Origin of the sequence: Sivoneniella epilithica UHCC 1019 (genome assembly GCF_040830845.1) — a bacterium.
Taxonomy (GTDB): Bacteria; Cyanobacteriota; Cyanobacteriia; order Leptolyngbyales; family Leptolyngbyaceae; genus ULC077BIN1.
Window position 1 is genome coordinate 1 of record NZ_JBFPDP010000046.1, and the last position, 43,343, is coordinate 43,343.

38 protein-coding genes and 1 pseudogene are annotated in these 43,343 nt (G+C 49.3%); 17 read left to right on the forward strand and 22 right to left on the reverse strand.

Going from position 1 to position 43,343, the window contains the following annotated elements:
- Positions 1–182 precede the first annotated feature (182 nt).
- Positions 183–2,261, reverse strand: a complete 2,079-nt coding sequence (locus tag AB3R30_RS21360) for a 5'-nucleotidase C-terminal domain-containing protein (protein WP_458651230.1) — start codon at positions 2,259–2,261, stop codon at positions 183–185.
- A gap of 280 nt (positions 2,262–2,541) precedes the next feature.
- Between AB3R30_RS21360 and leuD the strand changes: the two genes are divergently transcribed.
- The 3 genes from leuD (at position 2,542) to AB3R30_RS21375 (ending at position 3,648) form a co-directional block, all read left to right on the forward strand.
- Positions 2,542–3,138 (forward strand): 3-isopropylmalate dehydratase small subunit, encoded by a 597-nt coding sequence (leuD, locus tag AB3R30_RS21365; protein ID WP_458651231.1) that lies wholly within the window; start codon positions 2,542–2,544, stop codon positions 3,136–3,138.
- Between the two features lie 91 nt (positions 3,139–3,229).
- A complete protein-coding gene (locus AB3R30_RS21370) occupies positions 3,230–3,430 on the forward strand; it encodes a type II toxin-antitoxin system HicA family toxin (RefSeq protein ID WP_458651232.1) in 201 nt (66 codons plus the stop codon).
- Entirely contained in the window at positions 3,427–3,648 is a 222-nt protein-coding gene (locus tag AB3R30_RS21375) for a type II toxin-antitoxin system HicB family antitoxin (RefSeq protein ID WP_458651233.1), read from the forward strand. The genes AB3R30_RS21370 and AB3R30_RS21375 overlap by 4 nt, the downstream gene beginning before the upstream one ends.
- A gap of 133 nt (positions 3,649–3,781) precedes the next feature.
- Here the strand turns inward: AB3R30_RS21375 and AB3R30_RS21380 are convergent, their stop codons facing one another.
- The 4 genes from AB3R30_RS21380 to AB3R30_RS21395 form a co-directional block, all read right to left on the reverse strand.
- A complete protein-coding gene (locus tag AB3R30_RS21380) occupies positions 3,782–4,459 on the reverse strand; it encodes an SAM-dependent methyltransferase (protein WP_458651234.1) in 678 nt (225 codons plus the stop codon).
- A 281-nt stretch (positions 4,460–4,740) separates the two neighbouring features.
- Positions 4,741–6,168 (reverse strand): class II fumarate hydratase, encoded by a 1,428-nt coding sequence (gene fumC, locus AB3R30_RS21385; RefSeq protein ID WP_458651235.1) that lies wholly within the window; start codon positions 6,166–6,168, stop codon positions 4,741–4,743.
- Positions 6,165–6,692 carry a DUF456 domain-containing protein gene (locus AB3R30_RS21390; RefSeq protein ID WP_458651236.1) on the reverse strand — a complete coding sequence of 176 codons (528 nt, stop codon included), beginning with the start codon at positions 6,690–6,692 and terminating at the stop codon, positions 6,165–6,167. The genes fumC and AB3R30_RS21390 overlap by 4 nt, the downstream gene beginning before the upstream one ends.
- 131 nt (positions 6,693–6,823) lie before the next feature.
- Positions 6,824–7,477, reverse strand: a complete 654-nt coding sequence (locus AB3R30_RS21395; protein WP_458651237.1) for a cofactor assembly of complex C subunit B — start codon at positions 7,475–7,477, stop codon at positions 6,824–6,826.
- A 248-nt stretch (positions 7,478–7,725) separates the two neighbouring features.
- On the opposite strand from AB3R30_RS21395, the gene AB3R30_RS21400 reads away from it, so the two are divergent.
- Positions 7,726–9,033: a D-alanyl-D-alanine carboxypeptidase gene (locus tag AB3R30_RS21400; RefSeq protein WP_458651238.1), complete on the forward strand. Its 1,308-nt coding sequence runs from the start codon at positions 7,726–7,728 to the stop codon at positions 9,031–9,033.
- A 27-nt stretch (positions 9,034–9,060) separates the two neighbouring features.
- Here the strand turns inward: AB3R30_RS21400 and AB3R30_RS21405 are convergent, their stop codons facing one another.
- From AB3R30_RS21405 to AB3R30_RS21420, 4 genes are all read right to left on the reverse strand, one after another.
- Entirely contained in the window at positions 9,061–9,822 is a 762-nt protein-coding gene (locus tag AB3R30_RS21405) for a Uma2 family endonuclease (protein ID WP_458651239.1), read from the reverse strand.
- Positions 9,823–9,945: 123 nt separating this feature from the next.
- The gene (locus AB3R30_RS21410) at positions 9,946–12,828 is read right to left on the reverse strand and encodes a CHAT domain-containing protein (protein WP_458651240.1); all 2,883 of its coding nucleotides are present in this window, start codon (positions 12,826–12,828) and stop codon (positions 9,946–9,948) included.
- Between the two features lie 101 nt (positions 12,829–12,929).
- Positions 12,930–14,663 carry a ShlB/FhaC/HecB family hemolysin secretion/activation protein gene (locus tag AB3R30_RS21415; protein ID WP_458651241.1) on the reverse strand — a complete coding sequence of 578 codons (1,734 nt, stop codon included), beginning with the start codon at positions 14,661–14,663 and terminating at the stop codon, positions 12,930–12,932.
- Positions 14,664–14,691: 28 nt separating this feature from the next.
- Positions 14,692–17,376 (reverse strand): two-partner secretion domain-containing protein, encoded by a 2,685-nt coding sequence (locus AB3R30_RS21420; RefSeq protein WP_458651242.1) that lies wholly within the window; start codon positions 17,374–17,376, stop codon positions 14,692–14,694.
- Between the two features lie 285 nt (positions 17,377–17,661).
- On the opposite strand from AB3R30_RS21420, the gene AB3R30_RS21425 reads away from it, so the two are divergent.
- Genes AB3R30_RS21425 through AB3R30_RS21435 form a run of 3 tightly spaced genes read left to right on the forward strand, consistent with a single transcriptional unit; the run spans position 17,662 to position 20,288 of the window.
- A complete protein-coding gene (locus AB3R30_RS21425; protein ID WP_458651243.1) occupies positions 17,662–18,648 on the forward strand; it encodes a metal ABC transporter substrate-binding protein in 987 nt (328 codons plus the stop codon).
- A 9-nt stretch (positions 18,649–18,657) separates the two neighbouring features.
- Positions 18,658–19,443 (forward strand): metal ABC transporter ATP-binding protein, encoded by a 786-nt coding sequence (locus tag AB3R30_RS21430; RefSeq protein WP_458651244.1) that lies wholly within the window; start codon positions 18,658–18,660, stop codon positions 19,441–19,443.
- Positions 19,434–20,288 carry a metal ABC transporter permease gene (locus AB3R30_RS21435; protein ID WP_458651245.1) on the forward strand — a complete coding sequence of 285 codons (855 nt, stop codon included), beginning with the start codon at positions 19,434–19,436 and terminating at the stop codon, positions 20,286–20,288. The genes AB3R30_RS21430 and AB3R30_RS21435 overlap by 10 nt, the downstream gene beginning before the upstream one ends.
- A 98-nt stretch (positions 20,289–20,386) precedes the next feature.
- On the opposite strand, the gene AB3R30_RS21440 is transcribed toward AB3R30_RS21435, so the two are convergent.
- The 5 genes from AB3R30_RS21440 to AB3R30_RS21460 all read right to left on the reverse strand — a co-directional run bounded on the left by AB3R30_RS21440 (position 20,387) and on the right by AB3R30_RS21460 (position 25,015).
- Positions 20,387–21,643, reverse strand: a complete 1,257-nt coding sequence (locus AB3R30_RS21440) for a GNAT family N-acetyltransferase (protein ID WP_458651246.1) — start codon at positions 21,641–21,643, stop codon at positions 20,387–20,389.
- Positions 21,644–21,786: 143 nt separating this feature from the next.
- A complete protein-coding gene (locus AB3R30_RS21445; protein ID WP_458651247.1) occupies positions 21,787–22,530 on the reverse strand; it encodes a RibD family protein in 744 nt (247 codons plus the stop codon).
- Positions 22,496–23,218, reverse strand: coding sequence for a ribonuclease III (gene rnc, locus AB3R30_RS21450; RefSeq protein WP_458651248.1), 723 nt, complete (start codon positions 23,216–23,218; stop codon positions 22,496–22,498). The genes AB3R30_RS21445 and rnc overlap by 35 nt, the downstream gene beginning before the upstream one ends.
- Before the next feature lie 20 nt (positions 23,219–23,238).
- A complete protein-coding gene (locus tag AB3R30_RS21455; RefSeq protein ID WP_458651249.1) occupies positions 23,239–23,862 on the reverse strand; it encodes a hypothetical protein in 624 nt (207 codons plus the stop codon).
- 346 nt (positions 23,863–24,208) lie between these two features.
- On the reverse strand, positions 24,209–25,015 hold the full coding sequence (locus AB3R30_RS21460) for a DUF3747 domain-containing protein (protein WP_458651250.1): 807 nt from the start codon (positions 25,013–25,015) through the stop codon (positions 24,209–24,211).
- Between the two features lie 188 nt (positions 25,016–25,203).
- Between AB3R30_RS21460 and AB3R30_RS21465 the strand changes: the two genes are divergently transcribed.
- Together AB3R30_RS21465 and pth are read left to right on the forward strand one after the other, a co-directional pair.
- The gene (locus tag AB3R30_RS21465; protein WP_458651251.1) at positions 25,204–25,578 is read left to right on the forward strand and encodes a TatA/E family twin arginine-targeting protein translocase; all 375 of its coding nucleotides are present in this window, start codon (positions 25,204–25,206) and stop codon (positions 25,576–25,578) included.
- 6 nt (positions 25,579–25,584) lie between these two features.
- Positions 25,585–26,208 carry an aminoacyl-tRNA hydrolase gene (pth, locus tag AB3R30_RS21470; RefSeq protein WP_458651252.1) on the forward strand — a complete coding sequence of 208 codons (624 nt, stop codon included), beginning with the start codon at positions 25,585–25,587 and terminating at the stop codon, positions 26,206–26,208.
- A 532-nt stretch (positions 26,209–26,740) separates the two neighbouring features.
- On the opposite strand, the gene AB3R30_RS21475 is transcribed toward pth, so the two are convergent.
- The 4 genes from AB3R30_RS21475 to AB3R30_RS21490 all read right to left on the reverse strand — a co-directional run bounded on the left by AB3R30_RS21475 (position 26,741) and on the right by AB3R30_RS21490 (position 33,630).
- On the reverse strand, positions 26,741–32,575 hold the full coding sequence (locus AB3R30_RS21475; RefSeq protein WP_458651253.1) for an alpha-2-macroglobulin family protein: 5,835 nt from the start codon (positions 32,573–32,575) through the stop codon (positions 26,741–26,743).
- Positions 32,496–32,780 carry a hypothetical protein gene (locus AB3R30_RS21480; RefSeq protein WP_458651254.1) on the reverse strand — a complete coding sequence of 95 codons (285 nt, stop codon included), beginning with the start codon at positions 32,778–32,780 and terminating at the stop codon, positions 32,496–32,498. The genes AB3R30_RS21475 and AB3R30_RS21480 overlap by 80 nt, the downstream gene beginning before the upstream one ends.
- Before the next feature lie 26 nt (positions 32,781–32,806).
- Positions 32,807–32,923 carry a photosystem II protein Y gene (locus AB3R30_RS21485; RefSeq protein ID WP_458651255.1) on the reverse strand — a complete coding sequence of 39 codons (117 nt, stop codon included), beginning with the start codon at positions 32,921–32,923 and terminating at the stop codon, positions 32,807–32,809.
- 158 nt (positions 32,924–33,081) lie between these two features.
- Positions 33,082–33,630, reverse strand: coding sequence for a gamma carbonic anhydrase family protein (locus AB3R30_RS21490; protein WP_458651256.1), 549 nt, complete (start codon positions 33,628–33,630; stop codon positions 33,082–33,084).
- Between the two features lie 117 nt (positions 33,631–33,747).
- Here AB3R30_RS21490 and AB3R30_RS21495 point away from each other — a divergent pair, with 117 nt between their 5' ends.
- A complete protein-coding gene (locus tag AB3R30_RS21495) occupies positions 33,748–34,257 on the forward strand; it encodes a TIGR02652 family protein (protein WP_458651257.1) in 510 nt (169 codons plus the stop codon).
- Between the two features lie 41 nt (positions 34,258–34,298).
- Here the strand turns inward: AB3R30_RS21495 and AB3R30_RS21500 are convergent, their stop codons facing one another.
- The 4 genes from AB3R30_RS21500 to ilvC form a co-directional block, all read right to left on the reverse strand.
- A complete protein-coding gene (locus AB3R30_RS21500) occupies positions 34,299–35,471 on the reverse strand; it encodes a cysteine desulfurase family protein (RefSeq protein ID WP_458651258.1) in 1,173 nt (390 codons plus the stop codon).
- Between the two features lie 6 nt (positions 35,472–35,477).
- Entirely contained in the window at positions 35,478–35,906 is a 429-nt protein-coding gene (locus AB3R30_RS21505; protein WP_458651259.1) for a hypothetical protein, read from the reverse strand.
- Between the two features lie 88 nt (positions 35,907–35,994).
- Positions 35,995–36,696, reverse strand: coding sequence for a hypothetical protein (locus tag AB3R30_RS21510; protein ID WP_458651260.1), 702 nt, complete (start codon positions 36,694–36,696; stop codon positions 35,995–35,997).
- Positions 36,697–36,863: 167 nt separating this feature from the next.
- The gene (gene ilvC, locus AB3R30_RS21515; protein ID WP_458651261.1) at positions 36,864–37,859 is read right to left on the reverse strand and encodes a ketol-acid reductoisomerase; all 996 of its coding nucleotides are present in this window, start codon (positions 37,857–37,859) and stop codon (positions 36,864–36,866) included.
- Positions 37,860–38,123: 264 nt separating this feature from the next.
- Here ilvC and AB3R30_RS21520 point away from each other — a divergent pair, with 264 nt between their 5' ends.
- The 7 genes and pseudogenes from AB3R30_RS21520 to AB3R30_RS21550 all read left to right on the forward strand — a co-directional run.
- Positions 38,124–38,651, forward strand: coding sequence for a tetratricopeptide repeat protein (locus tag AB3R30_RS21520; protein WP_458651262.1), 528 nt, complete (start codon positions 38,124–38,126; stop codon positions 38,649–38,651).
- Between the two features lie 184 nt (positions 38,652–38,835).
- Positions 38,836–39,450 (forward strand): gamma-glutamylcyclotransferase family protein, encoded by a 615-nt coding sequence (locus AB3R30_RS21525; protein ID WP_458651263.1) that lies wholly within the window; start codon positions 38,836–38,838, stop codon positions 39,448–39,450.
- A gap of 12 nt (positions 39,451–39,462) precedes the next feature.
- Positions 39,463–39,786 carry a YnfA family protein gene (locus AB3R30_RS21530; protein ID WP_458651264.1) on the forward strand — a complete coding sequence of 108 codons (324 nt, stop codon included), beginning with the start codon at positions 39,463–39,465 and terminating at the stop codon, positions 39,784–39,786.
- Between the two features lie 90 nt (positions 39,787–39,876).
- Positions 39,877–41,553 carry a B12-binding domain-containing radical SAM protein gene (locus tag AB3R30_RS21535; RefSeq protein ID WP_458651265.1) on the forward strand — a complete coding sequence of 559 codons (1,677 nt, stop codon included), beginning with the start codon at positions 39,877–39,879 and terminating at the stop codon, positions 41,551–41,553.
- Between the two features lie 145 nt (positions 41,554–41,698).
- Entirely contained in the window at positions 41,699–41,941 is a 243-nt protein-coding gene (locus AB3R30_RS21540) for a hypothetical protein (RefSeq protein ID WP_458651266.1), read from the forward strand.
- A 263-nt stretch (positions 41,942–42,204) separates the two neighbouring features.
- Positions 42,205–43,053 (forward strand): Tab2 family RNA-binding protein, encoded by an 849-nt coding sequence (locus AB3R30_RS21545; protein WP_458651267.1) that lies wholly within the window; start codon positions 42,205–42,207, stop codon positions 43,051–43,053.
- Between the two features lie 126 nt (positions 43,054–43,179).
- Positions 43,180–43,343 (forward strand): annotated as a pseudogene (locus AB3R30_RS21550) (IS701-like element ISPlag1 family transposase); the annotation flags it as partial.

Here is a 43,343-nt window from a genome sequence, read left to right on the forward strand (position 1 = left end):
GGGTTGCGCTTCAACCTGATTGCAGCGATCATCAACTTTGAGCTTGCGCTCTCTGCTTGATTCATGCAAGAACTCTAATCTGTAGGGGTGGGTCTTGTGCCTACCCTGACGGAGATGGAGGGCAACCACAAGGGATTGCCCCTACAAATTCTCATTCCCAGATTCAGGAATGCCCAGATTGATTACTTCTGCTTGTTCTTAGCCTGACGACGTTTGAGGTAGCCCATCCCTAAACTTGCGCCTAGCATTCCTAGCATGGTGGTCGGTTCTGGCACAGCGGCACTGTCACCGCCCACAATCATCTCTCCACCCGTGGCATCAGAGATTAGAGCCGAAATATCGCGCACCCGGATATCTGCACCGCTAGCAATATCAGTTGCATCAACCGTGCCCTTCAGGTCTTCGCGAATGTACTGTTCCAAAGCAGATTGGTAGGTCACACCGCCGAGAGTAAACTTCCGGCTATCAGAGATGCCTGCTAGGGTTGCAAAGTTGTCACCGCCATTGGCTGTGAAGTTAATGGTTGCCAAATCAAATAATGCTTGATTTGGATCAACTAAGAAACCGCCTTGCGCGACATCGTACAAGAATTGCCCGGTGCGATCGTTATTTGGGTCTAGCAAGATACTGATGATTCGAGCGCCATCTTGAGTGATTGCACCTGCGGCAGTGACGACTTGAGCAGCTTTGGTTACGTCATACACCACCTCCAAGCCCGATAGCTGGAGAAACTGACCGCCACCACCCACACCAGGAGCCGTTTGGCTAGAAACTGCCCGTTCTAGAATAGGCAACAGTTCGCCGCCCGTGAGGTCTTTGACGACGGAAACAAAATTGGAGAACGGCAGCACATCAAAGGTGTCAAATTCAGAGATGGTGTCGCCTGGAGCAAATCGGCGATCGTTGCGAATTCCCCCACCATTTTGAATCCCTACCAAAATCTTGGCAGGATCAAGCCCGATCGCCGGTGCGCCATCTTGAGCCGCATCTCGAATCGCATCGGCAATCAAACTGCCAAATAGGGTACTTTTAGCGCGGACTTCCGTTCGCACACTATTCAATGGAACATTGGTCACCCCAACAGGCGTTTGTCTCAGGTCACCCACAAAAGTATTCACCGGATTTTGTACCTGGTTGACCAAATCGGGACGACCCGTTAACCCATCCAAAGTGGCATTACGTTTAGGACCACTGCCCGGTTCTAGAATGCTGGAAATCTTGCCATTGGCAAAATCCAACTGCAAATTTCCCAGGTACTTATATTCTCCATCTGTGGAAACGATGACTAATGGCGCAACTCCCGCTGGCAAAGCCGCCAAACTGCTAACTTGTTGACCCGTTTCAGCGTTATAGATTAACGGATAGGAAGGCACGGCTGTTTCACCTGCTAAAGGCAAAAGGGGATCGTCAGGATTGGCTAACCGAGTGTCGCTACCCGCTGCCACAATCACATCCACATCTTTCAGTTTGCCAGCCAAGCTTTTTTCTTCGTTGATGTCTTGCAGGTGGGAAACCAGCACTACTTTGTCAATGCCTTGAGCCGTCAGCTTATCAACTTCTGCCTGAACGGTGCTGACCAAGACACTGAAGCCCGGTGTTGTGGATAGATCACCGAGCGTACCAATGTTGCCAGGACTAGAAATGGAGCGCAGTAGAGGAGTTGTCACCCCCACAACCCCAATTTTCTCTTCTACACCATTCACTACTTTGGTAACGATGGTGCTGGGCTGGATCAGTCCTTTCAAGGGGCTGCTATCGGGAATCAGCAGGTTGGATGAAACGAAGGGACGGAAGCCGGTGCCATCGCCGTCTGGGTCAATGAAGCGGGCTAATACATCGGGTCCAAAGTCGAATTCGTGGTTGCCAATGCCGCCTACATCAATGTTGAATAATTCCAACGCTTTTGCATCATAGAACTGCTGTCCCGCAGGCAGACGCAAACTCGCTTCAAATTGAGGTCCTGCCAAAAAGTTATCTCCAGCCGTGACCAATAGGTCAAAGTCAGTAGTGCTAGCGTTCCGTTGGCGATCGATCAGATTGGCAAACAGACTGACACCGCTGTAATCAAAGCTTGGGGTTGTTGCAGTGCCGGGAGCAGTACGGTTTAGCAGCGAAGATTCGCCATCGCTAAAATGCAGCAAATTGAGCGTAAACGCCTGAGCCACATTGGGAACAAGTGCGCCTGTGAACGTTAAGGTAGCAGCCAGTAAGCAGTGATGCAAACGAGACAGGTGTTTGGTTTCGGAGAGTTTTTGAAACATGATCAATAGCATTGGGAGAAGGAGGACTGAAAACAGCAGAGGCACAATCGTAAAAGGACTGGTTCGCCTGCTGGTCTGTAAATCTACGGATACACCTACTGAATTTAGCGATCGCAGGTTAAGGCAACGCAAACAACAGGTAAGCAATTCCAAATTCATCTAGAACTTCACGTAATCTTTATAAATAGGATTGATACACTCGCCGCCCAACGCTCTCCTTTTTGGGGGACTTTAACCCGGTTCAATGAGAGAATGGAACAAGGTTAAGGACAGAGCTAGTATGGTCAGTCAAGTGAAGGCAGTTTCAGGACGGGCAATTCCTTTAACAGGGAATGATATTGACACCGATCGCATTATTCCGGCGCGGTTTTTGCGCTGTGTCACCTTTGATGGATTGGGGCAGAATGTTTTTGCCGACGATCGCACTCAGCGAACCGGACAGCATCCGTTTGATTTGCCGCAGTATCAGGAAGCCAAGATATTAGTCGTCAACGGTAACTTTGGCTGTGGCTCCTCGCGGGAACATGCGCCCCAAGCGATCGCCAAGTGGGGCATCAAGGCGATCGTGGGTGAAAGCTTTGCTGAGATATTTTTTGGAAACTGCTTAGCGATGGGGATTCCCTGCGTTACAGCAACAGTAGAGGTAGTGAAAAAACTACAGGATGCGATCGCCACCGATCCCCAAGGCACTATCACTTTAGATTTAGAAACCAATCAGGTAGCTTGGGGTGATTTCTCGGCACCCATCACGATGAATGAAGGCGCTCGTTCCATGCTGGTGTCGGGTACTTGGGATGCCTGTGGACAGTTAGTGGCGCAAGCGGATCAAATTCGGGCGATCGCTGTCCAATTGCCCTATATCCAGTGGAGTCGCTAGATAAAGGAGTGGTCGGGTGTAGAGGATAACTAAGAAGCAAAAATTACTTGAGAAGATTTTAGCCGGATCAAAAAATGTCCAGTTCGGTGAAATGGTAGTTTTAGTGGAAGCGTTTGGATTCCGGTTATCCAGAGTTAATGGCAGTCATTATATTTTTGACCATCCGGAGATTCCTAACCTAGTGAACCTTCAGAACAAGAAAGGACAGGCAAACCCCTATCAAGTTCGTCAATTTTTGGCTTTGGTTGAGCAATATAATCTCAAATTCAAGGAAATTGGAGACGAACCATGAAGGGGTATCACATCAATGTGTTTTATAGCGAAGAGGATGAAGGCTACATTGCAGATATTCCCGATCTGAAGTTTTGCTCTGCCTTTGGCGAAACTCCAGAAGATGCGGTGCGTGAGCTTGGACTAGCGAAAGCCGCATGGATTGAAGCAGCCACAGCAGCAGGCAAGCCTATTCCTGAACCCAGGTATCGCCCGTTGATTTACCAGCTTTCACTGTAAGCAAATAACGCGGGAGATTGAGACGAATCCTAAACAAAATTGTCTGCGATCGCTGCGTAAACATCAGGCTGACATTTAACGGTGGTCTGACTTGCAATCAAAAGGAATGACAAAAGGTGAGGGAAAATTTCTTTTAAAGCTTTGACTGGATTTGCAGAAGCTGATTGCCGTTTTTCTGAAATTCGTAAAGCACGGTCTGAACGATCGCGGCATAGCCCTGTTGAGTCAGTTCGTTTTGCAAAATGGGCAGATAGGGAGACGGTTCACCAGAAACTTTGAGTAAGGGAAAAATGCGGACTTCCTGAGCAACGCGGCACATTTCGGCGATCGCGGCTCGGTGAAACTCCAACGATAACTGATCAGAATAGGTGAATAGCAGATGGGAGCAGAGGGCTAAATCAAAAGTTTTATCTGGAAAGGGCAGCGTTGGCAATGCCGCAAAGCAATACCGTCCGGCAGTGAACCCAGTTGGAAAGTCGGCTAGAAATTGCTGCATTGCTGCCATCCGCACATTACCGAGTTGAGTAGGATCGGCAATGTTTTGCCATCGATAGCTCTCTAGATTGGCGGCAACTCCGCTCATGATCACGGGATAAGTTTCGTCAATGCGTTGAGCAATTTCGGCAGCGGAGAACTGATAAATCGGATCGCAGGAAATCACAGAATCCCCTTGCTTGGTCATCTCAGCGTTAAAACTGGCAGGACCACCCCCGCAATCAATCATGTGGCGCTGCAAATCTGCTGACGTGAGCGCAAACATCTCTTGATATTCAGCGAGCGATCGCCCCCAGGGAACGACCTGTTCAAGCATGAGTCCCATCTTGTTTTGCGGTTGTATTTGTGGCGTTGCTGATTGCAGCTATGATTTCCCTCATCCCCAACCCTTCTCCCCAAGGAGAAGGGAGCTAGAAATCTTATTCCCTCGCCCGTTGGGAGAGGGCTAGGGTGAGGGCAAATTTAGGCGTTCATAGATCAATTCAGCAACGCCGTATTTGTTTACCAATGCTGCATTTTTGCAGCGATGAAGTGATGGATCAACGCCTTATCACCGTTTTGCGATTGGCGGCTGAATAACACTATAGTTATCCAGGATCACCCCGGACAAGTCATTTTCGCTGGTTTCACCCATTGATCAAACTCATCACCTGTGACAAATCCCAGTTGGAGCGCAGCTTCTCGGAGGCTGATGTTTTCCCGATAGGCAAGCAGCGAGATTTTGGCGGCTTTTTCGTAGCCGATGTGGGGATTGAGCGCGGTTACCAGCATGAGGGAATTGTCGAGATGATCTTGAATGCGCGGCTGGTTGGGTTCTATGCCTACAGCGCAATGGTCATTAAACGAGCGACAGCCATCTGCTAAAAGCTGAATTGATTCCAGCACATTGTGCAGCATCACTGGTTTATAGACATTTAGCTGAAAATTGCCCTGAGAACCTGCAAACGCGACGGCGTGATCATTGCCAAACACCTGTACCGCCACCATGGTCAGCGCCTCGCACTGAGTCGGGTTAATTTTCCCCGGCATAATCGAGGAACCCGGCTCATTTTCAGGAATATTGATTTCGCCGATGCCTGCCCGTGGTCCAGAGGCATACCAGCGGACATCGTTGGCGATTTTCATTACCGCTCCTGCTAAGGTTCGCAGAGCCGCGCTGACGTTGACCATGGCATCGTGGGCAGAGAGTGCGGCAAATTTGTTAGGAGCAGAGACAAACGGTTTGCCTGTTTCGATCGCGATTTTTTGAGCAGCCAGATCGCCAAATTGAGGATGGGCGTTAATGCCCGTGCCTACCGCAGTACCACCGATCGCCAGTTCGTAAATTCCAGGAATTGCCCGTTGAATTGTGGCGATCGCCTCATCCAGTTGCGCCACCCAGCTTGAGATTGCCTGCCCCAGGGTAATCGGCGTGGCATCTTGCAAATGAGTTCGCCCCACCATCACAATAGCTTGGTAAGCTTCCGCCTTTGCCGCCAGCGTGTCTCGTAAAATCGTGACAGCAGGGATTAATACCGCTTCTAGTTGTTCTACCGTAGCAATATGCATCGCCGTCGGAAACGTATCATTGGATGACTGGCAGCGGTTGACATGATCATTGGGATGGACGGGGTGTTTAGAGCCAATTACGCCGCCCACAAGCTGAATTGCCCGATTCGCGATCACCTCGTTGGCATTCATGTTGGACTGGGTGCCCGATCCCGTTTGAAATACGACCAAAGGAAATTCCTGATCCCACTGTCCCGCAATCACTTCATCCGCTGCACGAACAATCAACTCCACCGTTTCAGCAGGCAATAAGCCCAGTTCACCATTGGCGATCGCCGCTGCCTTTTTCAAAATCCCCAATGCCCGAATCACCGATCGCCCCCACTGAAACCGCCCCACCCCAATTGGAAAATGATGCCGCGATCGCTCTGTTTGGGCACCCCACAGCCGCTCAGTCGGAACCTGCACCACTCCCAAACTATCGCTCTCCTGCCTTGTCGGGATCTGCGGGATCTGATTCACGTCACTCAAATTCACCCAACTCCTCCTTTATCAGCCCATGTCGTGATCAAAAATACTGCCACCGTTGCGATCGCCAAGACTTCCTGAAGCAAATTGCCTACCAACGACCCGACCATCAATCCAAGCGCCGCTTTGAAGGAAGCAAGTAAATTCTTGGTGTACAAATACTCTCCCACGACTGCGCCAATCGCGGAGCCAAAAATGATACCGATAAACGGGCCCAAAGGACCGCCGATGGGTAAGGTCGGCAAAAAACCAAACAGCCCTAACACTAGCCCGACTATTGCCCCAATTTGCCCCCATTTACTCGCGCCTGCCTGCTTTGCGCCGATGTAGCCAGCCAAAAAATCAATGCCAATGCCCAAAATTAACACCACGACTGCCACAATCAGGGCAGTTACGCCACTGGTAAAGTTTGTGGCAAACGCCCAAATAAATGCCGCGATCGCAATCAAACTAATGCCAGGAATCGCTGGAACAATGGCACCAATAATGCCAATAAACATGACGAAAACGAGAGTCCAATAGAGATAAAGCATGGGAACAGGGGGTAAGGGGGCAGGAAAGGGCGAATGTCGAAGGAAAGTTTTGAGTTTTGAGTTTTGAGTTTTGAGTTTTATTTACATAGCGTTGATCTAGGAGATGTATTAAATTCGCCATTCGCCGTTCGTCATTCGGAACTCGTCGTTTGACTTAGGGTGTAGGCTAGCTTATCGGCGATCGCGCTGATCCACTGTTCGTCTTGACGGGTGTAGCTGCGGGGCGCGTTGGCACCCAAAATCAGTGCGCCTTTTTCGCCCATCGGCTGACAGATTACGCCTTGAGTATTTTCTGGCAGGTAATCAAACTCAATTTTGCCAGGATAAACTGCTAATGCGACTAAATAAATGGGTTTCTGTTTATCTAAAACGCGCTGGAGGATGACTCCCGGTTTGATCACGGCTTGTTCTGGCAAAATGCCTCGTCGCAATAATGTTTTGCCGTCGTGCCAGACGATCAGCGATCGCGTCACGGTATTGGTGAGCAGCAGATGGGATGCCCAGGCAAGTTCGGTTTGCAGCGTTTCTGGTAAGGTGCGATCGAGGTCAAATACTTCAGTGCCCACTAATTGCACACTATCGGGCGATCGCGGTTGCACTCGTTGCCAAATCAGTCCAGTCAAAATCAGCACGGCGCAGACTATAATCCCTACGACATCCGATCGCGCTTGAGTCGGAGTCAAACTCTCAGTCAGCAAACGGTTGACTAACAACAGAGTTCCCGCTAAGCCGCCTACGGCAAATGGAATTAACCTTACTATCGAATTTGGATCAGATTTTGCCATTTCACCCTTTAAAAGGCGCTATATTCAGAAGCTTTAATATACTTAACCTGATGTGCAACTAAAGTCAGCCCTCATCCCCCAGCCCCTTCTCCCAAGGCAGGAGAAGGGGAGCAAGAACGGTTCAAAGTCCCTCTCCCGCTCTGGGAGAGGGATTTAGGGTGAGGGGGGTTGGGATAGTCGCACATCGCGTTACTTATTCTGCAATCTACTCTAGCAAGTTCAGTCGCGCCCGTTGAGGGAAGATAACCGTGTTTGATACGTTTAGTTCGGCTTTAATTTCGGTGTGGCTGTCTATGTCAGGAATGCCGCAGTCGCTTAGTTCTGCGGTGGATGTGCTGCAAACTACTCCCTGGTTGGTTAATGCCGTTAGTGCGGATAATACGACCAATGCTCTGTTACAGCAATATTTGAGAGAATTAGCAGTCGCAGGCTTGCCGATCGCGGCTCAGGGCGTATGGTTGCAATCTGGACCCATCGTGCTATCTAGCAATCAAGGAGCAACACCCCTGCCAGCCGCCTCGCTAACAAAAGTTGCTACAACTCTCGTGGCTTTGGAAACCTGGGGAGCCGAGCATCGCTTTGAAACGGTGATTGGCACGACGGGAGCGGTGCAGCAGGGTGTGGTGAATGGAGACTTAGTGATTCAGGGTAGCGGCGATCCGCTGTTTGTCTGGGAGCAGGCGTTTGCGGTGGGCAATGCGTTAAACAAACTGGGGATTACTAAAGTCACAGGTAATCTGGTGATTGCGGGCAACTTTCAAATGAATTTTGAGGTAATGCCAGACAAGGCGGGAGAATTGTTAAAACAAGGGTTGAATGCTAGCGATTGGTCGGAAGACGCGATCGCCCAATATCAAAGCCTCCCCCCCGGTACACCCCGTCCCCAACTTGAAATTGCCGGGGCGGTGCGCGTTATCCCAGCCAGTTCGTTGCCGCAAACTCAAGAAGTGCTGCGTCATCAGTCTTTACCCTTGGCGCAAATTTTGAAGCTGATGAATGTGTATAGCAACAATGTGATTTCGCAAACCTTGGCAGATTTGGCAGGGGGCGCGGCGGTGGTTGCCCAAAAAGCGGCGGCACTGTCGGGCGCTCCGGCTCAAGAAGTTTTGCTAGTCAATGGGTCTGGGTTGGGCGTTGAAAACCGGATTTCTCCACGGGCTGTATATGCGATGCTGTCGGCGGTGCAGCGCTATGCACTCGCCCACAATTTGACGATCGCCGATTTGTTTCCGATCGCTGGCAAGGATCAGGGCACCATTCAAGATCGCTCGATTCCGGGGGGATCGGTGGTCAAAACTGGGACTTTGAATGATGTCAGCAGTTTGGCGGGAGTGTTGCCCACCCGCGATCGCGGCTTGATTTGGTTTGTGATCATGAATCGAGGCAGCGATGTAGAAGGCTTGCGCGTTCAGCAAGATCAATTTTTGCAAAGCTTAACTCAACAATGGGGAGCGGTGACGACAGTGCCAATCGCGATCGCCCCCCGTCGCCCGATTGATCCAGCTAGTGCGTTGTCAAATCTGAGCGATCGTAACGAAGTCTTACTAGCGCCATAAGATAAAAGCAAGCAGGCAAAGGACAATTCACAAATTATCTGGATCAATTCCTCGCTGCTGCATCCGAGTTCGCAAGTTTTGCAGAGCTTGGTTAGCCTGTTGCACCTCTTGTTCTGCCTGAATTGCCCGTTGCTCAACTTGTTCAACTTGTTGTTCTGCTTGGGATACCTGTTCATCGGGGCTGGGATAGCGATCGCCCGTCTGATCAAACCAAAACAACCAATCTCGCTCCCAGCCTTTATAAACCCCTGTGGCGACCCCAATGCCCAGTTGCAGTTCTGGTATCCAAAATTGCTCCTGCGATCGCAACACAAACTCATCCTCCACCCGTTGATAGACTTCAAAGGGAGCATGGTTGTCTCGCTTGGCGTGGTCTGGGTTGTAAATGACGGTGTAGAGCGCGCCTAGGTCGAGGTATTTCTCCATTTTGCTGTCATATTCGCCGCCATAGGTTTGGGAAACCACCTCCACGACCACTATCGGAGCAGTCCAGTGTTCTTCCCACATGACGTAGCTTCGCCGTCCACTGGGGCGAGAACGACGCTCCACGCCAAGGCTCAAAAAGCCATCTGGCACAATCGCTTTACGCGGAAAAGTCGGCAGATAATAAATTCCCATATCTACGCCAAAGAACCAGTCTTGGCGATCGCGCCAAATGACAGCCAAAATCGCCAAAAGCAAATTGGGCACTAGATTCTGGAGTTCATTATCCACAGGCGTATCGTTAGAGTCGGGAAGTTCTGCCGCAGTGGGCAGCGGCGGTAGGGGAATAGAAAGTTCTACGAGCATGGGTTCCTCGCAACAGATGGACTCATTCTATCAAAGGGCACTCTATTTGAAATTTCTGGTGTATACCCTAATTAGGGCTGGCGATCTCGCACCAAATCGTGGCGGGACAAGGCGGCACATCCCTTATAACCAGTTGCCGATCAGGATATAAGGTGCCCAAAGTTTCGGGGCATGTAAATCATAGTCGGTCGGGTTTTGGAGTAGGGCAACCTGGGCGCGTCGCAGTGCTTCTGCTTTGGTAATCGACTCCTTGGGATTACTCAACTGCTGATAAAACTCTGCCATCAATAATGATGTAGATTCATCATTTACATTGGTCAAGGATGCCAAGGTGCTTCTGGCTCCAGAACGAACCGCAAATCCGGCTAATCCTAAGGTGGCACGATTATCATTTTTGGCAGTTTGGCAGGCGCTAAAGACCAGCAGTTCGATCGCTTCGGGACGGGTAGCATCGCGGCTCCGCAATAAAGTATCAAACTGAGAAACGTTGATCGGTCCATCGGCTGCCACAATGAACGTGTCTTTGGCATTAGAGCTAAATTGACCATGGGTTGCCAAATGCACCACATTAAACGGGGCGGCATTAATGTTGCCTTCTAGAGTAGTACGAGTGAAGTTCTGCTCTAGAAGGGGCGTAGTCAAGAAGCCGAGTTTGGTGATAGAGGCGATTTCATTCTCTACATACGGTAATTTGATGAATCCAAGCGATTTGGGAGGGTTGCTCAACCCGGCAGCAAGCACTCTCAGGGGTTCTCGCTTGATGGGTTGGGGGTCGAGTAGCTGCAAACCGGGACTAATAGCAATGCCGTAGCGCTCGACAAGATATTGCTGTCCATCCCATAACGCCGCCATGGGTACTTGACGCAGGCGATCGTCCAACACAAAAACCAAAGTTTCCACTTTTGCGGCACTGTTGGCGGTATCAGGGGTCGCTTTCGTTTTGGTAGATTCTGCTAGGGCGATCGCGGATTGGATATCTTGCTCCATTGGCTTGATCAGCCAGTCATAGACTTTGCGGGTTGCAGCTTGAAAGGGTTGCAGTTGAGTGAGTCCGTCATCTAAAGTGCTGATAATCTGGTCAATTGTGACATCGAAGTCTTTTGCGTCAACTAAGGGATAGAGTTTGAGGGGCTGATTTGGAATTTTAGCAATGACTTGGATTTTTACCGTTGATGTCAACGGATCTTTCAGCACGATTGGATAAATAATCGTCGTTGTGGGGTTCTGTTTATCCACGATGTCATCTAGCACAACCCGTTGACCTTCTAGGCAGGCTTCGCGAAAGAAATTATCCAGTTCTGCAAGCTGAAGTGATTCAATTCGCTGACGGGCTTTTTCCAAATAATCGGCGTTGGTTTTTTTTTCAGCTTCGGTGGTGGGTTCCGTTTTAGCCTCAGACAGCAGCAGTTCTACAGATTGGCGATAGATTGGCTCCACGCTGTCTCGAAAGTTAAATTGCACATCGGGATTGACCGAGACAAGATCGCCTCGCAGCGATCGCAAATTAACGATTGCCGCATCATAAGCCGCGATCGCGTCTTTCACATTGCCCGTTTGTTTGAGCAACCGCCCCAGTTGCCACTGCCAGCGATAGGCAATATCCCAGGTATTGGTTGCCTGTGCTAGAACTAGTGCTTTTTGAGTCACGTCCCTGGCATACTCCAACTGCTGCGTTTGGGCGCTTACGTTGGTGGGTGCGAGTTGAGCCGCTGCTTTTTCATAGGCAGTGCCCAAAGTGCCTAAGCTATAGGATTCTGCCCGTTTATCGCCGAGGCTGCGAGATTGCGCGATCGCTTGTTGGAGAGTCGTTTTTAGCAGGGGAGATAGCGCTAAAGTCGATGCAGTGCGGCTAGGCACAGGGGGAAAAGGCTGATTTTCGGCGAGAGACTGTTGGTTCGCAAAGTTGAGCAGGGTTTGGGCGAAGTTGATGCGGGCATAAATGGCGGCACGGCTAGCTGGCAGTTGCTCCAATTGGGCGGGCAGTTGCGTCAGGAGTCGCTGGATGCGATCGCCCGATTGACTAGCAGCTAGTGTGGCAGATTGCTGGCTAATCAGTAAGCTCAGTTGATTGAGTTGGGCTTGAATTCGCAAGAGTGGCACGGTTGCAAGGCTGGCGGCGCGTTCATAGTAGGCGATCGCATCCGCTGGATAGGATTTAGCATCTTTTTGGGCACGGGCGGAATTGCCTAAACTCAGCAGAGCAGCAGCAATTTGATTGGGCGCATTCACTGCTTCGGCAACCTCTAAGCTTTGCTCTAGCACAGTGTGCGACTGCTCCAAACTGCCACCCACTTGCAGCGCATCCCCCAAATTTCTTAAGGCGATCGCTTTTTGACGAGAGTTGGGCTGGGCTTGCAGGGTCGCATTCAGGGTGTTCAATCGATCTAGGCTGCGGCGATAAAACCCCAGCGATCGCAATGCCTGAGCTTGATTCATCTGGGATTGAATCGCTCCTTCGGTATCCTTTGCTTTCCGAAACAGCGATTCTGCTTTTTGCCAGGTCGCTAGGGCTGGCTCCATTTCACCCCTGTTGAGTTGCAGTTTTCCCTGGACTTCTAAGGCTTGGGCAAGCACGGGGATTGCTGGAGACGCATTGGTCAATGGTTGGAGCAGGCTGAGGCTGGCAGCGATCGCGGCGGTGGCAGAATCCCATGCGCCAAGCTGTTGATGAACTAGGGAAAGATTGGCTAGAGCGGCGGCTTGTTGCAATGGGTTACCCTGCGCTTGGTAACGTTTCACTGCTTGCTCTAGTTCATCTGCGGCTTGTTGATATTGCCCCGCTTCAAATAGGGTTTTACCGTGCTGCTCGGGTTCAGTTTGGGCGATTGGATTTGAAGCGGTATGAGTTGCCGGAATTTTTGCCATCACAGGCGCTAATCCGGGGGAAAGGGCAGCAGATAAAAGAGCGATCGCGGTTGCCAATCCAATCAACATTATTGCTTTAATGCTGGACTTGAGCCATTTTTTTAGCCGACGATCGCGACTTGATTTTTTCCAAGGTTTCATAGCTTTCCCATCCCTTAATTTTTCCAACTCTCTCGCCTCTCGCCCCTTGCCCCATCTCCTACGGAGACGCTACGCGAACGCCTCTCGCCTTCCCTTTTTCCTTAAAACAACGTATAAACCACCGAAAAGTAAATGCCTTTTTCTTGTAAGGTTTCTTTTTGAGAATTCACTTTGATTAATGGAAATCCAAATTCCATGCGGGCGGTTAAGTTATTGCTGACTTGCAGCCGCAGCCCAAATCCCGCAGAAACTAAGGCGCTGGGATCGGGATTGGGAGAGTCGCCGTTGTTCCATCCTTGCCCATAGTCGATGAAGGGCGTGAACTGTAATAGGGCTTGCTGTTTGGGCAGGCGCAGAATCGGAATTCGCACTTCGGCAGATCCGAAAGCTCCGTTATCGGTCAACAGTAAATCTTGGCGATAGCCCCGGACGCTGAGTTGACCGCCTACGCCAAATTGTTCAATGGGTAGGAGGGGGCGATCGCCGAACTGTAAATCACCGCGCACAATCAGCAGCGTGTCAGGAGCGAGCAATCGCACCCATTGAGCCTGCCCTCTCCAGGTAAAAAACCGGGTATCGGGTGGCTCAACATTGACCGTGGAACCCAATGCACTCACCCCCACGTTAAACTGCGATCGCAGCGCAAACACCGATTGGCTGCTGCGCTTGGTATATTCCTGAAAAAAGCGCACCACCGATTCTGTAGTCCGTCCTTCGGGATCGGCACCCGGACTCGGAAAGGGAATATCGCCCAACAGTTGAGTGCGAGTGCTGCGGCGACCCAGTGTTAACCCAAGCGCCAGTTCTTGAGTCGGCGTTTCAATCAAGGGATGCCGACCCGTTAATTCAAAATAGTTTGAAGCAGATTTGATTTCTAAAACATCAAAGGGCGCTTCGATTACTTCGCTATTGGAAAATCCGGCACTGAAGCTTAGGGTTGTGTTGCGTGGGCTAACAGGTATGGTATAGCTAGAGTCTACGGCGGTGCTGCCACTGGTTTTAGTAAACGATACACTGAGCGCATCTCCAAAACCCAGTAGATTTCGTTCTAAACCTGCGGCTTGTCCCCGAACACTCCCCACGCTGGGCACCCGCGCATTATCCACGGTGAAAGTTGCCGAGGCGGATTTTGCTTCCGTCACTTTCACTTCCAGTAAGCTGGTGCCGGGACGAGATCCCGCTGATAGTTCTGCTGAGAGATTGCCGATCAGCGGATTGAGTTGCAGCAGTTGCAGCGCTTCTAACAAGCGATCGCGGTTTAAGGGTGTTTGGGTCGCAAGCCCAATCCGGCTGGAAACATATCCCGGATTTAACTGTTTCGTGCCCGTCACCCGAATCTCTTCTAAGCTGCCTTCCACAACCCGAATTTCGATCGCGCCGCTTTGCATCTTTTGCGGTGGAATATAGGCTCCAGAAGTTAAATAGCCGCGATCAGTATAGAGCTTGGTCACTGCCGATCGCGCTTGAAAGATTTCTGTTAAGGAAAGGGTGCGTCCTGTGGGTGGGATAGCTCCAATCTCTTTGGCGATCGCTTCCGTCAACTCTCTATCAGAGAAAACCGTACTGCCAATCACCATAAACTTCGTCACCTGAATCGTTTCGGGCGCATCCACCGGCAATTGCTCCGGTGAGGAAGGCGTAGTTAAGGAAGGGGGCAAAAGCTGATCGGGGGATGGAATTGGCTCAATTCTAGGGATGGGCAGCGGATCTAAGGAGGGCGGCTGATTTCCCCGTGGATCGGGGGCAGGCAATTGAGCGATCGCGGTGGAACAAAACGACATCAACACGAGCAAACCGAACAAACCAAGGGGGGCATTCAATAACTTGGTATTCACAGTTTCCGATCATCTCCTCACAAAGGGGCTAAAGGGTAGGGCAAGTTCCCGGCAACAGCCAAGGAATGTGCAGTTCAGGGGTAGAGGCTTGAGCAACGAGAACTACGTTACCATCGGAATCCACTGTCCACCCCTGTGCCTCAACAATTTCAAACGAAGGGTGACGATTTTTGGGGGCAGACGGAACCGGTTTAGCAGGGGTGAAGGTTGACTGCAACGGCTGGGGGCTGTCTTCGCTGAAAGGGGGCAGATCTTCGGTTGGGCTGGCTGCATTCAGATCGGGTGATGCGGCGTAACTCGTCGTTTCGGTTGAGTTTTGCTGTAAGGCTGTGGTTGAGCGATCGCCAGTCTGGTTCTTTTCCGGCTCGTTCTTTTCCGGCTCGTTCTTTTCTGGCACGACCACCCAGTTCGCTACCACAGATTCATCCGCCAAGGTTTCCACGGGGCTACTCGGCAAACCGCCCCGCCCCGTGCTGACCAATCGACCTAAAGACAACTTCCCTCTAGAATCGCAGCCTTCAGCAATCAGGTTGGTGACATCCGTTAGGCGACCCGCCAAGGCGACAGTGCCTCGTTCTGGGTCAATATCTAAAACACTCAGTTCCACGGTGCCGTTTAACCCAAATCGAGAACTCGCATCAATGTCGTTGGTGGCAGATACATCGGCTCGGCGGGCAATATCAGTCAGTTTGTACGCCAGGATGGAAATGCTGCCACCATCGCCTGTAAAGGCATTCGCCCGAATGTTGCTGTTGCCAATCGGTTTGCCGGAGACGATAAAAGCGCGATCGAGTCCAAAGCGAAACGTGCTGCCTGTGATCAACACATTGCCGCCATTGCCTCCTGCTTGATCCGTGCCTGCCTCCGTGGAAATGTTGCTGGTGTTATTCAAGATTAAAACGCCCACCTGAAGCTGAATGTTGCCTCCTTGTCCTGATTTTGTAATGGCTGAAATTCGAGCGCCTCGATTCAGGTAGACTCCCAAACCCGTAATAAAAATATCCCCAGCCGTTCCGCTACCCGCATTGTCTACGCTAATTCTGGCTCCGTTTTGCAGTTCGAGGACTTTTGCCCCAATCACAATGCCCCCGGCTGCTTGATCAATTCCGGGTGCAACTGCGCTAAAAATGCCGCTGCGGTTGCCGTCAATTGTGATGCGATCGCTAGCAATTGCCAAAATTAATCCCGCATCGCCATTGCCAAACGTTGAAGTCGTCAAGCTGGACGATGCATCAATCAAAATGGAACTCGCACCCAAAATCACGCCGCCTGCGCTGCCGTTTGCCGTGGGAAGAACAATACTGCCGATCGCGCTGCCATTGGTAATCGTAATGCTGTCTTGAGCCACTGCCAGCACTGCTCCCGCGTTGCCACTTCCCGCAGTACTGGCATTGAGTACCGAGCCATTGGATAGCAGAATCGACCCCGCAGCAATAAACACCGATCCCACAATGGGCTTGCCTGCTCGTCCTAGCACCGCATCAAACACGTTCCCAGCAAAACCATTCGCGCCAAACTTGCCGCTGCCGCCTTCATCAATTACGCTAAAAAGCCCCGACCCATTCAGGATAGACACGGTGCCCGGTGCCCTTAAAAAGACTACGCCCCCATCGCCCACTCCCCCCGATCGCACAATGCTTTGCAACGTCGATTGGTTGCTGACCTCAATCGAGTCTGAGGCAAATAAATAAATATCCCCTGCATTTCCGGCTCCAGCGGTTTCAGCAAACAGGCGGCTGCTATTCGTGACGGTAATCGTTTTTGCTTGAATGGAAATGTCGCCACTTTCGGTATCTCTGGCACTGGTACTGATAATGCCGCTATTAATCAAAACATCTGCCCGCTGCATACTTCTGGGGATAGCAAAGCCAAATTCAGCAGGGTTCTCTAAATTTAAGCCCACTGTTCCAGAACCCGCGATCGCGGCAATTTCAACCTGTCCTCCTTGGGCAGACAATCTTCCATTCGTCTGGGTGAAATCACCGCCCAAAAATAGCAGTCGCTGATTGGGAAATACATTAAGCTGGCTGCCATTCACCGCGATCGCGCCGGGTCGGGTTTGCCCCACCAAAAAACCGCTCGGATCGCCGACCAGGGTCAGTAAGCTGTCGGCTCCACCGGGAGTGCGAGCATTAAACTGGCGAGTGGGATCATTGCCCCAAACTAACGAATCTGTAGTGGTGGCAACAAAGCTGCCTCGTCCCCCAGTGCCGCCAATATCCAGCTTGGCATTGGAGCCAAAGATAATTCCTTGGGGATTAATTAGAAATAAATTAACGTTTGTGCTTTGGGTCTGAATTAAACCATCAATGAGGGAAGCGTTGCCCCCAGTCACTCGCGATAAAATATTGCGAATAGTGCCCCCGCTCTGAAAGACTGCCGACTCGCCGTTGCTCAGGTTAAAGCGATTAAAGCTATGAAATAGATTGTTGCCGACCGTTTGCCCCAGCGCTTCCTGGATAATGTAGGCATTGGGATAGAGCGCCGGTAAGTTTGGCTGAGCAGGATTATTAAGTGTGCCATTTGGCGTAATCGGAATGGCTACCGCAGGGGTGCCTAGGGTGCCGTCGGTGACGATATTTTGGGCAGCGGCAGGAGAGATTCCCCCCAAAAAAGCGCTGGTTTGACTGAGTAGAAAACTTCCCGCGATCGCGACTCCTGTTGTAAAGGGCGATCGCAGCAATGCCCGTATCTCGCTGTAGAGTGCAACCATTGCTTTTGATAATTAATTATTATTTTTAAGCTAATCAAAAAATCTCATGCTTCAACGATTTAAGCAAGATGTTTCTTTTTTGTTAACGGAATTTGCGTCTTAGCGAATTTGGGGTTAGGCAAGATTGTCGTCAGTCTGGCGAAAAGGCAGTTGGCAAGTCGAGAGTGGCTGGTTTGAGAGCGATCGCCCTAAGTGAGCGTTTTATGCCTATTTATATTTCATAATCTTTTCATTATCCTAGAGGTATGGTACTTTTTTAAAGTGAAAGGATTATGAAACAAGGATATGAAGCGCAAGTTTAGCTGTGTTTGGCAATCTGTCGTTATCCAAAGTTCTTTCACTGTGGCGTTAGGGCTGCTCGGTTTCTGGCTGGGCGGATGTTCTCCTCAAACTGCGCCATCCCAACAGAATACAGCCGCTAACTCCCAGCTAACTCCCAGTCCACAGGATCAAAAAAAGGTGGTTTTGACAACCTTCACCGTATTAGCGGATATGGCAAAAAACGTGGCGGGAGACAAGGCGATCGTCGAATCCATTACCAAACCGGGTGCAGAAATTCATGGCTATGAAATCACGCCAAGGGACTTGGAACGGGGACAACAGGCTGATCTGATTCTGGAAAATGGCTTAAATCTTGAACGTTGGGCAACCCGGTTTTATAACAGTTTGCCTAAAGTTCCCCATACGACTCTCAGTGAAGGATTCCAGCCTGTCAATATTGCTGAGGATGCCTATCAAGGCAAGCCTAATCCTCATGCTTGGATGTCTCCCAAAAATGCTTTAGTCTACGTCGAAAATATTCGTAAAGCTTTAGGCACTCTCGATCCGGTAAATGCTGCGACCTATGATGCGAATGCCAAAGCGTATAGTCAAAAAATTCGGGCGATCGATGAAAAACTAAAGCAAGCTATTTCAGCTATTCCTGCTGATAAACGCTACATCGTTAGTTGTGAAGGTGCATTCTCCTATCTTGCGCGTGATTATGGTTTGAAAGAAGTTTATATTTGGGCAGTCAATGCCGAACAGCAAGCGACTCCTAAACAAGTGGAGCGGGTGATTAATACGGTCAAAGCGAACCAGATCCCCGCAGTATTTTGTGAAAGTACCGTTAGCAATGAGGCACAGCTTCAAGTAGCAAAGGAAACTGGCGCGAAATTTGCCGGTATATTTTATGTCGATTCTTTGTCTCCTCCTAATGGCGCAGCACCGACCTATCTCAAGTTGCTGGAATACAACATCAATACTTTGATAAAAGGATTACAAGATAATTAGAGAAGCCCTATGAATGAGATCAGCATTGACATTGAGAATGTGACGGTTGCTTATCATGGCAAAGTGGCGTTGCATAGCGCCTCACTGCAACTCAAAGCGGGAACCATTTGTGGGTTAGTGGGAATGAATGGGGCAGGAAAATCGACTTTGTTCAAAGCCATTATGGGATTTGTCAAACCTGCTAGCGGAAAAATTTCAATTAATGGATTGTCGATCCGCCAAGTACAAAAAAACAATCTAGTCGCCTATGTGCCTCAGTCGGAGGAAGTAGACTGGAACTTTCCGGTGAGCGTTCACGATGTCGTGATGATGGGGCGCTATGGCTACATGAATTTGCTACGAATTCCCCGATCGCCCGATAAACAAGCAGTGAAAGAGGCATTAGAGCGGGTGGAAATGTGGCAAATGTGCGATCGCCAAATTGGGGAACTTTCCGGCGGACAAAAGAAACGCACCTTTTTTGCCCGAACCTTGGCGCAACAGGGAACTGTTTTGCTGTTAGATGAGCCATTTGCTGGAGTCGATATCAAAACCGAAAAAATGATGATCGACTTATTGATCGACCTTCGGCAAGCCGGACATACAATTTTGATCTCAACTCACGACCTAGCCTCTATCACGACCTTTTGTGATCAGGTGGTGCTGATCAATCGCAGCATCCTTGCCTATGGCGATACCTCTGAGGTGTTCACTGAAGAAAATCTTTCTCGTGCCTTTGGCGGCTCAGTTGGCGATTTTTCTTCTGCCAAAAGTCGAGCGACTCAACGTCATCAAGAGGAGCAGTCATGGACTTAATTCAATGGTTCGCGGCTCCATTACAACACGAATTTATGGTCAAGGCGATTTTAGTGAGTGCTTTGGTGGGGCTAGTGTGTTCTGCCCTATCTTGCTATATGACATTGAAGGGATGGGCATTGATGGGCGATGCGGTTTCCCATGCGGTGCTGCCGGGAGTGGTGATTGCCTATATTCTGAATATTCCTTTTGCGATCGGTGCATTTGTGTTTGGTGTAGGGTCTGTGATTGCGATCGGCTTTATCAAATCCAAAACTCGCGTTAAAGAAGACACGGTAATTGGCTTAGTATTCACTGGTTTTTTTGCGTTTGGGATTGTGCTAATTTCTAAGACTACAAGCACTGTTGATTTAACTCACATTTTGTTTGGCAATGTTTTAGGGATTTCGGATTCCGACATTATTCAAACCATCATCATTAGTGTGATTACTCTAGTGACGTTGGCAGTTTTACGAAAAGATTTAATCTTGTTTTGTTTTGATTCTACTCATGCGCGATCCATTGGCATAAACATTGGCTTTCTCTACTATGTTCTATTGTCGTTGCTATCGCTAACTGCGGTTGCTGGACTTCAAACTGTCGGTATTATTTTAGTCGTCGCCATGTTGGTGACTCCAGGGGCAACGGCATATTTGTTAAGCGATCGCTTTGATCACATGGTGCTAATCGCCATGGCTTCAGGTGTATTTTCTAGCGTCATGGGAACTTATATCAGCTATCACATTGATGGCTCAACAGGCGGCTGCATTGTGGTACTACAAACACTGCTATTTGTAATCGCCATGATTTTTGCACCAAAACATGGATTGCTCATCCGCTCCAAGAATCAGTTAACTGAATCCTGATCAGCATTTTAGAAAATTTCAATCCTCGATAATCTGAAACCAATTAGATGTGATACTGAGCAATTTTTTATCTGTTTCTTACTTCTCTACAGTGAATTTTAGAACTTCTCCTTTTCCAGTTCGAGTAATCTTTGGGATGCAAATTCATCGGCTGAGCTTTCTAGCTTAAAAGGTAAATCTTGATTGATTGCTTCCATTTCTTGCTGTTCCATTTCATTCACTTCGCCAATGTAAGTTCTAAAGATTTGGGCAAGGCGGGGATGATAGAAGCGATGCAGGCTGTAGTTGGGCGTTGCGGGAAAACCTCGCCGTTTTTTGTGTCGTCCACCTGCCCCAGGATCAAACGTTTGAATGCCATGATGAATTGCCCATTCAATTGGCGTGTAGTAGCACGCATCAAAATGGAGACAGTCAATATCATCGGATGAACCCCAATAGCGCCCATAGAGTTGGGTGCCTTTGGTTAAGCAAAAAGACATGCCTACCGGATTGTGGGGATCATATTCGGGATAAGCAGCGACAAAAACAACGCGATGGGCATAGTTAGGATAAAGCTGTTCAAAAAACTTTTTTGTCAGATATTTGCTGCCCCACCAGCCAAACTTGTCACAGGTATCGCCATAGTAGGCATACATGAGAGAAAACAAGGATTCTGGAATCTCGTCTCCGTTCCAAGTTTTTAGCACCAGTCCTGCTTTTTCAACGGCTTTGCGTTCTCGTTTGATGTTCCGCCGCTGGTTGGCATTAAACCCGGTTAAGTAGTCTTCAAAGGTTTGATAGCCTTGATTTTGCCAAATAAAACTGTGGTGTAGCCAGGTGTTGAATCCGTGACGCTCCATTAACCGTTTCCACTCAGGATCGGCATATAGGAAGTGGCAACCAGAGATGTTATTGCGATCGCAAAAGTGATCGATCGCGTTAATCATCAGCGCGGTTAACTCGTCTTCGTTTTCTCCAGGTGCAATCAAAAACCGATAGCCTTCGGCTGGCGTAAATGGCGACATCCCCAGCAACTTGGGATAGTATTCAATGCCTAAACGCCCCGCCAACTCTGCCCATTGCTGATCAAACACAAACTCACCGTAGCTATGCCCTTTCACGTAGAGAGGCGCGATCGCAACGAGGCTGCGTTGGGGCAAATTATCGGTCGAATGCTCACGCCAGATCGTTAAGTGATTCGGTAACCAGCCAGTGCGGGCAGTGGTGCTACCAGAGGTTTCCATATTGTTCAGCCATTCCCATTCAAAGAATGGAGTTTTGAGAGGCATTGCTAGGGCATCCCAATCAGCTTGTGGAATGTCTGCAATACGATTAACCCAAGTCACGGAGTAGTGGGGCTTTAGCGATTCGAGCATTGCTCACATGGTTAAACTTCATACAGCGTAATACATCTGGCTCAATGTGGGGAAAGATGAGTGGCGAGTTTTGAGTTTTGAGTTTTGAGTTTTGAGTTTTGAGTTGTTTGCTTCCCTCTTCTTCTATGCCCTCTTCCTATTGCCTATTGCCCGTTGCCTCTTTTGATTCGGTAATGTAGGAAGACTTCTTGATCGATGGTTTGCGCGGTGATTAGCTCTAGGCGAGGGGCGATCGCTTCTAGAAAGCCTTTCCCTTCAACTAAGGTTGGGGCAGTTCGTCCGCCTAAAATGAGTGGGCAAACGGTGATTCTCAACTCATCAACACATTCTGCGGTGAGTAGTCCAGCAATCAGTTCACCGCCACCCAATGCTGCAATGCGATCGCAGCCTAGAGTTGCCAAAGTTTGAAAGGCGGCGACCCAATCTATTGCACTAGATTCTGTTGCATCTGATTCTGTGACGATAATGCGTTCAAAGCTCTCGTGATCAGTCCATGGTTGGGCACCGATCTCGGTTGTCAGAAGCCAGCGTGGAATCGGTTGCCGAAAAAATGCAAGTTGAGGATCAAGGGTTCCAGAAGCAGAACAAACAATATGAATCGGCTGAGGAGATTTATTTTGGGCTTGGCGCTGCTGAAGTAAGTCAGGATGAGAAATGCGGAGCGTTGTGCCATAGGCTCGTAAAGTGCCAGCACCAAAAAGAACGGCATCCACTTGAGCAATTTGGGTTTCCAGGTGCTGTTTATCGGCAGGAGAGCCAAACCGAGCCGGAGAATGGTGGCGATCGGCAATTTTGCCATCTAAGCTAATCGCCAAAACTACAGTAATAAAAGGACGTGGATGAACCATGAGGCTAGCTGCGATCGTGTTGAGGCGTGCAAACGGCAAAAAAAGCAACTTGGGCAGCAGCTTGTTCGGCAGCTTTAATCGATCGTCCGCTTCCTTCCCCAAGACACTGATCTTGCAGCCAAACTTCTGTCGTAAAGCAGTGAGGTAAGGTTGATATATCGGACTCAGTTAGCCGATAGGTGGGTAGCAATTTGTAGTGGGCTTGAGTCCACTCCTGCAAAGCCGCTTTATAGTTTTGCAAGGCAGGATCGGTGCGAATTTCATCGATTAATGGAACTAACTGAACATCAAGCCAGGGACGGATCAGCGAGAAATTGTGTGTGCTGAGATACAAAGCACCCAAAATAGCTTCAAACGATTCTGCTAACCGCGATTCTTCCCCTAATTTATCGTGATAAGCACTGTTGCTCACTAAAAGATAGCGAGATAGCCCATAGCCAGCCGCCAGTCGAGCTAAAATGCGATCGCTCACCAAAATAGACCGAACTGCTGCAAACTCACCCACGGGCAGAGTGGAATAACTTTCGAGCAAAAACTCAGCCACTGCTAAGCGAATCACCGCATCTCCAACAAACTCTAGCTGCTCGTAGTTGGCGGTTGCCGAGATTGTGGGATGGGTTAAGGCTAAATCCAGCAAATACCAATTGATGGGTGCCGTGTTGGATAATCCTAGTTTTTTTGCTAGGTTTTCTAAATCTTTTTGGCGAGGGGGATACTGAATGACCATCCTATTAGCCTAGCAGTTCTCTAGGCACTCTGAGGCAACTTGTTGAACTCTGTTAAAGTGCCTGAACGGGTTGACCGCTCCGCTTGAGTAGGAGGATAGACTTTAATTGGCTGTAGCGTTTGTCCATCTAAAATGACGATCGACGATGCTGCCTTGCTTGGATTTTCAGAATTAAAGCGATCGCTCAACCCCAAATAGCGATTTTGCGATCGCACGGCTGCGATGGTTTGTGGCAACACCCCCGCGAGTAATCCCATAATTTCATCAGGAATTTGAGACACCACTTCACCCGTAAAAAATTCTTCAAATCCCAAAAATAGCTTCTCTGCTCGTTGAACTGGATCGGGATGAAACACAATTTTTTGAAGCCAGCGAACCCACTGGATTCTGCGACTGTAAGCCCGTTGGCGATCGCTGGGATTGGTGACTTCAACCAGTTCTGGAGCGCCGATCGCAATAATGAATGAATAGTCAGGCGCCGTGAGGCAGGCGATCGCGGCACCCGGTCCCGCAAACTCAGCATAATGAGGTTTGCAGAGAATTAGCCCACCCCGTTTTTTTTCTCCAACAGCAAGTAGGCGACGAAATGGAAGTACGACCTCCAAGGCGTTGGAATTGATACGCTGAGAAATACTACTATCCACGGAGTTATGCTGCAATGTTGCAGAGCGCAAGAACCGAATAGAATCGCACTCCTATTCCTTGCCCTCATCCTAAACATGCCCGTAAAGCCAAACTCACTTCCTTGGATAACTTTGTAGAATCTATACATTCAAACAAGTTTTCTAAAAAGTTGAGCAAGTTTTATAGCAACAGATGAATAGATTAGGACATAAAGATCCTTAAGAAATAAAGAATAACGGACGGTGGTTGTTTTGACCTTTTCTCGTACTGCAATACCCAAAAGCGGTAGAAGGTAAAGAAGTTCAGCCGCATTTAATCTCACATTTCCACTCCTCTACCCCTCCACTCCTCCACCTCCAAATTAATCTACCGTCCAAATAGCTGCTGAAACCAGCTAGAACGGCGCTTTTGCACTTTCTTAGGTTGGGGTTGTGCTACCGGGCGAGGCGCTTGCACCGATGGGATAGAGATGGGGGTCGTAGCGATAGGCGCGATCACAACAGGATTGGAACCGGGATTGGTGGCAACTGGACGGCTGGGATAGCTGGGGGGCGTAGGATTCGTGACAACGGGGCGATTAAACACGGGACGAGCCGCGATCGCCGTTGCATTCAAGCTGGCGATCGATTGATTATTCGTCAAATAGACATGTCCAATCGATGAACCTTGATACGATCGCTCAGTGACTCGCCAGCCCGGTTCAAAGTAAAGTTTGGCAAAACCAGGGGTATAGCCGCGTGTTCTAGCAATCAGCAGTTCTGGCGCGGTGCGATCGGTATTGGGTGCCGCAATCAGGTGTAAATCGCCCTCTCGCTTGACGACCCGAAAGCTATAGCGCCAGTTTTGATCTTCGCCACCCACCCGCATCGAGTAGCCATTGCTGTCAGTGCTGCGCCCACAAATATCAGTAAAATCAAATTCTACTAGCAGCGGATTGATCACCGTTGGGCTAGTGCCGCTTTCACTCCAACACGAGCGAACATTGCTAAGCTGTTTTATGATCAGAAGTTGATGGGCATTTCCACCATAGGGAGAGGCAACCGCAACAAAGCGGCTTGAGTCAATTTCTTGTTGACCAAACATAGACTGGGCGATCGCAGGAGTCGCCTGACCCAAACTAGCGATCGCAAGCGTCGCCAACGTCGCTAAACGGAGGTTCAATGAAGTATGCATAATATTCAAGTCAGAGTTAAAGAGTGGTTGATTGGTTCGACATATCCAAACTATTGCCCAACGCGCAACCCCAGATCCGGATAACATTTCCTTTCTGAGATATTCTTTTGTTTGGTGTCTGTTGACCTTTTTGACGCAGTGACCCTGTAAATGTTTCCCGATCGCACCGCCCTGTAGGAGTCAGCACTATGAATGTTTTTGGAATTGGTTTGCCCGAAATGGCACTAATTTTCACCTTAGCGCTGCTTGTTTTTGGACCCAAGAAGCTACCCGAAATTGGTCGCAGTATGGGTAAAGCCATTCGCGGCTTTCAAGATGCCTCAAAAGAGTTTGAAAGCGAGTTCAAGCGTGAAGCTGAGCAAATTGAGCGAATTGTTAAAGAACCCATGCAGGCAACCTTAGAAGAACCTGCCCCGCCTGCCCTTTCTGCGGCGATCGAACCCACTGAACCAGAAGTGTCCATGGTGCCCACCGTAAAAGCTGAGCCTGTAGACTCTCCACTTATGGAATCTGAGCCTATCGCGGCTAGCCCAGAATCTCAACCCGAAGAATCTTTGGGCTAACCAGCAATGACTGACCTACCTCTATCGCCTCTAATGATTCCCCAAGTGATTGTGGGATTGGGCAATCCTGGTGCTAAGTACGATCGCACTCGCCATAACATCGGGTTTGAAGTAGTGGATTTGTTGGCGAAGGGGTGGCAAATCAGCCTATCCGAGCAAAAGAAATATCAAGGCTTCTTTGGAGAAGGGCTGGGGGCAAACAATGCCAAAGTGCGCCTGCTCAAGCCGCAAACCTACATGAATAACTCTGGGCAATCCATTCGCGCGGTTCTCGATTGGTATAAATTGCCACCCGAATCCGTGCTGATTATCTACGATGATATGGATCTGCCTGTAGGGAAACTGCGGATGCGCCTGTCTGGGTCGGCGGGTGGGCATAATGGCATGAAATCCGCGATCGCCCACTTAGGCACTCAAGCTTTTCCCCGATTACGCCTTGGCATCGGCAGCGCCAAAAATGCCGACATCGACAAAGACACTATTTCTCATGTGTTGGGTAAATTTGCTCCGAGTGAGTCCGAGATCGTTGCAGAGGTGATTAAACTCTCTGTCGAAATGGTGGAATATAGCCTCAAGCAAGGCGTGGAAAAGGCGATGAGTCTCTACAACAATCGGACGGTGGGAGAATAGGAGAGGGCGGCAATGCCCAAACCATTAGGTGAAAGATAGGAGTCGATTACTGGCTTAGTTCTCGCATTTCCTGCCGAAATGCTTTTAGGGTCTGGCTGCGTCCTTCTGCTTGGGCAACATCAACGAACTCATACCAATTTACAGCTATTTGCGCTTGCATAAGCTACACAAACACCCATCTACTCGTCCACACATCTTATCTATTTTGATTTCAAGCAGGCTGAGGATCTAAAACTGATTCGCTTGCTCTGCCAAAAAGAGCGCTACCATCTGATGCTGTTTGACCGGGAAGATCCCCATTGGTGTTCGTTCAGCAGTTCCTATTAAAATCAAGTCTGAACGAAGATTTGGAGCTACAGCAGTGGGTTCCTCTCAAGCCAGTCAAAAATTGCTTGATGCGGAATTCCAACGCTTAAAGCCGATGTTTGAACAGCAACTTAGAGACAGAAAGCCTTAAGCTGATACATTCAAAAATTCTCTGGACAAGGGCTTAAACTTTTATCTGCTGACCCTCCTATAAGCTTTTACAGAATTACTTATCCTCCACAACCAGAGTTGTAGAAGCCGATCGCCCGAATTCCTCTGGCGCATATTGCAAGTGAGCTTCGGCACCGGGATAGATGAAGGTGCCAGGAGTGACCGATCTTACAAGATAGTGCAGTGTATAAACCCCCGGATTGAGGCGATCGCCAAAGGCAACAACTCGGTCTTTGTAAATGGTTTGATAATTGACCTGCCAACTGTCTCCTTTGGCTTTGAAGTAAGGCGTGGAGGTTTGGAAACTATTATCGACGGCTTCAAATCCGGCAGGCAGCGGATCAGTGATGACAACCTGATCCACCGGATGATCGGTGATGATTTCCAATCCCACATCATACACTTGACCCACGGGCACTTTCAGGGAATCCGTAGCATAGAGTCCAGTAGTATATAGCGCCTGTTCTTGATTGGCAGGACGCAGGCTGCGGGTAATTCGCAGCCCATTCAAACGACCGGGTTGGTTGCCTTGCAGTCGATAGCGATAGGCAACCAGATAGTGCAGGATACCATTACCGGTTTTTCTCAGGGTTACGTCATTTTTGCCACGGGGCAGATCGGCAAGGGCGACTGTGACGTTTTTACTGGCTTTTTGGTAACCCTGAAACTGAGCGTTTACCAGAGTTTTTCCGGCGAGTTGTGCCGTTGCGGAAAAGTTGGGCGGTGTGGGCTGGAGTTTGCTGGTTGCTACTAGGGCAGTCAACGCTTGGGCATTGTCGTAGGTGCTTTGCCAGGTGCCGTTGCGCCGTTGGTCGAGCAGTCCTTGGGTCAGTTTGGCGATCGCGTCAGGTTTGGCTTTTTGGGCGATCGCTAGCTTTAATGCCTCTGCCTGGGTTGCAGTGGGCGAACTTAACCAGCGCCAACCTTGGGGCAAATTCACTCGCACCGATCGCCCGGTTTCGGTGGTGATTTCTCGCAGATCACCCGCCATGCTATTGGCTTCCTGCTGCCAGTCGGGGAACTGGGATAGGTAGCGCGCCAGTCTGATTTGATCAAATGGATCAAGCTGATTGCGCTGGGCATAAATATCTGCGACAAATTCAGTGCGCTTGTCGCCCAAATCTGCCAAGGCGATCAGGGTTTGCAGTCGCAGTTGATTTTTGCACAAAGTCTGTTTACAGAAATCGTATTGTCCTGGATCGGCGAGGGTTTTGGTTAAATAGGTTTTGAGTTTTGAGTTATCAGTTTTGAGTTCTGAGCCAAAGGCGGGTTCTGCTTGAGCGATCGCTTGGGCGGCATAGGCAGTTGCAAAGGGATCGGATTTCTCTGCACCAGGGTAAGCGGAAAATCCACCATCGGTTTTTTGCAAGGCTCTTAGCTGATCAATGGCGCGGGTTGCTTGCTTGCTGGGGTTAAAGTCGCTGAAGGTTTGCCCGTAGGTTTGAGCAAGGGTTTGTAGGCTAGCGGCGATCGCGAGTCGGCTAGCGGCAGGTTCGGCAAAGGGCAACGAATCGTCTAATCCCTGTTGAGCAGGAGCAGCCAGTTGGGGAATTAGAGAACTTGCTAGGGAAATGTCTAAACCTCCAGCATCAGTGGCGACGTTGCTATCGACATTGAGGGGAATGGTTGCTTGATTCTCCGTCGTGCCTGTCTCCACCACTTGTTCGATCACATTCAGCGGTTTAACTTCCAGCGGCACTTCAAAAGCATCTGCTTTACCGTTAAGCTGAGTCGTGAATTTTACCTGGGCTGTACCGGGTTGACCAACGACGACGGGAAAACGGGTGGCGCTGGTTCCGGTGCTTGCCTGGGTTTGCTGGGAGCCATTCGAGTTATCCAATTTGAGTGGCTCGGTGACGGTTCCATTCACCGCCATCGTTCCGGCTTGTCCCGTGTTATTAGTGACTGAGACTCCCGCTTGGAAGCGATCGCCCGGTCGGGCAAACTGCGGCAGGATGGGATTGCTGACTATCGGCTGGCTGGTGATAAACGTGGTGTCGCCATTGCCAAAGTTGAGATTGCCATCGGTTGCCACCGCCATCACCCGCCAAGTGGTCAGGTCATCGGGCAACGTGAATTTCACTTGGGCTTTGCCGTTGGCATCCGTCACCACTGCGCCGTTGTAATATGCCAATGCTTTGAAGTCGGTGCGAGTGCGAGTGCTCGCGGCTCCAGCAGATAAGCCACCGCCATAGCCCCAGCCCTTTTGCAGCGGTGAAGTCATTGGACTTAGCACCACATCAAGACGATTATCGGCAAGACGGGTGGAAATGGGCTGTTCGGCAAAAACGGTTTTGACCAAATCAGGAGGACGGTAGCCGCTGAGTTGCAACACCGCTTCATTTACGACCATAACGGTAAATTGTCCTTTAGCCGGTTTGCCTATGGCATCTTTCAGCAACAGGTTCAGGGTTTGCTCGGTGCCGGGTTGAGCAGGTGACGAAGCATCAGAGCCGACCGTAGGCTGGATCTCAACGTTGAGATAGCGATCGCCTAGTTCCGTATTAAACGGCGCAAACCCGATTTTGACCAAGCCATTCAAGCTACCCGGTTCCGTTTGCTCCAATGGTTTACCTTGACGGACTAAAACCGCTTCCACTGCTGCGTTAGGCACCATGTCGGGCAACACCGTAAATTGAATTTGAGGGGCACTGCCTTTCACCTTAGTCACGGTTTGATAGAGCGTGTTGTGTCGGACGACGGCGAAATATAGCTCCGCGTCGGGATAGGGCGACTGAATGATCGCCGTTGCCACTTCGCCCGGACGATAGCTTTTTTTGTCTAGCTTGACTTCTAAGCGATCGTTGGTATAGCGATCGCCCCAAAAAGTCGGCTCATTGCCCGTTGCCCACAGTTGCACCTCGGTTGCAGCGGCTTCGTTGTTGTTGTTTGCCAACGTTGCCCGAATCCGATAGGAACCAGACTTGGGCGCGGTCAGTTGTGCTTTTTCAGACTCCTTGGCATCCTGTCCAGACTGCACATCAGTTGTGGCAACGGTTTTGTATTCCACCTGGTTTTGAGCAGTGCGGCTGCCTTCCACCACACGGGTAATGTTGCTGTAATTCATCGATTGCAGTTCCAGCCGCACCTTTTCTTGGATGGGTTTGCCTGCTGGATCGGTAACAATTACCTGAACCGGAAACTCTTTGCCTGCCTCAGCCACAAAGTCAGTTTTTAAGCCAATCAGGCGATCGCTGGGCAATGCCACAAAGGTTTGAGAATCTGCCACCGATAGATTCGACACATCCGAGACTTGAGCATCCACCCGATAAGCCATGGGATAGGGTAAATCTTTCGCCACAGTGACGCTTTGGCTGGTCTGACCCTCTTTGCTCAAAGTTTGGGTCGTTTGCAACACATCGCTGGGCACTTCCGGTGCTTCTTCGGGCCACAGCCAGCGTCGCCCAAAGGAGTAGCTTTCCCAGCCTTGGGGTGCAAACTCGGTTTGTTGGCGGGTGATAAAATACTTTGCCTCGCCACCTTCTACGGGTGCGCCAAACAGGTAGTTGCTTTGCACGTTCGCGTCGATTTTTTGATCCGGCAACGCGATCGCCACGGGAACCGAGGGCGCATCGGGTTCCGGCAGCAACTCTCGATTGGTACTGGTGCCTTTACCATCACTCACACCGCTCAGCGATAGCTCCACCTTAAAGTTGGGCGGCTTAAATTCGGCAACCCGAAAATCTCCAGTAATTTCAGCGCCGCTGTCCCCTTTCGCCCGAATGGTATAAGTCCCTAAAGGCTGCGTTTTTTCGATCGGCACCTCCAACGAAAACGTACCAAAGGTGTTGGTACTCTGGCTATTCAGATTCTTCTTTTGCCCATCGGGACTTTCTAAGGTGAGGGCATAGCGAATGTTTTTATCCTGTTTCAGCACCCCCGCTTGGAGATAGTAGGCGGCTCCCGTAAAATGAGCCGTTTCGCCCGGTTGATAAAGCTGGCGATCGCTAAAAATCGTTCCCCGCGACACCGGCTTGCCCGTCTCCCAGCCCCCGTCTACGCCATAGCCATACGCGCCGCTATATTCATTCGTGCGAGTGAATGCCCAGTCTTTACCAACTTGGGCGATCGCCAATAAAGGAGGTGCCGCCTCCGATCCGGAAGTTCGGCATCCCTGAAACTGGGTACCACTTAAAGTCAGCATCCCCGCCGCATCGGTTTTGCCCGTGGCGCAGGGAGTCGGTGCGGGGCGATCCTTTGCCTCCAGTTGAGATTTATAAATTTGCACGGTCGCATTGGCGATCGGAACTCCATCGGACAGACGATGCACCCGCACCAATCCAGAATCAGGGAACCACTGAGCAAACACGCCCAAATTAGTCACCTGCACCATGCCGTAAAAATTCGGCTCGCGCCACTTTTGCTTGCCTTCTTCCTGATACTGCCCCGTTCGCGCCTGCACTCCATACGCCAGCATCCCCGTAGGTGCTTTCAACAGCGTTTGCAGCGGCACTGTAGATTCCACTGCCTGATTCTTTTTGCTCTGGACTTTGGTTGTTTTCCAGGTAGAAGCGTTTGGCAGCAGGTCTGTGCCGTTGTTTTGGGGATAGGCAGAATTGACGTAGACCAAATCGGTGGGCTGGACGATCTCAAATGCCGAGCGATAGTCTGACAAATTCACCGTCGAAATATTCAGTTGCAGCGGCGAATCATTTTTAGTTTGGGCAGTGGGAAAAATATGGAGTTCGGTGGGTGCCCAAATGTCTGGCGCAGTGTCGCCCGTCTGGTAGTTAACCGTCATTGGTTTACCCAGGGTTTGCCCAAAGCTATCTTTCAGGTCAGCCCCAACGGTAATGGTGTAATTAGTCGCGGGTTCCAATGCCCAAGGGTTTAAGCTCACCAAGCGATCGCCCTCGTAAGCCCTGACCAGCGGCACATCCTTATTTTTCGGCTCTGGCGAAATGGAGATATTGGTAAGGGCGGATTCGGCGGCGATCGGATTGTTGAATTCTAGCTGCGCGATCCCATTCATAAAGCGCCCGTTGGCACCGCCAGCATCAGGTTTGCCAACCGCAGTTTGCTTTTGAAACGCCAGCGGCGCGTAGGTTTCCACTCGGCTAGTAAACGACTCTTCACTAGGCAAATTTCCCTTCAGCGGACGCAGTCCGGGCGTAACTTCCAGCGTATATTGGGTCGCTTTTTTCAAGGCTGCTTCCGGCTCCAGCGTATAGACCCAGCTTTGGAGTGAGGGATCAAATTCGGCTTCTGGATTAGGCGTATCGCTAACTTCCGGTTGCTTCTCTAATGCCACTTTCAGCCCTACGCCATCGGTTTGTCCGGCTGCTTTCAGCTTGGCGCGTTCCTTCAGCGAAGCTTGATCCAATTCCACGTTAGAAAAAACTTTCAGTACAGGTTTGGTGTCCACGGGGTCAGTTGCCACTTTTGGACTCTCGGCACTATAGGACGTGGGTAAGTTCGTCAGCTTCAGGCGATCGCTTTGAAATGTCCAGGCAAAATCTTGATCTAGCTTGTGATTTTTTAAATCTGCCAATCCTGCCTTCAGCGTCACCCGCACCCGTGTTGCTTGGGGAATGGCTTCATCGGCTTGAAAACCTACCATACGCGGCGTGAGAAAGCGAAACTGTCCTTTCAACGCTGGCACTACTTCAAACTTCTGCAAAAGCTGCTGCTGATCTTTGCTTTCTAGGCTTTCTACTGGAATCAGCGCATCTTTAAACCGAACCCGAATCTGAGCCTGAGATTTGGCGTTTCCAGTGGGGCTAATCTCCTCAATCCAGTCTGGCAGAGTGGGCTTCTCCAAGGCTGCCACCTCCGTTAGCATCTCTGGGGGTTTCGTTAGGGTGGTCGTGCTACAGCCCGAAAAGCTGACAGCGATTACGATTCCACACAAAAACAGAATCGGCAGCAAGAAGCGTTTGTCCAATCTCATACTCTCTCCCCACAGTAAACAGGCGATCGCGATAGCCCCCGCAACTATCCCCCATTCCTACTCTGTTCCAAGGGTTAATTCCTGCTAACTTCAATAATTCTTTACTTGATTCGTGTTTGATAAGTGGGCGATCGCCCTTGAGAGTAAGCGCAACTGCTAAATTCTTGCCTACAAAAATGCCTCCATTGAGGAGGCAGGTTGTCATGATTGAAGTGATAAATAAGCTCCAAATTATTCTTTGGAGATAAAGTCTTGTCCTTGTTTAATTGCTTGTTGACCGATATTTCGGAAAACCCAACCTAATGCTAGTGCTAGGGGAAGAACAACAATGAGTAAACGCCAGTCCATAAAATACCTCTCAGCCCATTGATAAAGTTTTTTGAATGATTCTCATACTTCTGTTTTATCGTATGTGAGTTCGTTTTACTAGCCTTTTTATAAAAAGACTGATTGGTCAAAAGTGCTGAATGACTGATCAGTCGTGTCGTTGTTCTGCTCATTGAGCCTCAATTAGGCAGTAAACCCTCAATCTCTTCTTTGCCAGCATGAACCAGAGCAAGTTTCTCATAGTCTTGAGCGTGTTTGATTAAATCAGCCGCTTCCGTTTCGGATAGTTCACGAATAACTTTGCCGGGAATGCCCATAACCAGCGATCGCGGTGGAACATTTTTGGTAACGACGGCTCCTGCACCGACAATACTGCCAGCCCCAACTTTGACTCCATTTAGCACGATCGCGCCAATTCCAATCAGGCAACCTCGCTCCACCTGAGCGCCATGAATCACAGCCCGATGCCCCACTGTGACATACTCCTCTAACCGCGTGGGTTCTCCTGGATCGCCATGTAAAACGGCTCCATCTTGAATATTGCTGCTTGCCCCAATCCGGATTTCCTCAACATCGGCACGAATGATTGCGCCATACCAAATGCTGGCTCCTTGCCCAACGGTCACCCGACCCAAAACGGTCGCATTATGGGCAACAAAGGCGGCTGCCGAAAGATCGGGAGAGTGCCCCAAGGCAGAAAGTAAGCCGCGATCGCTAAAATCATCCACGCCAGTTTCCAATATCAAGTAAAAGTGTTGTTAGATTGCCTAAGAAAGCTGCAACCCTTCCTGAGTAATATAATAGAGCCACTGGCACTGATGCATAAACAGGCAAACTCGCCATCAATGATAAACCTTGCATTGCAATATCCAATTTTTGGTCCTGAAATTCAGTGCCCCCACTGCCGCCAAACGATTCAGGCGCTAACGCTGACAGATACCTATCTCTGCCAACGTCACGGGGCATTTGAAGCAGATTCTCAAACCAATGAACTTGTTCATCTACAGTCTGGACGACACTGGAAACAGTGGGATAACGAATGGTATCGTCAACATACTCATCCTGATGGAATTCGGTTTGAAATTCATGAAGCTTTGGATCGACTTTATACCCAAGGCTATCGAGCCACCCGCGTAATTATTGCTAGCCGCTATAAAGAATTAATTAATACTTATTTGGAGCGGAGTGCGCCTTGGCGGGGACAAAATGAACCGACGAAACCTCGCCTTTATGGTTTACCGGTGGAGTTTAGCCCTGAAGCTGAACAAAACCCCTGCTGGGACGTGATTAATTTTGACTTGGAAAAAGAACCGGGTGCCCCTGTGCGATACCCTTACTTTCGATTATTTGAATAGCTGATTTTGTTGAGTAGTCAAAAGCCCGTTAAACGCTGGAGCTAGAACGCGATCGCAGAATGCCGCAGAGCTTTGATGGTGGCGATCGCCTGTTCTGCTACCTGATCAATCTCAGCTTTTGTGTTAAACCTGCCGATGCCAAATCGGAGGGAGGCGTAGGCAAGGGCATCAGATCGCCCGATCGCTTGCAGGACATGGGAAGGCGTTACTTTAGCGGCGGTGCAGGCAGAGCCAGAAGAAACCGCAACATGGGGTTGCAATCCCAATAGCAGAGCTTGTCCATCCACGCCCTCTACGCTGAAGTTGAGGTTTCCGGCAAGCCGCTGGGTGGCGTGTCCATTGAGGAAAATTCCATCCAGTTGATTGAGGTGCTGCCACAGGCGATCGCGCAATTGGATTAATCTTGCCGTTTCTGCAACCCTCTCATCAATGCCTAGCTGCACGGCTGCCGCAAACCCGACGATTTGCGGTGTGTAGAGTGTGCCCGATCTGATACCACGCTCATGTCCGCCGCCGTGCAGTTGGGGCGCAAGTTGCACTCGTGGATCGCGACGACGCACATACAAGGCACCAATGCCTTTTGGACCATAAATTTTATGGGCAGTCAGCGACATTAAATCAATCTGCATGGCATTCACATCTAGCGGAATTTTGCCGATCGCTTGGGCTGCATCGGTATGAAACAAAATTCCACGCTGATGGCATAGTGAGCCAATTTTAGCGATCGGTTGCAACACGCCAATCTCGTTATTTGCTGCCATCACCGACACCAAAATCGTATCGGGACGCAGAGCATTTTCTAAGTCAGCCAGGTTAATCAATCCGTCTGGCTGAACGGGCAGTGACGTGATCTCAAACCCCAGCGATCGCAGGTAATGGCAGGGATCAAGCACCGCGTTATGCTCCGTCGCCACGGTAACAATATGCCGACCGCGATCGAGATATGCCTCTGCCACACCTTTAATCGCTAGGTTATTTGCTTCCGTGGCTCCACTAGTAAAGATGATTTCCTCCGGTGTTGCCGCGATCGCCGCTGCCAATTGCTCCCTCGCCTGCTGCACCGCGGCTTCTGCCTCCCAGCCATATTGATGTCCCACGCTCGCAGGATTGCCAAAGTATTGGGTAAAAAACGGTATCATTGCCGCCATGACCCGCTCGTCTACTGGCGTAGTGGCATGACAGTCTAGGTAAATTGGATGGGAAAAAGTGTTCATTGAGGACTAATAAACAAAAATGCCGCCCGTTTCCTGAACATTAACAGTGGTATTTCCAGGGTTGCTATCTGGCAACTGCGTTACGGTGACCACGACCAAGTTATCGCGAGTTGAAACGGTGTACTTGAGGTTAAAACGACCATCTAAAGGACTAATGAGTAAATAAATTGGAGCCGATAGCTGCTTAAGGGTCGTGGTAGCATTGGCTGCCAGTTTTCGGGGTGGAAATTCATTGGTTGTAGAACTATATTCCAACCCAAGTCGCGTTTTATTGATGATTTGAACTTGAAAGGGCTTGGTGGGATTGATCCGGGCGATCGGCTGCCAAGCAGCGACAGTCATCGTTGGCACAGGTGCCGAGATCGCGGGAAGCATTCGTATGGATAAACCAGCAGACAGGAAAAGGCTAGCAGCAACAAACGATTTCCAACTCATTTTAGATAAGCTCCATCACAGTTCCACAATTGTGCAAGCTAGTGTATCAAGGATAGCGGCTTGCACTTTACTACTGGCACTTTAATCACTACTTGCACTTTAAAGAATTAAAGACCGTGTTAGAGGTTTGTTTTGCGTTTCGCCCGATCGCAGTCAATGTCACCTGACGTTTGCTGTTCTCAAACGTTGCGATCGCGTCATATTTAACGGCTGGAATCCCTGGAAGCTGATCGCTCAAAATAAGCTCCCCTATTTGAATACGAACGGGCACAATAAAACCACAAAACTGTCTATCTTCAATCGTTTCCGTAGTTGCCTGAAAATCTTCTCCAGAGCGATAAGAAAAGGAAAAATCAGGCGAGGCAAACAGATCATAGGGATCGGTTGGCTTAGACGGATAGGTATCAGGAGCCACCACGCTACCCACTGGCGTTTCTACATCTAGAGGCACTCTGGCAATGAATAACTCAACCCCATTGAGTCCTGCTAGTTTAGCGGGCGAAACCAAGCTGCTATCCCTAGGAAATCCAGGACTGGTGACGATCGCCACCTTTGCGCCGCCAAAATTTGATCCAAAAGCTCCCTGGGCACCCCCTGGAATTTGATAATCCATTAAGCTACGGGCAATCAAAGCCGCCCGCTGAGGATTGGCAGCATTACTAAAGAATTTGTAGACCAGCCCCGCCGACCCGATCGCCATTAGTGAAACAGCAGCCAAGGCGATCGCGATCGTCTCCCAAATAGTGACGGAATATTGAGGTTGGGTTGGTTTATCTGCCGCATCGCTCATCAAACTAAACCTTGCTTTTGGATAAGTAAGAGTGGGGGAGGCTTCAGGTTTTGGTTAAAGATTGAAGAAAGTTTTGAGTTTTGAATTTTGAGTTTTGAATTCGCCATTCTGCATTCACCATTCTGCATTCACCATTCGCCCCCGACCCCTGACTCTCGACTCCTGATTTACGCTTTCTTCAACCAGCTAAACATAGCGCGCAGATCTTTGCCCACTTCTTCAATGGGATGCTCTGCTTCACGGCGACGCATGGCAGTAAAGCCAGGTTTGCCAGACTGGTTTTCCAGCACAAATTCCCGCGCAAACTGTCCGGTTTGAATTTCGAGCAGAATTTTCTTCATCTCAGCGCGGGTGTCATCGGTAACAATGCGAGGACCACGAGTAAGATCACCATATTCTGCGGTGTTAGAAATGCTGTCGCGCATGGTCGCCAGCCCCCCTTCCACAATCAAATCCACAATTAGCTTCACTTCATGCAGACACTCAAAATACGCGAGTTCGGGCTGATAGCCAGCATTGACTAAGGTTTCAAATCCGGCTTTGATCAGCGCACTCAAGCCACCACACAGAACAACCTGTTCGCCAAACAAATCGGTTTCGGTTTCTTCACGAAAGGTCGTTTCTAATACGCCTGCGCGGGTGCCACCGATGCCTTTTGCATATGCCATGGCGCGATCGCGGGCTTGACCCGATGCATCTTGGTACACCGCAAACAGTGCCGGAACGCCTTCACCCTGCTCATAGGTGCGACGCACGAGATGACCTGGACCTTTGGGAGCCACCATCACCACATCCACATGACTGGGAGGCACTACTTGAGCAAAGTGAATATTAAACCCGTGGGCAAACGCTACCACCTTTCCTTCGGTCAAATTTGGCTCAATCTCGTTCTTGTAAACGGTTTTTTGCACTTCGTCAGGTAGCAGAATCATAATGAAATCTGCCTGTTTAGAGGCTTCATCCACACTCATAACGGGCAATCCGGCATCCTTGGCTTTGCCAGCAGACTTGCTGCCGGGATACAAACCCACAATGACATTAACGCCGCTGTCTTTCAAATTTAATGCGTGGGCGTGTCCTTGGGAACCGTAGCCGATAATGGCAACGGTCTTGCCCGATAACAGATCTAAGTTGGCATCTGCGTCATAATACATTCGCGCCATGATGGGGTATCTCCTTGCAGCTTCGTAATTCCTTGCAAACTTTTGATCTTACCAAAGGTCATTGCACTGTAGGAATTATTCAGGAATTATTCTTAGTTTCTATCAACTCTATCTCTTAGAAATTAGGCATTGGTTCTAAAACACTCAAAACCCTTACAGGGATTGAAACACTCAATTAAAGCGTTACAAGGGATAGTTTTAAGATATCTTTGAATAGGGGATGAGGCTATCTAAATCCCTGCTGGATGAACTTAAGCATTTATTATGAACACTGATCTTCCTATTCTTTATATCGGGCTGCTACTAGTGATTTTAGTGGCAGCAGGATGGGCAGTACTCCGCCAAATTTTGCAGACTCGCAAGGTTGAAAATTCTTTAGAGCGGTTACAAAGCAAGCTGGCGAAAGAGAAAGGAACAGCCCAAGAGTATTTTGAACTGGGCAGTATTTATTTGACGAAGCGAATTTATGCTCAGGCGATCGTCCAATTTAAAAAAGCATTAAAAGAAAACGATATTTCTATTGAAGAGACTGCGCTGATTTATAACGCTCTGGGGTTTGCCTACTTTTCGCAAGAGCAATATGATCTGGCAATTCGGCAGTATAAAGACTCGCTTAAAGCTAATCCTAATTACGTTACTGCCCTGAACAACATTGGTCATGCCTATGAGCGTAAACAGTTGATGGCTCAAGCACTTGAAGCCTATGAACAGGTTCTGATCTTAGAACCAGACAATTCCACCGCGAAACGACGGGCAGAGTCTCTTCGCAAACGATTTGTTCCAACCGTTTAAGACTAAACGTTTTAAATTCGTGTAGATTGTTTGGCATTGCTAAATCTGGGGATGAAATTGGTAGGGGCAATCCCTTGTGGTTGCCCTCCATCTCCGGCAGGGTAGGCACAAGACGTACCCCTACAGTCAAAAATCATACTTGCATTTAGCAACGCCGATTGTTTCTTAATTCAAACGATCTCCGATGAGCCAGCATTCAAAAAATCTACATAAGCCTCTGTCTTCCTCCTCTTTAAACTTGGAGCCAGCGTTTTATTACTTTGCCTATGGGTCTTGCATGTGTCCTGTAGATTTGCAGCGATCGCTGGGTGAGTCTGTCTATTCCTATGTTATTGGACATGCAACCCTTAAAGACCATCGCCTCGGGTTTTATCGGCGATCGCCCAAACGAAACTGCGGCACACTGGATATTGTTCCAGCTTCCGGCTCAACGGTGGAAGGCGTGTTATATCACCTACCGGGACGGCTGAGCAATTTTCTAGATGAACGGGAAGAGGTTCCCCGACGTGGATATCGTCGTGAAACGGTGATAGTTGATTGTCACCAACAGCTTTATGCAGCCGTGCGAACTTATGTAGTGGAGGATAAGCTTTCAGAAGAGCTAGCTCCAAACGATTGGTATTTTAATGTGGTGATGCGGGGTGCCGTAACGTGCGGGTTGCCAGAGCAATATTGCTGGAACTTATTCCATCACATGCATACCCTACAGCAGCAAAGCTTTTCGCGATCGCAACCTGATTTGTATCGATCGACCCATGGAAGCTTAGCAATGCTTACCCCTACAAGTGCAATAAAGTAACGGTTAACAATAATGCTCCGATCTTTGTTTTTGTTTTTAGTGACGGGGCTGTGCGAACTTGGGGGTGGCTATTTATTTTGGCTGTGGTTACGCGAAGGAAAAAGCGCCTGGTTAGGCGTGTTTGGCGTAGTTGTCTTAGCAATTTATGGCGTTTTGCCAACGCTGCAACCTGCAAACTTTGGGCGTGTCTATGCCGCATACAGTGGCTTTTTTATTGTGCTATCCATTCTCTGGGGTTGGCTAGTCGATCGCATAGCTCCCGATAAATATGATCTATTAGGAGGATGGATTGCGCTTTTAGGGGTGTTGGTGATTATGTATGCACCTCGGTCTTAGCAGAAAATCTAGACTCGTAGAGTTCCAGATCCAAAAATCAGCCTCCTCAGTATAGGTGTTACCTTAGATAAGGTCGATTTCAAGGATTTCATGTCCACATCTCCCTTCGCTGCCGAACGTTTGTTGTTTACCCCCACGCTCTCAACGGCTGACGCAATTCCTACTATTTTTGCGTTTCCAAATGAATATAGCGTTGGGATTACCAGTTTGGGCTATCAGGTGGTGTGGGCAACTCTGGCAACACGGGGTGATGTGCAAGTCAGCCGACTATTTACAGACGCGCAGGAACCGTTACCGTCACAACCGGAACTACTAGGATTTTCCCTTTCTTGGGAACTGGATTATGTCAACATATTGAACTTGCTGGAATCGTTGCAAGTTCCGATTCGGGCGGCAAACCGGGAAGATATTCATCCCCTTGTTTTTGGCGGTGGTCCGGTATTAACTGCCAACCCAGAACCTTTTGCCGATTTTTTTGATGTGATTCTGCTGGGCGATGGGGAACTGTTGCTGGGGGAATTTATTGAAGCCTATCAAACGGTAAGAACCTGCGATCGCGCCACCCAACTGCGGCATTTGGCTCAAGTTCCGGGTCTTTACATTCCCAGTCTTTATGAAGTGACCTATGACGGGAAAGATGGCTGGATACAGGCGATCGCGCCGATTGATGTCAGCATTCCGGCTCAAATTACTAAGCAAACCTATCGCGGAAACACGCTGTCTGCCTCTACCGTAGTTACGGAGAAAGCCGCCTGGGAAAATATCTTTATGGTGGAAGTGGTGCGGAGTTGCCCGGAGATGTGCCGTTTTTGTCTTGCCAGCTATTTAACCCTACCATTTCGGGTGGCAAGTCTGGAAGAGTCGCTAATACCGGCGATCGCCCGTGGCTTGCAAGTGAGCGATCGCCTGGGTTTGCTAGGAGCTTCCATCACTCAACATCCTGAATTTGAAACGCTGCTGGACTATCTCAATCGTCCAGAGTATGACCCAGTTCGTATTAGTTTTTCATCGGTTCGTACCAACACCGTCACGACAAAACTGGCGCAAACATTGGTAAAACATGACAGCCGATCAGTAACGATCGCGGTTGAAAGCGGTTCTGAGCGAGTGCGCCAAATCGTCAATAAGAAGCTGACTAATGACGAAATTATTCAGGCGGCAATCCATGCGAAAGCAGGCGGTCTCAGCAGCCTTAAGCTTTATGGTATGGCAGGCGTTCCGGGTGAAGAAATGACCGACCTAGAGCAGACTGCTGAAATGATGAAAACGATCAAAAAAGCGGCTCCTGGTTTACGGCTAACGTTTGGATGCAGCACCTTTGTTCCCAAAGCCCACACGCCGTTTCAATGGTGTGGTGTGAATCGTCAGGCAGAAAAACGGCTGCAATTTTTGCAAAAACAGTTGAGATCGCAAGGCATTGATTTTCGCCCTGAAAGCTATAACTGGTCAGTCATTCAAGCGTTGCTATCACGGGGCGATCGCCGTCTCTCTTATCTATTAGAGTTAACCCGACACTATGGCGATTCATTAGGCAGCTATCGACGGGCATTCAAGGAACTGCGCGGCACGTTGCCTCCAATGGAACAATACGTGTACGAAAATTGGCAGCTTGACCAAATGCTTCCTTGGAACCATTTACAAGGTCCATTGCCCCAAGCGACCCTCAAAAAACACTGGGCGATCGCGCAAGCGCTGACTTGTCAGTTCGCTATTGACCAATTCAGCGTCCCCCCACCCGTGAAAGAATTGTTGGAAACTGCTTTATGAGGTTTCTACCTCTTTAAAAACGGTGTTACAACACACATCTTCAGAGTAAATGAGTACGTTATTCTGAATTTAAGAAGTAGTAGTGGGCTAACATCGTTTAGAGTAAGTGTTCGATACCCGTTAACCTCTCCTCCTAAAGGTTTTTATGGAAAGTTCTAACCCCTCTCCCTTATTTGATCCGTTATCCACCGTGAAAAATTCTCCAGATTTGCTCAATTTGCCAGGAGATTCTGAGGTTTGGAGCAGTTTAAAGCAAGCAATTTCTTCTAGCTCTGGCTTTAAGCGTTGGCAGCTAGAACGCAATATTGACAACCAGTTGAGTAGCCTAGGGCTAGATACTTTGGTGCGCCGCTACCTCCGAGAAACATTAGAAACTTTAGCGTACTAGTTGCTGAAAACTGATTATCTTGAGCGTGGAACCTTTTTTGACCTCTGAAAAAGTCCTTGTCTCACAGTTTATGTATAGACAAGCTCCTGTTCAAATGTTGTACGGGGGCTTTATTCTGGTCGTAGTGAACAAGTTATAGCAGTGGGTGAATAGGTTAGGCTCCAAAGATCCTTGAGAAATAAGGAATAACAGACGGTTGTCTTGACCTTTCCTTGTCTTGCTACATATCCTCTAAGCGCCAGATCTATACTTTTGATTGTTATATGTCTGTTTGGGAAATTGATTTTTATCGTCGTCCGCTTCAAGATGAGGCGGAAAATCCAGTGTGGGAATTGCTCATTTGCGATCGCGAAGGCACCCTGAAGCATTTAGTTTTTTGCGCTCAGTCAGAAGCCACAGCAGATTGGTTAGGGCAACAGCTACAGCAGCTTTTGGCAAAGGGACACCCGAAACCAGAATGGATTTGTGTGTTTCGCCCCCAATCTTTTTCCTTATTAGAAGTTGCCGTTCAGTCTTTAGGAATTAAGCTACAACCCACACGCCATACCCCCACTTTAAAGCGCTGGTTAGAGGAGCGATCGCTGGTTTATCCAACCCTGCCTAACTATACGGGGCAGCCCTATCAACCAATCACCCTAGATAAACCGCCGCCCATGCCCATTTCTGAAAACCTCTTGGGCAGTCAGTGGCGGTTTGCTTCCTTACCCGCTGGCGACTTGATCACCGCATTTTCAGATCGTTTGATCCCCATTTTTAATCTACCTGATGAGTTTTTGCCGCTGAATGTGGGATTAGCATCCACTGTAATCATTTCAGGAGTGGTCATTGATGGGGGACGGCGTTCCATGCAGTTAGCCCGCTGGCTAGAAAAAATTTGCCCCGTGTCGTTGAGTTATGCACCCGGCGCACCGGATGGCTTAATTTTAGAAGCAGGGTTAACAGATCGCTGGGTGATTGCAACCTTTGATGATGCAGAAATGGCGATCGCGGCTCAAACTTATGAAGTGAGAAAGCAGCTAGGAAAAGGACTACATTTTTTGCTGATTCAACCCGATGATTCTGGCATGACCTACACCGCGTTTTGGTTGCTGAAACAAGATGGGGAGAACTGAGTTTTGAGTTTTGAGTTTTGAGTTTTGTTCGCGTAGCGGCGACCTAGGAGATATTTTGAGTTTTTACTTTCAGGACTTACGCAGGGAGAGGATAAGGCAAAATAAGAGAACGCTTAAATGAGAGGAATGAGTTTTACTAAACTTGACTACTGCCAATATCTGCTGAGCAGCCCGATCAACTACACCGTGACCAACTTGGCTGACCATCTTGAGGGGATTAGCCATGACCGGATCAATCGCTATTTACGAGGCGAGAAACTGACTCCGCGTCTGGTGTGGGATAACGTGAG

Coding starts and splice junctions, on each gene's coding strand:
- AB3R30_RS21360 (WP_458651230.1), bottom strand. CDS start 2,261: ATGTTTCAAAAACTCTCCGAAACCAAACACCTGTCTCGTTTGCATCAC.
- leuD (WP_458651231.1), top strand. CDS start 2,542: ATGGTCAGTCAAGTGAAGGCAGTTTCAGGACGGGCAATTCCTTTAACA.
- AB3R30_RS21370 (WP_458651232.1), top strand. CDS start 3,230: ATGGTAGTTTTAGTGGAAGCGTTTGGATTCCGGTTATCCAGAGTTAAT.
- AB3R30_RS21375 (WP_458651233.1), top strand. CDS start 3,427: ATGAAGGGGTATCACATCAATGTGTTTTATAGCGAAGAGGATGAAGGC.
- AB3R30_RS21380 (WP_458651234.1), bottom strand. CDS start 4,459: ATGCTTGAACAGGTCGTTCCCTGGGGGCGATCGCTCGCTGAATATCAA.
- AB3R30_RS21390 (WP_458651236.1), bottom strand. CDS start 6,692: ATGCTTTATCTCTATTGGACTCTCGTTTTCGTCATGTTTATTGGCATT.
- AB3R30_RS21395 (WP_458651237.1), bottom strand. CDS start 7,477: ATGGCAAAATCTGATCCAAATTCGATAGTAAGGTTAATTCCATTTGCC.
- AB3R30_RS21405 (WP_458651239.1), bottom strand. CDS start 9,822: ATGCTCGTAGAACTTTCTATTCCCCTACCGCCGCTGCCCACTGCGGCA.
- AB3R30_RS21410 (WP_458651240.1), bottom strand. CDS start 12,828: ATGAAACCTTGGAAAAAATCAAGTCGCGATCGTCGGCTAAAAAAATGG.
- AB3R30_RS21420 (WP_458651242.1), bottom strand. CDS start 17,376: ATGGTTGCACTCTACAGCGAGATACGGGCATTGCTGCGATCGCCCTTT.
- AB3R30_RS21425 (WP_458651243.1), top strand. CDS start 17,662: ATGAAGCGCAAGTTTAGCTGTGTTTGGCAATCTGTCGTTATCCAAAGT.
- AB3R30_RS21430 (WP_458651244.1), top strand. CDS start 18,658: ATGAATGAGATCAGCATTGACATTGAGAATGTGACGGTTGCTTATCAT.
- AB3R30_RS21435 (WP_458651245.1), top strand. CDS start 19,434: ATGGACTTAATTCAATGGTTCGCGGCTCCATTACAACACGAATTTATG.
- AB3R30_RS21440 (WP_458651246.1), bottom strand. CDS start 21,643: ATGCTCGAATCGCTAAAGCCCCACTACTCCGTGACTTGGGTTAATCGT.
- rnc (WP_458651248.1), bottom strand. CDS start 23,218: ATGGTCATTCAGTATCCCCCTCGCCAAAAAGATTTAGAAAACCTAGCA.
- AB3R30_RS21460 (WP_458651250.1), bottom strand. CDS start 25,015: ATGCATACTTCATTGAACCTCCGTTTAGCGACGTTGGCGACGCTTGCG.
- AB3R30_RS21465 (WP_458651251.1), top strand. CDS start 25,204: ATGAATGTTTTTGGAATTGGTTTGCCCGAAATGGCACTAATTTTCACC.
- pth (WP_458651252.1), top strand. CDS start 25,585: ATGACTGACCTACCTCTATCGCCTCTAATGATTCCCCAAGTGATTGTG.
- AB3R30_RS21475 (WP_458651253.1), bottom strand. CDS start 32,575: ATGAGATTGGACAAACGCTTCTTGCTGCCGATTCTGTTTTTGTGTGGA.
- AB3R30_RS21480 (WP_458651254.1), bottom strand. CDS start 32,780: ATGACAACCTGCCTCCTCAATGGAGGCATTTTTGTAGGCAAGAATTTA.
- AB3R30_RS21485 (WP_458651255.1), bottom strand. CDS start 32,923: ATGGACTGGCGTTTACTCATTGTTGTTCTTCCCCTAGCACTAGCATTA.
- AB3R30_RS21495 (WP_458651257.1), top strand. CDS start 33,748: ATGATAAACCTTGCATTGCAATATCCAATTTTTGGTCCTGAAATTCAG.
- AB3R30_RS21500 (WP_458651258.1), bottom strand. CDS start 35,471: ATGAACACTTTTTCCCATCCAATTTACCTAGACTGTCATGCCACTACG.
- AB3R30_RS21505 (WP_458651259.1), bottom strand. CDS start 35,906: ATGAGTTGGAAATCGTTTGTTGCTGCTAGCCTTTTCCTGTCTGCTGGT.
- AB3R30_RS21510 (WP_458651260.1), bottom strand. CDS start 36,696: ATGAGCGATGCGGCAGATAAACCAACCCAACCTCAATATTCCGTCACT.
- ilvC (WP_458651261.1), bottom strand. CDS start 37,859: ATGGCGCGAATGTATTATGACGCAGATGCCAACTTAGATCTGTTATCG.
- AB3R30_RS21520 (WP_458651262.1), top strand. CDS start 38,124: ATGAACACTGATCTTCCTATTCTTTATATCGGGCTGCTACTAGTGATT.
- AB3R30_RS21525 (WP_458651263.1), top strand. CDS start 38,836: ATGAGCCAGCATTCAAAAAATCTACATAAGCCTCTGTCTTCCTCCTCT.
- AB3R30_RS21530 (WP_458651264.1), top strand. CDS start 39,463: ATGCTCCGATCTTTGTTTTTGTTTTTAGTGACGGGGCTGTGCGAACTT.
- AB3R30_RS21535 (WP_458651265.1), top strand. CDS start 39,877: ATGTCCACATCTCCCTTCGCTGCCGAACGTTTGTTGTTTACCCCCACG.
- AB3R30_RS21540 (WP_458651266.1), top strand. CDS start 41,699: ATGGAAAGTTCTAACCCCTCTCCCTTATTTGATCCGTTATCCACCGTG.
- AB3R30_RS21545 (WP_458651267.1), top strand. CDS start 42,205: ATGTCTGTTTGGGAAATTGATTTTTATCGTCGTCCGCTTCAAGATGAG.